At 36.0% G+C, this 53218-nt stretch carries 54 protein-coding genes, 2 tRNA genes, 1 other RNA gene and 1 other annotated feature (1 of these 58 running past the window's edge); of the genes, 19 read left to right on the plus strand and 38 right to left on the minus strand.

The features are described 5' to 3' along the window. From ACXYMZ_RS13485 to tadA, 12 genes are all read right to left on the minus strand, one after another. Nucleotides 1-608 carry the 5' portion of a DUF2334 domain-containing protein gene (locus ACXYMZ_RS13485; protein WP_458948935.1) on the minus strand. It extends 1126 nt beyond the left edge of the window, so only the first 608 of its 1734 coding nucleotides appear in the window; its start codon is at nt 606-608; the stop codon falls past the left edge of the window. Nucleotides 609-1117: 509 nt separating this feature from the next. Beyond that, nucleotides 1118-2263, minus strand: coding sequence for a glycoside hydrolase family 113 (locus ACXYMZ_RS13490; RefSeq protein ID WP_458948936.1), 1146 nt, complete (start codon nt 2261-2263; stop codon nt 1118-1120). 260 nt (nt 2264-2523) lie between these two features. After that, entirely contained in the window at nt 2524-2934 is a 411-nt protein-coding gene (locus ACXYMZ_RS13495) for a hypothetical protein (protein ID WP_458948937.1), read from the minus strand. Between the two features lie 88 nt (nt 2935-3022). After that, entirely contained in the window at nt 3023-3547 is a 525-nt protein-coding gene (locus tag ACXYMZ_RS13500; RefSeq protein WP_458948938.1) for an AAA family ATPase, read from the minus strand. 28 nt (nt 3548-3575) lie between these two features. Further along, nucleotides 3576-3860 (minus strand): hypothetical protein, encoded by a 285-nt coding sequence (locus ACXYMZ_RS13505; RefSeq protein ID WP_458948991.1) that lies wholly within the window; start codon nt 3858-3860, stop codon nt 3576-3578. 29 nt (nt 3861-3889) lie between these two features. After that, nucleotides 3890-4270, minus strand: coding sequence for a hypothetical protein (locus ACXYMZ_RS13510; protein ID WP_458948939.1), 381 nt, complete (start codon nt 4268-4270; stop codon nt 3890-3892). Between the two features lie 263 nt (nt 4271-4533). After that, the gene (locus ACXYMZ_RS13515) at nt 4534-4743 is read right to left on the minus strand and encodes a YaaL family protein (RefSeq protein WP_458948940.1); all 210 of its coding nucleotides are present in this window, start codon (nt 4741-4743) and stop codon (nt 4534-4536) included. A gap of 15 nt (nt 4744-4758) precedes the next feature. Continuing rightward, complete coding sequence (gene recR / locus ACXYMZ_RS13520) at nt 4759-5355, minus strand: recombination mediator RecR (protein WP_458948941.1); 597 nt, start codon at nt 5353-5355, stop codon at nt 4759-4761. A gap of 101 nt (nt 5356-5456) precedes the next feature. Beyond that, on the minus strand, nt 5457-5771 hold the full coding sequence (locus tag ACXYMZ_RS13525) for a YbaB/EbfC family nucleoid-associated protein (RefSeq protein ID WP_458948942.1): 315 nt from the start codon (nt 5769-5771) through the stop codon (nt 5457-5459). 33 nt (nt 5772-5804) lie between these two features. Beyond that, on the minus strand, nt 5805-7499 hold the full coding sequence (gene dnaX / locus ACXYMZ_RS13530) for a DNA polymerase III subunit gamma/tau (RefSeq protein ID WP_458948943.1): 1695 nt from the start codon (nt 7497-7499) through the stop codon (nt 5805-5807). Nucleotides 7500-7813: 314 nt separating this feature from the next. Beyond that, nucleotides 7814-8079, minus strand: an RNA gene (gene ffs, locus ACXYMZ_RS13535) — signal recognition particle sRNA large type. Between the two features lie 56 nt (nt 8080-8135). After that, nucleotides 8136-8618 (minus strand): tRNA adenosine(34) deaminase TadA, encoded by a 483-nt coding sequence (gene tadA, locus ACXYMZ_RS13540; protein ID WP_458948944.1) that lies wholly within the window; start codon nt 8616-8618, stop codon nt 8136-8138. 115 nt (nt 8619-8733) lie between these two features. Between tadA and ACXYMZ_RS13545 the strand changes: the two genes are divergently transcribed. After that, nucleotides 8734-9270 carry a cysteine hydrolase family protein gene (locus ACXYMZ_RS13545; RefSeq protein ID WP_458948945.1) on the plus strand — a complete coding sequence of 179 codons (537 nt, stop codon included), beginning with the start codon at nt 8734-8736 and terminating at the stop codon, nt 9268-9270. A gap of 60 nt (nt 9271-9330) precedes the next feature. Here ACXYMZ_RS13545 and ACXYMZ_RS13550 read toward each other — a convergent pair whose 3' ends face one another. The 24 genes from ACXYMZ_RS13550 to dnaA form a co-directional block, all read right to left on the minus strand. Continuing rightward, the gene (locus ACXYMZ_RS13550; RefSeq protein WP_458948946.1) at nt 9331-9738 is read right to left on the minus strand and encodes a YugN family protein; all 408 of its coding nucleotides are present in this window, start codon (nt 9736-9738) and stop codon (nt 9331-9333) included. Between the two features lie 59 nt (nt 9739-9797). Then, nucleotides 9798-10748, minus strand: coding sequence for an AEC family transporter (locus ACXYMZ_RS13555; RefSeq protein ID WP_458948947.1), 951 nt, complete (start codon nt 10746-10748; stop codon nt 9798-9800). A gap of 70 nt (nt 10749-10818) precedes the next feature. After that, nucleotides 10819-11070 carry a histidine kinase gene (locus tag ACXYMZ_RS13560; protein ID WP_458948948.1) on the minus strand — a complete coding sequence of 84 codons (252 nt, stop codon included), beginning with the start codon at nt 11068-11070 and terminating at the stop codon, nt 10819-10821. Between the two features lie 116 nt (nt 11071-11186). Then, nucleotides 11187-11912 (minus strand): hypothetical protein, encoded by a 726-nt coding sequence (locus ACXYMZ_RS13565; RefSeq protein WP_458948949.1) that lies wholly within the window; start codon nt 11910-11912, stop codon nt 11187-11189. Continuing rightward, nucleotides 11899-12429, minus strand: coding sequence for an RNA polymerase sigma factor (locus ACXYMZ_RS13570; RefSeq protein WP_458948950.1), 531 nt, complete (start codon nt 12427-12429; stop codon nt 11899-11901). Before ACXYMZ_RS13570 ends, ACXYMZ_RS13565 begins: the two co-directional genes overlap by 14 nt. 125 nt (nt 12430-12554) lie before the next feature. Then, nucleotides 12555-13070, minus strand: coding sequence for a type 1 glutamine amidotransferase domain-containing protein (locus ACXYMZ_RS13575; RefSeq protein WP_458948951.1), 516 nt, complete (start codon nt 13068-13070; stop codon nt 12555-12557). A 124-nt stretch (nt 13071-13194) separates the two neighbouring features. After that, nucleotides 13195-13707 carry a hypothetical protein gene (locus ACXYMZ_RS13580; RefSeq protein ID WP_458948952.1) on the minus strand — a complete coding sequence of 171 codons (513 nt, stop codon included), beginning with the start codon at nt 13705-13707 and terminating at the stop codon, nt 13195-13197. Nucleotides 13708-13729: 22 nt separating this feature from the next. Continuing rightward, the gene (acsA, locus tag ACXYMZ_RS13585; protein ID WP_458948953.1) at nt 13730-15442 is read right to left on the minus strand and encodes an acetate--CoA ligase; all 1713 of its coding nucleotides are present in this window, start codon (nt 15440-15442) and stop codon (nt 13730-13732) included. 117 nt (nt 15443-15559) lie between these two features. Continuing rightward, complete coding sequence (locus ACXYMZ_RS13590) at nt 15560-16369, minus strand: MBL fold metallo-hydrolase (protein WP_458948954.1); 810 nt, start codon at nt 16367-16369, stop codon at nt 15560-15562. A 112-nt stretch (nt 16370-16481) separates the two neighbouring features. Then, nucleotides 16482-16553: transfer RNA gene (locus ACXYMZ_RS13595), tRNA-Arg, on the minus strand. Nucleotides 16554-16623: 70 nt separating this feature from the next. Then, the gene (gene proC / locus ACXYMZ_RS13600; RefSeq protein WP_458948955.1) at nt 16624-17442 is read right to left on the minus strand and encodes a pyrroline-5-carboxylate reductase; all 819 of its coding nucleotides are present in this window, start codon (nt 17440-17442) and stop codon (nt 16624-16626) included. A gap of 754 nt (nt 17443-18196) precedes the next feature. Beyond that, nucleotides 18197-18289, minus strand: a tRNA-Ser gene (locus tag ACXYMZ_RS13605). Between the two features lie 154 nt (nt 18290-18443). Further along, on the minus strand, nt 18444-19889 hold the full coding sequence (locus ACXYMZ_RS13610; protein WP_458948956.1) for a serine hydrolase domain-containing protein: 1446 nt from the start codon (nt 19887-19889) through the stop codon (nt 18444-18446). Between the two features lie 196 nt (nt 19890-20085). Next, the gene (serS, locus tag ACXYMZ_RS13615; RefSeq protein WP_458948957.1) at nt 20086-21354 is read right to left on the minus strand and encodes a serine--tRNA ligase; all 1269 of its coding nucleotides are present in this window, start codon (nt 21352-21354) and stop codon (nt 20086-20088) included. 52 nt (nt 21355-21406) lie between these two features. Further along, nucleotides 21407-21630, minus strand: a binding site (T-box leader). A gap of 66 nt (nt 21631-21696) precedes the next feature. Then, a complete protein-coding gene (locus tag ACXYMZ_RS13620; RefSeq protein WP_458948958.1) occupies nt 21697-23037 on the minus strand; it encodes a D-alanyl-D-alanine carboxypeptidase family protein in 1341 nt (446 codons plus the stop codon). 372 nt (nt 23038-23409) lie between these two features. Further along, nucleotides 23410-24882, minus strand: coding sequence for an IMP dehydrogenase (gene guaB, locus ACXYMZ_RS13625; protein ID WP_458948959.1), 1473 nt, complete (start codon nt 24880-24882; stop codon nt 23410-23412). Nucleotides 24883-25002: 120 nt separating this feature from the next. Next, nucleotides 25003-26121, minus strand: a complete 1119-nt coding sequence (locus ACXYMZ_RS13630; protein WP_458948960.1) for an HD-GYP domain-containing protein — start codon at nt 26119-26121, stop codon at nt 25003-25005. A gap of 93 nt (nt 26122-26214) precedes the next feature. Continuing rightward, nucleotides 26215-28764: a DNA gyrase subunit A gene (gyrA, locus tag ACXYMZ_RS13635; RefSeq protein WP_458948962.1), complete on the minus strand. Its 2550-nt coding sequence runs from the start codon at nt 28762-28764 to the stop codon at nt 26215-26217. A gap of 123 nt (nt 28765-28887) precedes the next feature. After that, nucleotides 28888-30813, minus strand: a complete 1926-nt coding sequence (gene gyrB / locus ACXYMZ_RS13640; RefSeq protein WP_458948963.1) for a DNA topoisomerase (ATP-hydrolyzing) subunit B — start codon at nt 30811-30813, stop codon at nt 28888-28890. A 53-nt stretch (nt 30814-30866) separates the two neighbouring features. Next, nucleotides 30867-31136, minus strand: coding sequence for an extracellular matrix regulator RemB (gene remB / locus ACXYMZ_RS13645; RefSeq protein WP_458948964.1), 270 nt, complete (start codon nt 31134-31136; stop codon nt 30867-30869). A gap of 11 nt (nt 31137-31147) precedes the next feature. Then, the gene (gene recF / locus ACXYMZ_RS13650; protein ID WP_458948965.1) at nt 31148-32275 is read right to left on the minus strand and encodes a DNA replication/repair protein RecF; all 1128 of its coding nucleotides are present in this window, start codon (nt 32273-32275) and stop codon (nt 31148-31150) included. Between the two features lie 5 nt (nt 32276-32280). Beyond that, entirely contained in the window at nt 32281-32499 is a 219-nt protein-coding gene (gene yaaA / locus ACXYMZ_RS13655; RefSeq protein ID WP_458948966.1) for a S4 domain-containing protein YaaA, read from the minus strand. Nucleotides 32500-32915: 416 nt separating this feature from the next. Further along, entirely contained in the window at nt 32916-34052 is a 1137-nt protein-coding gene (gene dnaN / locus ACXYMZ_RS13660) for a DNA polymerase III subunit beta (RefSeq protein ID WP_458948967.1), read from the minus strand. A 184-nt stretch (nt 34053-34236) separates the two neighbouring features. Further along, on the minus strand, nt 34237-35589 hold the full coding sequence (gene dnaA / locus ACXYMZ_RS13665; protein WP_458948993.1) for a chromosomal replication initiator protein DnaA: 1353 nt from the start codon (nt 35587-35589) through the stop codon (nt 34237-34239). 727 nt (nt 35590-36316) lie between these two features. Here dnaA and rpmH point away from each other — a divergent pair. From rpmH to ACXYMZ_RS13725, 12 genes are all read left to right on the plus strand, one after another. After that, a complete protein-coding gene (rpmH, locus tag ACXYMZ_RS13670) occupies nt 36317-36451 on the plus strand; it encodes a 50S ribosomal protein L34 (protein WP_458948968.1) in 135 nt (44 codons plus the stop codon). Between the two features lie 104 nt (nt 36452-36555). Then, nucleotides 36556-36909 carry a ribonuclease P protein component gene (rnpA, locus tag ACXYMZ_RS13675; protein WP_458948969.1) on the plus strand — a complete coding sequence of 118 codons (354 nt, stop codon included), beginning with the start codon at nt 36556-36558 and terminating at the stop codon, nt 36907-36909. 75 nt (nt 36910-36984) lie between these two features. Then, nucleotides 36985-37746 carry a membrane protein insertase YidC gene (gene yidC / locus ACXYMZ_RS13680; RefSeq protein ID WP_458948970.1) on the plus strand — a complete coding sequence of 254 codons (762 nt, stop codon included), beginning with the start codon at nt 36985-36987 and terminating at the stop codon, nt 37744-37746. A gap of 24 nt (nt 37747-37770) precedes the next feature. Continuing rightward, nucleotides 37771-38385 (plus strand): RNA-binding cell elongation regulator Jag/EloR, encoded by a 615-nt coding sequence (jag, locus tag ACXYMZ_RS13685; protein WP_458948971.1) that lies wholly within the window; start codon nt 37771-37773, stop codon nt 38383-38385. A gap of 271 nt (nt 38386-38656) precedes the next feature. Continuing rightward, nucleotides 38657-39409 (plus strand): TspO/MBR family protein, encoded by a 753-nt coding sequence (locus ACXYMZ_RS13690; protein ID WP_458948972.1) that lies wholly within the window; start codon nt 38657-38659, stop codon nt 39407-39409. Nucleotides 39410-39746: 337 nt separating this feature from the next. Further along, complete coding sequence (gene mnmE, locus ACXYMZ_RS13695; RefSeq protein ID WP_458948973.1) at nt 39747-41123, plus strand: tRNA uridine-5-carboxymethylaminomethyl(34) synthesis GTPase MnmE; 1377 nt, start codon at nt 39747-39749, stop codon at nt 41121-41123. 36 nt (nt 41124-41159) lie between these two features. Continuing rightward, nucleotides 41160-43043, plus strand: coding sequence for a tRNA uridine-5-carboxymethylaminomethyl(34) synthesis enzyme MnmG (gene mnmG, locus ACXYMZ_RS13700; protein WP_458948974.1), 1884 nt, complete (start codon nt 41160-41162; stop codon nt 43041-43043). A 33-nt stretch (nt 43044-43076) separates the two neighbouring features. After that, a complete protein-coding gene (gene rsmG, locus ACXYMZ_RS13705; RefSeq protein ID WP_458948975.1) occupies nt 43077-43793 on the plus strand; it encodes a 16S rRNA (guanine(527)-N(7))-methyltransferase RsmG in 717 nt (238 codons plus the stop codon). 197 nt (nt 43794-43990) lie between these two features. Beyond that, on the plus strand, nt 43991-44851 hold the full coding sequence (noc, locus tag ACXYMZ_RS13710) for a nucleoid occlusion protein (protein ID WP_458948976.1): 861 nt from the start codon (nt 43991-43993) through the stop codon (nt 44849-44851). Between the two features lie 205 nt (nt 44852-45056). Beyond that, nucleotides 45057-45830 carry a ParA family protein gene (locus ACXYMZ_RS13715; RefSeq protein ID WP_458948977.1) on the plus strand — a complete coding sequence of 258 codons (774 nt, stop codon included), beginning with the start codon at nt 45057-45059 and terminating at the stop codon, nt 45828-45830. Beyond that, complete coding sequence (locus ACXYMZ_RS13720; protein WP_458948978.1) at nt 45811-46650, plus strand: ParB/RepB/Spo0J family partition protein; 840 nt, start codon at nt 45811-45813, stop codon at nt 46648-46650. Before ACXYMZ_RS13715 ends, ACXYMZ_RS13720 begins: the two co-directional genes overlap by 20 nt. 181 nt (nt 46651-46831) lie before the next feature. After that, entirely contained in the window at nt 46832-47536 is a 705-nt protein-coding gene (locus tag ACXYMZ_RS13725; protein ID WP_458948979.1) for a DUF554 domain-containing protein, read from the plus strand. Between the two features lie 16 nt (nt 47537-47552). On the opposite strand, the gene yyaC is transcribed toward ACXYMZ_RS13725, so the two are convergent. Next, a complete protein-coding gene (gene yyaC, locus ACXYMZ_RS13730) occupies nt 47553-48161 on the minus strand; it encodes a spore protease YyaC (protein WP_458948980.1) in 609 nt (202 codons plus the stop codon). 78 nt (nt 48162-48239) lie between these two features. Between yyaC and ACXYMZ_RS13735 the strand changes: the two genes are divergently transcribed. From ACXYMZ_RS13735 to rpsR, 6 genes are all read left to right on the plus strand, one after another. Next, nucleotides 48240-49241: a YkvI family membrane protein gene (locus tag ACXYMZ_RS13735; RefSeq protein WP_458948981.1), complete on the plus strand. Its 1002-nt coding sequence runs from the start codon at nt 48240-48242 to the stop codon at nt 49239-49241. Between the two features lie 108 nt (nt 49242-49349). Next, nucleotides 49350-49553, plus strand: a complete 204-nt coding sequence (locus ACXYMZ_RS13740) for a DUF951 domain-containing protein (protein ID WP_458948982.1) — start codon at nt 49350-49352, stop codon at nt 49551-49553. A 337-nt stretch (nt 49554-49890) separates the two neighbouring features. After that, entirely contained in the window at nt 49891-50991 is a 1101-nt protein-coding gene (ychF, locus tag ACXYMZ_RS13745) for a redox-regulated ATPase YchF (RefSeq protein WP_458948983.1), read from the plus strand. A gap of 176 nt (nt 50992-51167) precedes the next feature. Further along, a complete protein-coding gene (gene rpsF, locus ACXYMZ_RS13750; RefSeq protein WP_458948984.1) occupies nt 51168-51455 on the plus strand; it encodes a 30S ribosomal protein S6 in 288 nt (95 codons plus the stop codon). 15 nt (nt 51456-51470) lie between these two features. Next, nucleotides 51471-51998: a single-stranded DNA-binding protein gene (gene ssb, locus ACXYMZ_RS13755; RefSeq protein ID WP_458948985.1), complete on the plus strand. Its 528-nt coding sequence runs from the start codon at nt 51471-51473 to the stop codon at nt 51996-51998. A 71-nt stretch (nt 51999-52069) separates the two neighbouring features. After that, nucleotides 52070-52309, plus strand: coding sequence for a 30S ribosomal protein S18 (gene rpsR / locus ACXYMZ_RS13760; RefSeq protein ID WP_458948986.1), 240 nt, complete (start codon nt 52070-52072; stop codon nt 52307-52309). Between the two features lie 217 nt (nt 52310-52526). Here the strand turns inward: rpsR and ACXYMZ_RS13765 are convergent, their stop codons facing one another. Further along, complete coding sequence (locus ACXYMZ_RS13765) at nt 52527-52862, minus strand: hypothetical protein (protein WP_458948987.1); 336 nt, start codon at nt 52860-52862, stop codon at nt 52527-52529. Nucleotides 52863-53218: the final 356 nt, after the last annotated feature.

Here is a 53218-nt window from a genome sequence, read left to right on the forward strand (position 1 = left end):
AATAGGGTTGCCTGTGTTGAATCGAATGAATCAAATGCATAATAATAATTTCTATTCTTTTTTACCATTACAGGATAATTCACTTGAATATCCTTCATACGCCCATTAATCAGAATCTCTGAGCCCACTCCTATATCAAAATGAATAATATTTGATTTGGTTATATCCAAAATATTATCTGTACTTGTTATAGAGAGCTGGTCGATGGTCACCTCATGTTTTGGCATCAAAAACTCAAACTGATCTCCGAGCAATTCTGAGTTGTAACCTATCGCAACAAAAGCGCCATCGTAATCATCAAACAATGTTAGAAAAGTTGATGGTAACTCCGTAGAAAATTGACCATAATAAAAGAGATGAGTCACCGCTGTTAAGTCTTCCTTTTCTACTTCGTCACTACTTATGAAGCGTATATCTGATACAAAGTGACCGACCAACAAATCTAAATAATGCTGTTCCTCATTCAATTCCCCATCCTTAGTTGTATAAATAACTAATACGCTGGGTTCATCTGCTTCTGCTGTTATAATTATTGGTTGAAAGATAAAGAGAGCTATACAAATAAGAAAGAAAAATTTTCTCCAATCGTTCAAAATTCGCATTTCCATAATCACCCTTCTTTCAATGACCTCCTAATAAGTGGAAACATCGTTAGTGGCAAATGTTAAATCCCTAATCATTTCACTCTCGAATGAAGGAAATATACGGAAACTATCTTGAGAGATGAAATTATACTAATTCGTTGTAAACATGTATTGGCATATGGGAAAATCAGTTTTTAACAGGAAATATTGTGTATTTAATAAAGCTAATGAGTGAGGAAGGTTTGGATTTCATCTTAATAATCAAGTTATGTATCAAAATCAAAAACATTCAATAAATCTACCTTTTTCATAATTTACATGTAATTTGGATTCCTTTTTTAACGATAATAGCTCCAGAATAATTTTCCTCGTTTCTGATTAAGGTGAAAAAAACATAATAGTAAGCATAGAAAAAAACAGGCTAGGCCATTTTATAGTAATGGTCCGAGCCTGTTTTAATATGTTTTTTTGAGGTTCAAATAGTTAGAGTACTTATCTGGTTAAATATCGAGTCAATTAAATAGGGAAGTAGTTTATTCATGTTGCACATCTTTTATAAAATACTTCTTAATCACTTCTTCCGTTGGTAAATCTAGGGGGGAAAAGCTAGTTATATTTGAGTCTTGGCCTAACGTTACAACCCACCAATAGATTCCCTTTGACTGTGGTTTCCAAGTTTGATAGGTTGCTTCATAATAATTTACTTGTACCTCGGGATCATATTTTCCATTAGGTATGCTCCATGCATAGGGAATTCGATAAGCACCAGTAATAGGGAGAACTCCCACTTCCGTCACAATGATGGATTCCTGCGACATTACTTCTTCCAGATGATTAATCTGATTCTTCCACTCCTCCAGCAACATGTCTACTGATGCATCATCTGGTAAATTCAACGGGAAATATGCATCAATTCCAATATGATCCAATAATGAAATAAACTCAATCGAAGGAATTTCTGAAACCGTGTCATAGTTAAAGGAGTACAATAACTCTCCTTTATAAATATCACGCACATTTTCAATGAGTTCGATCCATCTATCTTGATAATTCTGTTGCATGGAAGTCAATTCTGTCCCGATATTCAATGCTTTTGCATTTGTCGATTCAGCTAATGTAGCGTAGTTGAGTATTAATGCTTGGTAGCTATCAAACCAACTAGCTGGATCCTTTGGTTTGATTTGTCCTCTCCATCTACCTTTTGATAAAAATACTTGTTCATCCATAATTGGCCTGATCATTACACTCAATCCACTATCATGCGCTATATTTATGATCTCGAGAAGTTCTGCATTGGTTGGTGTAAGTTCCGGATTAGCGAATACTTCGTTTGCTTGCCAATCTGACTGATAGAAAGGAAAATTAAGTGCAACACTATTAATGCCTAAGCTTCGCAAGTGTTCAAATACGTTTTTTGTTTCCAACATATCTGGGTGTCCGTAAATGAGTATATTCATACCTGCTTGAAATTCATCACTCGTATATTTTAAACGCAGCATTTTTTCATTCCTCTCCATGTCTCTTATAAGGAAAGCTTCCATCATTGAAGTTTCTGTTGCAAGGGGTGGAGAAATGAGCCCTCCGTTTAAAAGGACATCATATTTTTTATCCAAGAAGATGAACAGTAAAAGCAGTATAGTAAATATCGTTGTACTAATAAACAGCTTTTTATTTAACATGTATCTCACACCCTTCCACACCATGCACCTATTCGTCAGATAAAATAGTTTTTCCAAACCCCCTACATTTTATTCTATGTTTTAAGTACATGAAATAATTGGTGTGTGATAAATATGTAAATAAATAGCTTCGTTTAAATAATTAATTTTATGGAAGAAGTTACTTTTAAGAACTTGCTTAATGAAAGATAACTAAATATGAAAATACTAAATAACACCTAATATATAAATTAGTTCTAAGTGAAAAAATACTAGGAAAACTACTCCCCTAGTAAAGCTTCATAGTCTTCCACATCATCAAATGTAGTTGAGAAACCTGTTGGTATATCACCAATATTCAACATTTTAATTGGCTGTCCATCATTTAATTTATTTACAATTACCTCAAAGGTATTTTCGCTACTTAGGTTAATTTCAAAGTTCTGTTTCTTACTTTCCATAATATATTTGCTCTCTTCAGCTTTTTTATAGGTTCCTCTGTCAACCTCTCTGTTATCAATATATTCAATAAAACTATTATCATCTTGCTGGATAGAAATTTGAATAAAATAGCCATTCACATCATTTTCGCTTTGATAGAAACCCTTTAATTCAGGTTTAGAATGAGAAGAACACCCAATTAATAGCGAAATTATAACCAAACATAAGAAAGTAAATATAAATTTTCTCATAATAAAAGAAAGCCCCCAATATCTTTATTTGTATTCTATTATTTCCCTTGTATGTACTATCTTCTAAAAAATGATGATTCTTCTTAGGCTATCGCATTTGTTGGTGGAGATACTTGTTAATTTCGGAATGACTATTCAAGACAATCAACTTGCTGTCAAAGGGTTTTACCATGCTAAAAATTTCTTGCTTCATTTCATCTTCAAAAACAGTATTATAGTTATACAAATCTTTTAAGATCTTTATAGTTGGTTTGTAGTTTGCTTTTTCTAGACCTATCTTTTGCATGAAAAATCGCTTGATGATTCTAAACCGTCTTTTTGATAATTTAGTATCTAAAAATATAATAACATCTGCAGTTTGAAAAGAAGGAGTAACCCATTTGTGATGAACTCCTTCAATGATCCAGCAATCAGATTTTATGATTTCACTCAAATATTCGTCTCTTTCTTCTTCTTTCCGTCTCCTATCTCCCGTGTCACTTCTTTTCCACACAACATTAAATAATTCAAAATAAGGGATGTGCAATTGAGAGGAAAGCTTTCTAGCCAAGGTTGTTTTTCCACTTCCTATCGAACCTATAATATGTACTTTTATGGGATTTCTTTTTTCCATACACTCACCCTTTAACGGATTAAAGTTACTATTTTTCTTCCGATTCTTCTTTTCTAAAGATACCGACTAAAAGCATAACAAGGCCTGTGATAAATCCAATCGGAAATAAGTAAAATACAATTCCTACCGCCCAACCGTTTTGAGCGAGGAAAACAAGAGTATAGCCCATTGAAATAGATAAAGGTGCAGAGAACACAATGAGTGCAAGTCCCCACAGTTTATACTTTCTTTTTTTCGATTTGTCTTTGCTATAATAATGAGCAAGAGCCGCTCCTATAGCTGCGACTACATACCCTCCGAAAAGAAGTAGCACTCCCAATTTTAAAACTCCCTTTTTATTCTTTAAAATTTTTCAGTAGGCCAGCTTCTATAACCAACAACTCTTTTGTATTTAAAAAATTCTTCAAATAACTTTATCGCTTCTTCATATGAAATACCATCATTTACGAACCTTTTCCCCACTCTCTCTGGCGACACTGCTTCGAAACGATACCATCCATCCTCACCTATTACCTGAACAACTTCTATCTCAATGTCTGAATGGAAATACGCTAGAGAAGCAAAAACTGTTCTATCAGGGGTTGCATTTTGTACAGCTGCTTTAATCTGTACCCATGTCGGGTCAATCACTTCATCTTCATTCGTTGTGAGCGACCAATAACTCTCTTTTGAAACCTCTTCCTGTGGCTGCGGACTTCTTTTGAAAAAACTAAACAATCCCATAGAAAGTCTCCTTTCATTTATACATATAGGACAATGGACGCTTCATACTGACTATTAGTTGCTCAACTTTAATACTTGTTAATTCAATAAAAATTGAATTTTTTCTTATCACTACACTATAAATTTAGCTTAACACAAATCAATACTCATTATTATAAATAATCAAATATTTTAACGAAAAAAAACAAGCGAACTATATTTCTAATCCGCTTGCTAAAATATTTTCTATAAAACAAATGACTCAGGATTTTAAGTTCGATTTTCTATTGCAATGCACTTAAGTTTCGCTTTCTTGCTTCTCTTAATAAATATAAATATTTCGCACGGGCGATTCTCTCCATTGCTTTACTTTCCTCTGTCCGGTCAAAGCTTTGGGCTCCTAGAGATTGAATCTGCTTCCATTCTCTTTCTAAAGTAAATATGCTTTTTAAGAGTTGTGCATCTATATGGTTTTTCTTTATTCTTCTAGCCATGACTTCACCTATATTCTATAAATCTCGTCTGCCCTCTAATGCACGGGATAAAGTAACCTCATCCGCATACTCGAGGTCGCCACCAACTGGGAGACCGTGGGCAATTCTTGTTGTTCTGATTCCTGATGGTTTAACTAATCGAGAAATATACATCGCTGTTGCTTCACCTTCAATATTAGCATTGGTTGCAAGAATGATTTCTTTTACTTCTTCATCCTGCAGGCGATTGATTAAATCAGGGACATTAATATCCTCTGGTCCAATCCCGTCCATAGGGGAAATTGCACCATGAAGCACATGGTATTTACCATTGAATTCTTTCATTTTTTCCATTGCAATAACGTCTTTGGGATCTTCAACCACACAAATAATAGATTGATCACGATGAGTGTCGGAGCAGATCGTACAAATTTCTTTATCTGTGATATGACCACATATCTCGCAGTGGTTCAGCTCTCTTTTCGCATTTACAAGCGCATTTGCAAAGTTTAAGACATCATCATCTTTCATATTTAAAACAAAAAAAGCCAGACGAACAGCAGTCTTTGGACCAATCCCTGGTAACTTCGTAAAACTGTCCATTAGCTTGGAAATCGGTTCTGGATAATACATGAGAAATGCCTCCTATTTTAAAAAACGGGAGCGCCTGTATACATACAGGCGCTCTACCAGACACAAAATCATATAGCTAGCTATATGAATTTAACTATAAATTAAAACATTCCTGGCATATTCAAGCCTTTTGTAAACTGTCCCATTGTAGCGTTTGATTTTTCATCAATTTGGTTTAGCACATCATTTGTTGCAGCTACGATCAGGTCTTGTAGCATTTCGATATCATCTGGATCAACAACATCTTCTTTTATTTCTATATCAACGATTTCTTTCTTCCCATTAGCAGTAACTGTTACCATACCGCCACCACTAGATGCTTCGAATGTCATTTCATGTAGCTCATCCTGTGCTTGCATCATTTTCTTTTGCATTTTCTGCATTTGTTTCATCATGTTATTCATATTTCCCTTCATGGAAATACCTCCTCAAATTAGTTTAATTTTATTTTATTCTTGAATTTCTAACAGGTCATCACCAACAAGTTTTCTTGCTTCTTCAATAAACGGATCCTCTGCTTTGGTTTCTGGCTTTTCAGTTGAGAGATCCTGTGTGCGAATGAAGTCTGCTCTAAGGTCGACCCAGTTATTCTCTGGAATTGGAATAATCTGCAGATGTTTACCCATTACACTTGTCATGACAGACTCTACAAGTTCACGATTATCCATAAACAGTGAACAATGAATTTCATATTTAAAAGCTACCACTAGTTTATCACTAGATGCTGCAGCTGGTTTACTATCTTGAATGGTTGCATGTGCTGGTGCATTTGTTGCTTTTAACTTTTCTAAGAAGTTTGCCCAATGGCCTTGGATTTGCTTCAATTCTTGCTTCTCCGCCTGTTTTAGCACTTCACGTATTTGTTCAGTTGGAACTTTAAAGCCATTTTTAGAGCTACGTGGCTGTGTTCTTCTTTGTTCACGTTGTGGTGCTTGCTGACTTGCTGCAGGTGGCTGTTCTTGAATTTTAGTAATTGCTTTTTCAAGTTGCGCAAGTTTCTGGGTAAGATGTAGCACTTCCGTTTCGCTTGCTCCTTGCACCGTTTGCTCGCTCGTCGCATCATGGCGATTGGTGATTGTTAGTAATGCTATTTCGATAAAGACTTTCGGGCTATTCGTCCATTTGATTTCTTGCTGACATGTATTTAATTTTATAATAGCATCCTGAATCCAGTCCACTGAGACCTCTTCAGCAAGCGCACGAAATGCTTCGTCTGCTCGCGCTCTTTCCAACAAACTCTCTAAGTTAGCATTACTCTTGAACAAGAGCAAATCTCGCATAAAGTAAATTAAATCATATACAAAGCGCCCTGGATCTTTTCCTTCTTGAATAATTTTATCCAATAGCTCCATGGCATGCTTTACATCTTTTCCATGCATTGCTTTTGCAATTTCTGTTAAAATCGTCTGTGCAACACCGCCGGTAACCGCTAAAACATCCTCAAGCTCAACAGATTCACCACTATAAGAGATAGCCTGATCTAAAATACTTAACGCATCACGCATTCCACCCTCAGCAGTCATTGCGATCGTGCTCAATGCTTCTTCTGAAATTTGTACCTCATCTGCTTCAACGATTGTTTTCATCCGATCAACAATTGCTTGATTCGAAATTGGTTTGAAATCAAAACGCTGACAACGTGAAATAATTGTGAGAGGAATTTTATGTGGTTCGGTTGTTGCTAAGATGAAAATTACATGCCCTGGGGGTTCTTCTAATGTTTTTAGTAATGCGTTAAAAGCATTTACTGAAATCATATGAACCTCATCAATAATATAAACTTTATAGGGAACAACGCTAGGCGCATATTTTACTTTATCACGAATTTCTCTAATATCATCAACACTTGTGTGTGAAGCAGCATCAATTTCAATAATATCGGAAATTGATCCGTCTTGAATCCCTACGCAAGCATCACACTCGTTACATGGCTCTTCTACGGGATTTTTTTCACAGTTAACTGCTTTTGCAAAAATCTTCGCTGCACTCGTCTTTCCTGTTCCCCGAGGTCCAGTAAATAAATACGCATGGGAAAATTTCTGCTCACGGGTAGCATTCTTCAATGTTCGTGTTATATGTGTTTGTCCAACGACATCCTCAAAAACTCTCGGACGCCAAACGCGATACAATGCCTGATAGCTCATAATCTTAATTCTCCTCTAAAAGTGCATGTTCAAAAGGAGGATAAAAAGGCCCGAGAAGTTCGAGGCGGCGAAAGCTCCCCGCACCGGAATGTACGTTATTGGGTACATGAGGAGCGGAAAAGCAAGCCAACGAAGAAATTCGAAGCGTCATTTTTACCGGACTTTTTGAACAACCTCTACAATCTATTTCTAATTATACCCGATTTAGGGGGTGAATGTGAACTGAAGCGGGAAAAGATTTTTAGTAAAGTAATTTCATAGAAAAAAGACTGCAATCATCATTGACTACAGTCTTTTTGTTTATATTATGTATACCGTGCACCCAACTTCGATACGGCGTTCATACGCGTTACTTAGCTTCATGGCTCAGCTTAGGCTTCCCTGCGGCACACAAGAGTGTCCACTTACTGCTGCTTCCTTCCGGACCTGACAGGGTTCGTGGGTTCCTGTTGCGCAGGACCCGAACGTCAACACCAATCCACTAAGGCAGACCATACAATCGTCATACCTCGGATGGGAATTCGGCCTCGCTATAGCGGATTGCGAGTACAGGGCACCGCTACCTCCCCGCTTAGCACGGTAAGTAATAGTATAACGTTTTTTTAAATACTTTGCAATGGAAATAACTGTGTGGATTTATTCCTTTTCTTGCTTCTTTTTCTTTTTTTCTCGTAATGCTTTGAAAAAATCAGTTAGTAAACTTGAACATTCTGCTTCTAATACATGCTTGGTAACTTCTGCTTGATGGTTAAACCTTTCATCATCTAGCAGATTCATTAACGTCCCGGCACATCCGGCCTTTGGATCGGCTGCTCCATAAACGACTCGCTTTACTCGTGACTGAACAATTGCACCGGCACACATTTGGCAAGGTTCTAGCGTGACATATAATGTGCAGTCTTCTAAACGCCAGCTACCGATTTTTTTATTGGCAGCTTTTATCGCAATGAGTTCTGCATGGGTGAGGGTTTCTTGAGATGTTTCTCGTAGATTATAGCCTCTTGCAATAACTTCATCTTGGTAAACAATCACGGCTCCAATTGGTACTTCGTCTAGCTGTTCTGCTTTTTTTGCTTCTATAATAGCTTCTCGCATATATTTCTCATCTTGGTTTTGCATCGCTATCCAACTTTCTTTGTGTACATGTCACTTTATATTTCTTTATCTCTTGGAGTTTGAAATTTTAAATATAGGAAATTAATACATATAGATATTTATAAAAAGGAGTATGTCCATGCAGTATGATTTAGATAATACAGCTATCGTATTCGTTGATCTAATTAATGATTTTAATTTTCCTGGTGGTGATAAATTATTAAAGCATACGAAAGAAATCCTACCGAATATAATTAAGCTTAAACAATATGCGATAGAAAATAACTTACCTGTTATTTATGTTAATGATCATTACGGTTTATGGCAAGCGGATTTTGATAAGATTATTGATCATTGCACGAATAAAAATAGTGAATCGATTATTAATCAGATCAAACCATCCGACAATGATTACTTTTTGATAAAACCACAGCACTCCGCTTTTTTCCAAACACCGCTACATGCTTTGCTTACAGATTTAGATCGCAGTCACTTAATCATAGCCGGGATCGCTGGAGATATATGTATTTTATTCACAGCAAAAGATGCCTACATGTATCAAATGTATCTAACCATCCCCAAAAATTGCATGGCATCCGAAGAAATAGAAAACAACGACTACGCACTCTACCTCATGCAATCCGTCATGAAAGCAAATATAGCAGCCTTTGAATGAAACATGGGGACGGTTCTCGTGTTGCAACGAATGCAACGCGAGAACCGTCCCCATGTTTCATTATAATCGATTTAGTAAGTCTCCTATTGCTTCTTCGCCGAATTCTTCCCATTTGCTTTTGTCTCGGATGTAGCCGTCTGTGTCGAGAGGCTTTTGAAATTGGTTGAGTCCTGCCGCTGTGAGTAGGGAGTTTTCGTCTTTGTCGAGTCCAAGATTGACCACATGTTTGATGATAAACGGTGTTTGAAACTCTATCCATGCATCTCTTCTATCCAATTCCCCCTCTAGAACTTGGAAAGGTAAGCGTAAATAAATAGTTTCACCACCATCTCTATTTAAGATCCCGTCAAAAATTCCTCTGTCATAATCCCAATTACCACCAATATCAAACCCGTGTTTCTTTAATGTCTTTCTGGCAAAACCAAAGCTCATCTGCTTCCCCTCTAAATCTGTTTCCAAACGAATCATGTCTTCACTCCTAGGCTTATTTTTCCATAGTATTAACATTTTTACTAAATAGATACGGTTCAATTATAAAAATATGGAAATAACCATTGTAATAGACTGTAAAGAAGTGGAATTGTGAAGATACATAGGATGGTGGTCAGAATAACACCAAAGGATGCAAATCCAGCGTCTCCTCCATATCTTTGTGCGTAAAGTGAGGTAGTAGAGGCGCTTGGCATCGCGGAGGTTAGTACGGCGATTATAATTAATGGAAAGGATACAGGAAATAATAGAAAGATAAATAAAAATAATGGGAGGACGAGTAACCTGAAGCTTGCCGCTAGCCAGATAGAGAGATTTTTACTATATTTCTTTAGATCTTGCGTACGAATTTCAGCTAGTAAACTCCCTATTAATAGCATCGATAGGGGGATCGTCATTTTCCCGACTGTTTCGAATGTCTCAAGCAGTGGCGCGGGCCAATTGTAGGGAAGGAATAGCATTAGCGAGCCAATTATCGTTGATAAAATGCCTGGATTTAAAAATAATGCCCTCCAGTTTACGCTTTTTTCATTTTTCGTAAATAGGTAGATTCCGTAAGTCCAGATTAGAACTAAATAACAAATGTTAAAAAAGGTTAAATAGATGATTCCTTGGTTTCCTAGGATGATATAGCTGACAGCAAAACCGATGAAACCTTGGTTGCCAAATATAATTAAGCTTTCATAGACTGTTTTTTGTTCTAAAGGGAGGGAGGCTTTTTTCCTGAGCCATGCAGCAGCATATACAGAGATTACGAGAATGAAGATTGACATGAGGACAAGCCAAAGGAAATCTGTTAGAAGCTCCATTGAAAAAGTAGTTTGCAGGGAAAATAATATTAATGCAGGTAAAGTTATGTTAAGCATCAGATGTGTAATCACTTGATTGGTATTCGCATGAAGAAGTCCAATTTTTCGCCCAAGAAACCCAATCAGCGACATCAAATAAAGCGGCACCATCGCCAAAACAAACGCACTCGAAGAAAGCAACACCCATCCCACCCTTTTCACTCATGCATTAGCTTATGAATGAAACATGGGGACGGTTCTCGTGTTGCATTCAAATAACTCTTATTAATAGAACAATAAATAATCCGATAATCATTCCGATGTCTGTTGCGTATATTTTGTTTACTTTTTTCTTTTGGATCACAGTAATCAACTTACCAAGGATAATAAGCGAAAGAGCTGAAAATAGGGCTGTATTACTGAAAGTAGAGCTAAATGGTTGGTCGGTAATGATTACAATAAGTATTGGGATAGTAATCAATAATGCAGCGCTTGAGAATAATATCCATTTTACTTTTTCCAATGTATGGGTGATGCCTCTTCTTAGTGTAATTTAAATGTAGCATTTTAATATTAACTCTATCATAAAAAAGACGGCTCTTGCGTTGCTCAATGCAACGCGAGAACCGTCCCCATGTTTCATCTTAAAGATTCTATTGTTTCAAACAAGCTCGAATATGTTTTCAATATGTTTATAGAGCTTTTAACATTATTATATAATTCAAATTCCCAGACCTGGAAATCATCTTTTGTGCGAAATAATATCCCTGTGAAATACACATGAATATTCATATCTGGAACTTTATCATAAGTTAAACCTTCTGTAATAAAAGGCACATATGATTTTTGTGATTCCACAAAGAAAATAGGGATCTTTAAATCCTGATACACCTCAATATATTTATCATCTGCTGCTTCTTTTAGAAGGTCTTTCATAATAATAATAGCGTCAAAACCAGGACCATCTTCTTTCAAATCATTGAATGTAATTGTATGAAAGTGGACATTTTTTTCTCTCACATCTGGCTCTTCTCCTATCACACCAACATTTAGACTAGGACCTTTATAAACAGAACTAGAAAATACTTCAAAGAGCTTTCCTGAAAACTCACTACTCCCCATCTGATTTTCAAAAGTATTATTCATAAAAGGTAGTGCTAAAATTAGTATAATAAATATGGCAGCAGTTGAAGTGAAATAGTATTTCCAGCGTGTAGATTTTTTATGTCGAGTAGAGGGCTGGCTATCCATTTGACCATTTATATTTGCTAAGATAGATTGCTGTTCTTTTCCTGTCATTCGAAATTTATTATTAATAGACTTTAATTTTCTATCTAGTTCATCTTCTCTTTCAAAAGGCTTCATGGATATCCTCCTCCTTTTCTAATTCCTTCTTCAAAGCTATCATTGCACGATGCAATTGAACTTTCACTTTGCTTTCTGACCAATGCAGAATGCTGGCTGTTTCTTTTATCGAAAATTCTTTTATTTTTCTAAGGATAATAACATCTCTCTGTTGTCGTTTTAATTTATTTAATGCTCTATATAATTGTTGCTCCGATTCATTTAAGAGTGTAACTTGCTCGGGAGTTTGTTCAGTCGCTTGAAGGATTGGAATTGATTCTAATAGATATGTTATTGGTTTTTTCTTTCTAAAGTAATCCATTGTTATGTTTCGTGCTATTGTAAAAAGCCAAGCTTTGGGGTTCTCCCCTTGAAAAGAGTCAAATTTTTTATAAGCACGTATGTATGTGTCCTGCAAGATATCTTTTGCTTGTTCATGATCCTTCATCAAAAAGACAATATAATTGTAAATATCATTACTATGCATATGGTACCAATCATTTATCTGCTGCTTAATCAGATGTTGAGAATCATTCATGGCCTTCCTCCTCTCCCCCTCACTATATTAACGGAAAATAAATAGAAAGGTTACATTTTCTCATAAAAAAGAGGACGGTTCTCTCGTTGCGCAATGCAACGCGAGAACCGTCCCCATGTTTCATTCTATTTTAAAAGGTTCAGCGATTCGCGGTTGAATGCTGGGATGTCGTCTGGTTGTCTGCTTGTTACTAATTGGTTTTGGCAAACAACGACTTCTTCGTCTCTAACTTTTGCTCCTGCATATTCCATGTCGACTTGGATTGATTTATAACCTGTTGCGTCTCGGCCTTCTAGTGTTTTAGCTGTAATCAGGAGCTGTGGGCCATGACAAATTGCAAAGGTTGGCTTTTTCTCGTCCATAAAGTGTTTCGCAAACGCTACGAATCGGTCATCTCCACGGAGGATATCTGGTGAAAATCCACCTGGGATAAATAAAGCATCAAAATCATTCGGATCTGCATCTGCTATACCAAAATCAATCGAAACTTTTGTATTATCTTTTTTACCAGTTGCAGTAGCACCTGCTTCCGTTCCTATTGTCACAACCTCGTGACCTGCATCCTTAAATGCTTCCACAGGGTCCGTATACTCAACGTCTTCAAACATATCCGTAATTACAACAGCAATCTTTTTTCCCATTTAATTCATCTCCCTTTCCATAAAACTTATACATTAGACAGTCTTCCCAAATCATCAAGAATGAAACATGGGGACGGTTCTTATGTTGCATTGACTGCAACACGAGAACCGTCCCCATGTTTCACTAGGTGTTTCGGAAGGTGAGGATTTTATTGAATTTCTTGTAGAGTAGGCCGGGCATGATGAGTTGTTTTAGGTTTCGGCGTTTACTTTCTTTTAGCAGATCGACTTGCTTGTCATTTCCGAAGTAGAAGGCTTGCCAGATAAATTTAGAACAGTAATTGTTCTCCACATCGAGGAGGTCGCGCTCAAAAACATATCTTTTACTCTCATCATAATGAAGCATTGCCCAAATCGCAGCTTGTTTTGCTGCTTCTTGATTTTTATAACGCATCACTGTGAGTTTCTCTCCCTTTTTATGTCGGGAAAGATAAACCGGCATACTATCGGCATGGCCAAATGGTTTCCAACGATTGATATGATAAATCCGATAATTTTCACCTACGATTGCTATATGTCCCACAAATAAAGAGGAGAGAGCATACTTATGAGAATAAAGAATATCACCAGGTATCATTTCCATGTCTGTTCCTGGATATCGATGAATCAGCTCATCTGTTTTTGTCTTTTTTTCCATAAGTCTGCGCCTCCTTTAACTACTATCTATCCATCCCTGATATATCTCCCTCAGGTAAATCTAGTTCCCATGATTTCAACAAACGACGCATGATTTTTCCGCTTCTTGTTTTAGGGATCGTATCCACAATTTCAATTTCATCTGGTGTTGCATGCGTACTTAATTCAGCAGTAATAAAATCACGAATCTCATCTTGTAATGCTACTGATTTTTCATGGTTCTCATTTAAAATGATAAATGCTTTAATAATTTCACCATGCACTGGGTCTGGTTTTCCAATTACTCCTGCTTCAGCAACAGCTGGATGCTCAACAAGCTTCGACTCTATTTCAAATGGTCCGATTCGCTCTCCAGAAGCATTTATCACATCATCTAAACGACCTTGGAACCAGAAGTAGCCGTCCTCATCATAATAAGCACTGTCACCTGAGAGATACCAGTCGTCAAGAAAATAACTTTCATATTCCCAAGGATTATTCAAAATCTGTCGCATCATCGCTGGCCAGCCTTTTTTAATTGCAAGGGTCCCCATCTGATTTGGCGGAAGTTTATTCCCTTCATTATCAATAATTGCTGCTTCCACACCTGGAATTGGTTTCCCCATCGAACCTGGTCGAATCTCATTACAAGGTAGATTCACAATTATTTGTGCCCCTGTTTCAGTCATCCACCAAGTATCATGAATACGTAAATTAAAGTTATTTAGCACCCAACTCACTGTCTCAGGACTAAGCGCTTCACCAATACTTAGCATATGTCTTAGAGAAGAAAGATTATAGTTTTTAATGGATTCTTCGCCTTGACTCATTAAAATTCTTAAAATATTCGGGGATGTATACCAAACGGTTAATTGGTATTTTTCAATAACTTGATAAAATTGCTTCGGCGTAAATGTCCCGTCATTAATAAATGTTGTAACACCGTGCATGAACGGACCTAGTATTCCGTAACTCGTGCCAGTAATCCAGCCCGGATCAGCCGTACACCAATAAATATCATCTTCTTTTAAATCCAATACCCATTCAGATGTCGCGTATTGCTGAATCATTGCCTGATGAACATGATAAACTCCCTTAGGTTTTCCTGTGGAACCGGACGTATAATGGAGCATCATTCCAGCTTCTAAATCCACCCATTCCATTTCAAATTCCTCAGATGCAATCGCCAATTCTTCTTCATAATTAATAAATAATGCTTCTTTAGGCGCTTCACCAATCACAATAATCTTTTTTAAAGCTGGTAGTTTTTCATAAGGCACTCTATTTAAAAGCTCTTTCGTTGTTACTAGAATACTAGCTTCACTATCCTCTAAGCGGTCTCTTATTGCCTGCTCCATAAACGCGGCTGATAAAGGAGCAGCAACAGCTCCCGTTTTTAATACACCAAAGAAAACATTATAATAATCAGGAGTTTTAGGTGATAGGATAAAAACATTTTCCCCTTTTTCCACCCCATATTTCCTTAAAACATTTGCAAATCGATTACTACTTTTACTTAACTCCGAATAAGTATAAGACTCCTCACGTTCTGGAGTTGCATAAATAAGTGCCAATTTATCTCTTGTATCAGGATTCATTGCATGACGATCGAGCGCCTCATAAGCAACGTTTACCTTGCCCGTAACGTGCCAAGAGAAAGCCTGATTTACTTGATCCCATGAGAAGTGACGACGAAATTGATCGTAATCTTGTAGATTATAACTTCCCTCTCTTACAGAAATGGTTTTCATATCCATTTCTTTTCTCCCCCTTTAATGTAATCGCTATCATTATTCAAAAAGTGAATATTACATATAGTAGATACTTTTATTCTAGAGCAAAGCCTTATAGATGAAAAGCTTTTCAAACAGATATCAACCTTCATCGATAATCGACTGGATAATATGAAGGGAATCCCACTCTCCTAAAGAAAAGAATGTAATTGGATATTTTTTCCCAAAAACTTTCTTTTGAATTTCTTTTGCATGATATCCCTGATTGTTCAAGAAAAGCACTTCGCCTTGTAATTCCTTCAGGTATTCAAGCTTGGCCATCAATGCTTTCTTGCCATCCCTTACATAGCCTGCATGGCAACAGAACATTTCTTCAAAATCATATGTTAGCGTATGTTCAATCGAGTGAATGATCGTTGGAATGCTTTCGTTTCGAAGAATTAACTTCGTTTTTGGCGTCACAAATAAATCTCCAGAAAACAACTGTCCAGTTTGTTGATTTAGAAAAGCCAAATGGTCTTTTGCATGGCCTGGAGTTTCAATGACATCCCATGTAGCATTTCTTGATTTAAAGGTTTTTCCTATTGTTTTTCCCTCAAAAGGCTCGCGATTCCCCCAAAATATTTTTCTGTAAAATGGATAGCTCGCTTTTTCTATATTATATTTTTGCATCATTGGATGCGTGTATACTGGTAGATTGTATTCCTTTTGTAAAAAAGCTGCAGCACCTGTGTGATCCTCATGATGATGCGTGATCACAACCTGATCCACATCCATCTCTTTAAAAAACGGTGTAAACTCTTTGATTAAGGACTTGGCACCTGTATCAATTAAGACTCCGTCAACTTCATAGCTTATCGTGTTTAATTTAACTTTATTAAAAGCTACAGTCCCTTCAATATAACGGACATTATTATGTTCATGAATAGAAACTTCTTTTTGAAATAACATATGTTACTCCTTCCCGTAAACCCTGTCTAAATAGAATACCATAAAATGAATGGTTGTTCATTTTTGTTGATAAAAAAATCACGTTGATGTACATGATTTTTTTCATTAGTTACGACCCCGGCAGGAATCGAACCTGCGCACAAGGCTTAGGAGGCCAATGCTCTATCCCCTGAGCTACGGAGTCTAGTTAGAAAACAATAGTGTAATTATATAAAAATGTAGGTGTTATTTGCAAGGGGTGGATGTAATTTATTTTAAATACGATATGCTTCACCAAGCTCCATCGAACGTTTCCTCGCACTTTCAATACACTGCGCAATAATATCCTCAAAGTTATTAGCAGCTAAACTATCTAGCCCTGCTTCCGTCGTCCCACCCTGACTCGTAATATTTTTTCTCAAGGTTGCAGGTGTTTCTCCAGATTCCTTCAGCATTCTACCCGCTCCAATAATCGTTTGCGTAATGAGGTCATCTGCAGTCTTTTGATCTAATCCCGCATTTACTGCAGCATCTGTCATTGCCTCTACAAAATAATAAATAAATGCAGGACCACTTCCAGCTACTGCCGTTACGGTATGCATATCTTGTTCTTGAATAATTTTTGTTGTGCCAATGGTTTGAAATAGAGTCTGCGTGACTACTTCATGACTAGCTTCTACATAGCGCCCCATCGCAAGTGCCGTTGCTGAAAGACCAATCTTAGCTGACGTGTTAGGCATCGCGCGAATTACTGGTGACTTTTTACCGATTACTTCTTCAATCATTTCTGTCATCACACCAGCAATCACGGAGAGAATCAATTGTTTTTCAGTTAGGTAATCTCGTACGTCTATAAGTGCTTCTTGAACATCTTTAGGCTTCATCGCTAAGACAACGACCTCAGCATCTTGGAGAAGTTCTTTTTGATTATAGCTTGTTCTTACATGGTACTTGTCTTCCATAAATTCTAACCTTGCTGTATCGTGCTTATTCGTCACAAAAATATTTTCACTCTTTACAATTCCTGCTTTTAAAATTCCAGAAATGATTGCCTCTGCCATTGATCCTGAACCAAGAAATACGATCTTTTCCATCATGCAACAGCTCCTTTTTTTAAGAAATATAAAAAAACCGATTTATCCTTTAATTAAAAGGACGAAATCAGTTTCCGCGTTACCACCTATTTTGGCATATGTATGCCCAGCTCTTTATTGATAACACAGTTGCCTGTGGTTAGCTTTTACTAACGACTCCCAGGTAGGTTCATATAAGCTTATATCAAGGAATCTCTCAGTCGGTGGATTCCATTTCCTGTTATATAGTTCTTATATTACTATTCTGATCACTGTCTAAATTATGCTTTTGTTTACTATATGAGGTTTTTGTTTGCATGTCAAGGTGATTTATCTGAAAAGACTTATATTTTAACTAATTTATGAGAATTGATATGGAGGTTTTGTTAGGGTAATTGTGAACTTCGGGATTTTGTATGTCTGCTTCGGGATAATTTGTGTCCACTTCGGGTTTTTGTGTGAAAACTTCGGGGAAATTTGTGTCCACTTCGGGATTTCCATTAAACGGACTAGTTCTAAAGAAAAAGCCGTCCCACATAGGTATATTTAGATGAAAGAGTGAAGATATTGGAGCGGATTATGTAGTTAGAGTCTATAATTTGTGAACTTCGGCTAGTATATTGTGAACTTTGGGCGACTCAATTGTGAACTTGGGCTACTTGACAGTGAACATCGGCGACTTCACTGTGAACTTCAGCGACCACACAAAATTCCACCCTTAAAACACAAAAAAACGCCTGCAAGCAAGCGTTTGTCATTTACTATTATAAAAAAATGGAGGAGGTAGAGGGATTCGAACCCCCGCGCGGTTTGACCCGCCTGTTGGTTTTCAAGACCAATCCCTTCAGCCGGACTTGGGTATACCTCCGTTAAAGACAAGATTTAATATATCATAGGTTGTCGGATTTTGTCAACATATTTATAAAAATTCTTAGGCAAAGTTTAATATCGAGATTACCTATGACATCCAAGTTGATAAAAAAATGAAAAGCTCAGAGAACCAAATTTTCTAAGCTTCATGTTCATTCCTTCGAATGGATCTTCAAAATAGCAAATAGATAAATAACCCAAACACTCATAAAGAACAAATACACCGCCACCTGAACACTGCTAGGACTCCAAACAAACACAGCTTCCCATGAATAACCAGCAGATAAGAGACTTGGTATGATATAAATAAAATAACTTAATCCCAAAATAAATAATAAAGAAAAAGTTAGTTTAAGAATGCTTTTTCTATCTCTAGATTTAAAATATAATTGTTTTTTAGCTAACTTGATTATAATTCTTAGGATAAAAATTATAATAACTAAAATTAAGATGATGAAAAACCCAATGACACCAAGTGCCACCTTATCTAGAGATTGATTTGGATCTTCAATATTATCACTAATAATTTCTCCCTGAAGTATTTCATTTATTTCAATTCCAATATTTTGAACTAAATTTGAACTCATATTACCCAATACCGCAACTCCAATTTTTTCTTGCTTATTGAATGTTACATAAGTTGCATAGTTTGGATTCATTCCGTCATGTGTGATCTGTTCATTCTCTTCAAGGAACCAACCACCAGCATAGAAAACTTCATTGCCTGCTAAATCAAGAGCACGCTCAGCCTCATGACTCTTATGAATAATTGCTTGATCAAAATCAATGTCAGGCATCGTATCCATTTGGATCTTTAGCCATGTTGCCATATCTTCTCCGTTTGATATGATATATCCTGCCGGTTTGTTCCCTCTGTATATTGGCGCTTCGAATTGTTGGGCGTTTAAAAATCCAATTTTGTAACCATCAGTCATTTGGTTGTTCATTTCGTCGGTGCGGAATAAATATGTATTATTTAATCCCAATGGTTTTATAATCGCTTCTTCCATAAAATTTTCATATGTATCATCTGTTACCTTTTCGATAATTAATCCTAGGATATCGTAGTTTATTGTCGCATATTGATAGACTTTTCCAGGTTCACTGTCTAATTCTATTTCGATTAAAGCTCTCACCGTTTCTTCCAACGCTTGATCCTCATTAGAAATAGGAATTAAATGTATCGTAGAGGCCGGAATTCCAGTTGTGTGATTTAATGCTTGCTCAATCGTTATTGGGACTTCTTCCCCTCCGTACTTCATCTTTAGCCAAGGGATATATGTCGTTACAGGATCGCTAAGCTCTATTTCTCCACTTTCAACTAAACTAAAAATAGCTAATGCAGTGAAAGCTTTACTATTCGATGCTAATTCAAATAAAGACTTAGGTGTGACTGGTTTTTCTTCATCTACATTCGAATACCCAAACCCTTTTTGGTAAACGGTTTTATCATCTTTCACGATTGTTATCGCTAGTCCTGGAATCTTTCCCTTATTCATATTTTCAGTTATAACTTTTTCTATTTGTTTTTCTTCCGACTCCGTTAAATCATTTATTTCACTTGCGTTTACTACACCATTTCCCAGTATAGAAATCATTATTATTATAAAAATAACTATAATCTTTAGAAATCCAGTCTTCAATTGTTCTCCTTCTCTCAAGTCCTTTATTACGGCTACATTAGTAAGTTCTACACAAATAGTCATAATCCCTCTTTATAAAATAAAAATATCGCAGTGAATTCGATGGTGAATTTCACTGCGATAAAGAGCTTTTAAGATAAAGCTATTAATATTATTTTATAACTTCTTTTCCACCCATATATGGCACAAGTGCTTTTGGAACACGTACCGTTCCATCTTCTTGCTGGTAGTTTTCTAAAATTGCTGCTACTGTACGACCAATTGCAAGACCTGAACCATTTAATGTATGCACATATTCTGCTTTACCATTCGCTTCACGACGGAAACGAATACCTGCGCGTCTTGCTTGGAAATCTTCAAAGTTTGAACAAGAAGAAATTTCACGATATGTTTCTTGGCTTGGGATCCAAACTTCAATATCGTATTTCTTTGCTGCTGTAAAGCCTAAATCACCTGTACACATGCTCATTACTCTGTATGGTAGTTCAAGCTCTTGAAGAATTTTCTCTGCATGACCTGTTAGCGTTTCAAGTGTTTCATAAGATTCCTCTGGTTTTACAAAATGAACGAGTTCCACTTTATTAAATTGATGCTGACGAATTAATCCGCGTGTATCTCGGCCTGCAGAACCTGCTTCAGAGCGGAAGTTTGCACTGTATGCGACATATCGTTTTGGTAAATCAAGCATAATTTCATCACGATGGTAGTTCGTTACAGGGACTTCAGAAGTTGGGATTAAGTAATAATCTGTTCCCTCTAGCTTAAATGCATCTTCTTCAAATTTTGGAAGTTGACCAGTACCAGTCATACTCATGCGGTTCACAATATATGGTGGTAAAACTTCGCGATAATCATGGTTATCTGCATGGTAGTCCATCATGAAGTTAATTAACGCACGTTCCAAACGAGCACCTAGACCTGTGTAGAAAACGAAACGGCTTCCGGTTACTTTTGCTGCACGCTCAAAATCAACAATTGCTAAGTCTGTTGCAACATCCCAATGCGGCTTAATTTCAAAATCAAAAGCTGTCTGTTCACCCCATGTACGATGTACTACGTTATCTTCTTCATCCTCGCCAATTGGCACACTCTCATGAGGAATGTTAGGGATTGAATACATCACATGCTCCAACTTCTCTTCAATCTCACGAAGCTCTTTATCAAGCTTTGCAATCTCATCACCAACCTCGCGCATTTCTTTGATTGCTGGTTCTGCATCTTGTTTTTCCTTTTTAAGCTTCGCGATCTCCTGTGTTGCTGCATTCCTTTTTGCTTTTAACTGTTCTGTCTCAACAATCAGCGTACGACGTCTTTCATCAAGCTCGCCGAATGTATCAAGCTCTGATAAATCTTCCCCTCTGTGTTGTAGCTTTGCTTTAACCTCATCATAATTATTACGTAAAAATTTCATATCTAACATGTACAATTCCTCCTTAAATATATTTTAAATACCAAAAAACTCCCGTCCCAAAAATAGGGACGAGAGTTTGAATTCCCGCGTTGCCACCCTTGTTGAAGAGATCACTCTCTTCCGGCTCACAGCTATAACGGCGCTTCTCCCGGGTTTATTTACTCTAAAAAATTTCCATAAACCAGTTCAAGGATGGATTCACAGCATTTCCACATCGATTTGCACCAACCATCGACTCTCTTTTAGAAGAAAAAATCTGCTACTATTTCCTATCAACACTTTTCATTAATTGCATTTATCATACCCAATTCATTTTAGAAATGCAAGTGTCCAAATAGAATAAGTATTTATTTAACTAAATAATCCTTTGATCCAATCGACGGAAGCAGTGAAAATGCCTCCAAAGAAATCGCCAATTGCACCAAGTGTTAACATAAACCAATTTGCTTTTTCAACTGCTTCATCACTTACGATATCTACTGTAAGTGGTGTATTTGCGAACAAGTAACCAGAGTCAGTACCTTCACCTGTATAAACAACATGAGCTGTACCGATTACTTCACCTTTTTCAATTGGTGCTGTTAGCTCGCCATCTTCATTCAATTTATCTTCCTCGAATGTATATTCAAGCGAATATAATTCTTGGGTGTCTTGTTGAATTGGCTGCGTGATCGACTCATTAATGGAAATACTAACCTCATCTTCCTTACCCTTTGCAACTGGCAGCGTTACTTGATCTTCAAGCTGGAAGCCAGTAGCAAAAAGCTCTGTTTCTTGGAAGTGATCAAATCCGAAGTCTAGAAGCTTCGCCGTTTCTTGAAAACGTTCTTCTTTACTATCTGTTTTCATAACGACCGTAATTAGGCGCTTGCCATCTCTTTCTGCTGTCCCTGTAAAAGTATAACCTGCAAGAGCAGTATTACCAGTTTTTAAACCATCCATTCCTTCATAATGAAACGGTTGTAAGAATGATGCTTCATGCGGCAACATCCAGTTTAAATTTTCTACAGTATAGCCATCAAATTCTACTTTTAACTGACTTGAATAATCTAATGCATCAGGATAGTCATTTACCAAACGGTATGCTAACTGTGCAGCAGCTCTTGCTGACAGAAGGTTACTTGCATTTGGGTCTGTTCCTTCTGGTGCATCATCACCTAGCGAATTATTATCTAGACCTGTACTATTTACAAATTTATAATCCGTTAAACCAATTTCTTCGGCTGTTTCATTCATTAAATTAACAAATTCTGATTCTGTACCAGAAACAAGCTCTGCTAATGCAATTGTTGCTCCATTATCTGAGAACACTGCCATCGCATTATATAAGTCACGAACAACATAATCTTTATTTTGGGTTAAACCAATTCCTGAAAATAAATTATTTGCAGATATGGAAAAAGGATAATCACTAATTTGTGTGGTATCATCCCAACCAAATTGTCCTTCGTTAATTGCTTTTAGAACAAGGTATTCTGTCATCATTTTTGTCATACTAGCTGGAGGTAGAGCAACGTCTGCATTTTTTTCGTATAAAATTTTACCTGAACCTGCATCGACTAAAATAGCGGATTCTGCGTTTAAATCAATTGTTTCTTCTGCATTTGCAACGAGTGGCTCTAACATAAATGTTGTCATCAATAATACTGTTATCAGTACAATCGATAGACCTTTTTTCATCATTTGAATCAAATTTCTTACCTCCAACGTCTTTTAAAAATATATGTAACACGATTGTTATTCTATCATATATTCACCCAAAAAAATAGACGGATATCCGTCTATTAAATGGTAAAAAGTAATCATTTTATCTTTTCATATGCACTTAACTATCTACGTAAAACGTTTAAAATAGCATATCCAACTCTCTATTCTGAAGTCCGCAGTTCGCATGCCACTCGCTTTCCGCAGGCGGCTGGTGAGCCTCCTCGCACGCTTCGCGATGCTGTGGGGTCTCACCTATGCCTTCCTCCTGCAGGAGTCTCGCGGCATGCGAACTGCTCCGAGCGTAATTTGGAGTTTGGCTCATTATTTTAAATCAAATTTAAAGAGTTATGTCTTTTATTAAACCGAATAGTTCGGTGCTTCTTTTGTGATTTGGACGTCATGTGGGTGGCTTTCGATTAGGCCTGCGTTTGTGATGCGAACAAATTGTCCATTTTTACGTAAGTCTTCGATTGTCGCTGTGCCACAATAACCCATTCCAGAACGTAGGCCACCAGCTAGCTGGTGCGCGATATCAGATAGCGCTCCTTTGTATGGAACACGACCTTCAATGCCTTCAGGAACTAATTTTTTGCTGTCATCTGTTGCATCTTGGAAGTAACGGTCTTTAGAACCAGCCTTCATTGCACCAAGAGATCCCATGCCGCGATACACTTTATATTTTCTTCCTTGGTAAATTTCTGTTTCACCAGGGCTTTCTGTCGTACCAGCAAACATACTACCTAACATAACAGCGTGCGCTCCTGCTGCAATTGCTTTAACGATATCTCCAGAATATTTAATTCCACCATCTGCAATGACGGGAACATTATATTCTGCAGCTGCTCTGGCACAATCATAGACAGCTGTAATTTGTGGTACCCCAACTCCTGCGACTACACGAGTTGTACAAATTGATCCAGGTCCGATACCAACTTTAACAACAGTTGCTCCTGCTTCGATTAATGCTACAGTACCCTCTGCAGTTGCTACGTTCCCTGCGATAATATCAAGATTTGGATATGTTTCTCGAACTTTTTTCACTTGATTGATTACGCCAGCCGAATGGCCGTGTGCTGTATCAATTACAACCGCATCAACGCCTGCATCAACAAGCTTTTCGATACGATTCATCGCATCACCTGTAACTCCTACTGCAGCGGCAACAATTAGTCTACCCTGTTCATCTTTTGCAGAGTTCGGGAATTCAATTACCTTTTCAATATCCTTGATTGTAATTAAGCCTTTAAGGATACCTTTATCATCAACAAGTGGTAATTTCTCAATTTTATATTTTTGCAAGAGGCTTTCTGCTTCTTCAAGTGTCGTGCCAACTGGTGCGGTAACTAGGTTTTCGCTTGTCATCACTTCTGAGATAGAAATAGAATAATCCTGAATGAATCGTAAGTCACGATTCGTCAAAATTCCTACAAGTTTCTGTTCTTCGATTTCATTTACAATTGGAACACCTGATATTTTAAATTTACCCATTAGATGTTCGGCATCGTATACTTGATGTTCAGGAGTTAGGAAAAATGGATTCGTAATGACTCCACTCTCAGAACGCTTCACACGGTCCACGAGCTCTGCTTGTTCATCAATACTCATATTCTTATGAATGACTCCAAAACCACCTTGTCTCGCCATTGCAATCGCCATTTCTGCTTCCGTAACTGTATCCATACCAGCACTAATGAAAGGGGATTTCAATTTCAATCTTTCCGATAACTTTGTATCTAGTTTTACTTCATTAGGTAAAACATTTGATTCTGCAGGAACTAATAGAACATCATCGAATGTTAACCCTTCTTTGCCAAATTTATCTTCACGCATTTTAGAGCCTCCTCATAGTTTTTTCCCATCGCTATCTATTTTTACTAACTTTACGCCATCAGTTAAGCTTTTTCAACTACCATGGATTAAAAAGATAAAACAAAAATATTCAAAATTTTATCAAATGAACTTTATAATTTCAAGCGCTTGTTTCTCAACAAGGCTAATAATCTCTTGTGTATCATCTAACTTGATCAGTGGTCTTGTCGGATCTGTTTCATTTATAAAAACAATCTCGCCTGTTTTCCCATCAGATAATTCCACGCGTTTACCTAACGAACGAATCGACAAGCTTTTGATAAATACTTGTACGATTTTTGAATCGAATGCAATGTATTGTTCTTTTTCAATTTCTGATAAAACTTTATAAACAGGTTGGCGATTCTTATATAATCTTTCACTTGCCATCGCATCGTATGTATCACTAATTGCTAAAATTCTAGCAAAAATATGTATCTCATCACCTGATTTACCTCCAGGGTAACCACTACCGTCCATTCGTTCATGATGTTGCAGCACAGCAGTTTTTACAGAAGGTGATATTGCAGGTAAATTCTCTACCATACGGAAAGAATAAATGGGATGGTTCCGAATATCTTGCTGTTGCTTTTCTGTTAATGGTCCACCTTTTTTGATAATTTCCTCATCAACTCTTGTCATACCTGCATCACATAGAATACCTGCAAGTCCGACTTGTAGTGCTTCACCTTTACTAAAGCCTAATTCCTTTGCGATGAAAGCGGCGATAACACTAACGGAAACCGCATGATGATAAATATACTCCCCTGGGTCGCTATAATCATACAAAGTATATGGTTCTATATCGAGTTCTTCCACACGGGATAAAAGTGGAATAATCATTTCTCTTACATTGGCAATATTAACTGGAACGCCGCTGTTCCACTGCATATATTCCTTTTTAAAGCTTGAAACAACCTCTAAATAATGATTTTTGAATGAGGATTTTTCTGGCTCTTTTGGTGGTGCAATTTCTTTATCATTTGTTTTTACTTTTTCTTCCACAACATTTACTTGCTGCGAATTTTCTCTTCGCTTCACACCATAATCATAATCAAGCTTTGTTCTTACATCAGCGACTGGAATTAAAAAGTTTTGTAGTATCATAATATGTTCTTCTGTTAAAACAGTATTAGCTTTCATTATGGGACGACCAGATTTACCTAAAATATCTTTTAAAAGCACATAACCTTCTCTTAATTGTGACGTTTGTACTTGCATCGTCATACCTCCAAATAGAATGAAACTTCTAAAATTAACTCTGTATACGGCAAAGGTGACTCCAAAATAGTTTAAAGTCACCTGCCATTTCAATCATTCTTCTAAATCAGAATCTATATCTTCTTGAATTAGTTTTTCGTCTTTATCTTGAATTTCTAAATCATCTTCTTCTTGATTTTCTTTTTCTAGCTTTTCCTCTACATCATCTAGAATCTTATCTTCTTCAATTTTCGCAACTGTTGCTACTTCTTCATCTTCTTGAATACGAATGAGCCTTACACCCATTGTATTACGGCCTGTTTCAGAAATATCAACTACAGGAATACGGATGAGCACACCTGCGATGGTAATTAACATTAAATCTTCCTCACCAGTTACGGCTTTTACAGAAACAATTTCTCCTGTTTTATCTGTAAGATTTGCTGTTTTAACACCTTTACCACCACGGTTGATTCTACGGTATTCCGTTTCAATCGTCTGTTTTCCATAACCTTTTGTTGTTACGTGGAGAATCTTAGAACCAGGCTCAATCACTTCCATGGAAACAACGATATCGCCATCTCTTAAGGAAATACCTTTAACCCCAGCTGCTGTTCTACCCATTTGACGGATTTGATCTTCTTCGAAACGGATAAGGTATCCATTTTTCGTTGCAATCATAATATCTTTCGTACCATCAGTCAGTCGAACAGAAATTAACTCATCTTCGCCTCTTAGGTTAACGGCGATTAGTCCACCTTTACGAATATTGGTAAACAGTGATAATTTCGTACGTTTCGTAATTCCGTGCTTCGTAGTGAAGATAAGTTTCGCTTCTTCATCATATTCATCAACAGAAATAATCGTATTAATCGACTCTTCAGGGTCTAACTGTAGAACGTTAATAATAGGAATTCCTTTTGCTGTTCTACCGAATTCAGGGATTTCATAGCCTTTTAGCTTATAAACTTTCCCTTTATTTGTGAAGAATAGAATCGTATCATGGGTTGAGCAAGATACGAGTTGCTCCACAAAATCATCTTCATTTGTACCCATTCCTTGAATTCCACGTCCGCCACGCTTCTGTGTACGATAAGTTGAAGCTGGTAGGCGTTTAATATATCCATGATGCGTTAACGTGATTACAATGTTTTCTTCAGGGATTAAATCCTCATCTTCAAAGAACCCAATGCCACCAGCAACAATGTCTGTACGACGTTCGTTGCTGAAACGCGCTTTGATTTCTTCAAGTTCTTCACGGATGATTTCTAATACTTTTTCTTCATCTGCTAGGATTGCTTTTAATTCAGAAATGAGTTGCATAAGTTCATTGTATTCATTCTCAATTTTTTCACGTTCTAATCCAGTTAGTCGCTGTAAACGCATGTCAAGAATTGCTTGTGCTTGCTTCTCAGATAAATTAAAGTTCTCCATCAAACCAGTTCTAGCAATATCTGTCGTTTCAGAAGCACGAATCAAAGCGATCACTTTATCTAAATTATCTAAAGCAATACGTAAACCTTCTAAAATATGAGCACGGGCTTCCGCTTTCTTTAATTCAAAAGCTGTACGTCTTTTAATAACAACGATTTGATGATCTAAGTAATGCTCTAAACATTGTTTGATATTTAATACTTTTGGTTGGCCGTTAACAAGTGCTAACATATTCACGCCAAAAGTTGTCTGCAGTGCTGTATATTTATATAAATTATTTAAAATAACATTCGCATTTGCATCTCTGCGGACTTCCATAACAACACGCATACCATCTCTTGAAGACTCGTCGCGTAAATCAGTGATTCCTTCAATACGCTTATCCCTTACAAGTTCTGCGATTTTTTCTACCAATCTTGCCTTATTTACTTGGTATGGAAGTTCTGTCACAAGAATGGTTGATTTTCCATTAGCATGCTCTTCAATCTCAACTTCCGCACGCATGGTAATCGAGCCTTTACCTGTTTCATAAGCCTTACGAATCCCACTTCTACCAATAATTTGAGCTGCGGTAGGGAAGTCTGGGCCAGGAATATGTTCTTCCATCAATTCATCAATTGTAATGTCTGGATCTCTTGAAATCGCAAGTACAGCATCAATTGTTTCTCCTAGGTTATGTGGCGGAATATTTGTTGCCATTCCAACAGCAATTCCTGATGTACCGTTCACTAAAAGGTTAGGGAAACGTGCAGGGAAAACAACTGGCTCGCGTTCGGAACCATCATAGTTATCACGGAAATCAACCGTATCTTTATTTAGGTCTCTCACAAGTTCCATTGATATTTTAGACATTCTTGCTTCTGTATAACGCATGGCAGCAGCTTGGTCTCCATCGACAGAACCAAAGTTCCCGTGACCATCAACAAGCATATGGCGATAACTAAAATCTTGTGCCATACGTACCATTGTTTCATAAACAGCAGAGTCACCATGTGGGTGATACTTACCGATTACTTCTCCAACAATACGTGCTGATTTTTTATAGGCTTTATCGGAATGCATGCCTAGGTCATTCATCGCATATAATATCCTACGATGCACAGGCTTCATTCCATCACGCACATCTGGAAGTGCTCTTGAGACAATAACACTCATGGAGTAATCCAAGAATGATGTGCGCATTTCATTACTAATATTAATTTCTTGAACATTTTGACGTTCTTCCGCCATACAGTTACCTCCTAATAGAGAAAATAATCTAGGTTATTTCCTCTCAAACAGGAAATGAAGACAATGGAAAACTTTCATTTTCCAGCTGTCCCATCATTTCGCTCTTTCCAATTTAATTAAGTCTTATATATCTAAATTCTGAACGTACTGCGCGTTTTCTTCGATATAATTTCTGCGGGGTTCTACTTTATCGCCCATTAGCATATCGAAAACTTGATCTGCTTCAATTGCATCAATTAATCGAACTTGTAAAAGTGTGCGTTGATCTGGATCCATTGTTGTATCCCAAAGCTGATCTGCATCCATTTCACCAAGTCCTTTATAACGCTGAATCGTTGGCTTCGGTGACTCTGGAAGTTTCGCAAGCTCTTCTTGTAATTCGATATCGCTGTACACGTATTTCAGTGTTTTACCTTGTTTAATTTGGAATAAAGGTGGTTGCGCGATATAAATATAGCCATAGTCGATTAATGGACGCATATAACGGAAAAAGAATGTTAATAATAACGTACGAATATGTGCACCATCGACGTCAGCATCTGTCATGATAACGACTTTATGGTATCTAGCTTTTTCAATATCAAAATCTTCACCAATTCCTGTACCTAAAGCAGTAATCATCGAACGAATCTCAGCATTCGATAAAATGCGGTCTAGTCTTGCTTTTTCTACGTTAAGAATTTTACCTCGAAGTGGAAGAATTGCTTGGAAATGCCTATCTCTTCCAGCCTTGGCAGATCCACCAGCTGAGTTACCCTCAACAATGTACAATTCACTGATTGCAGCATCTCTTGATGAACAATCTGCAAGCTTACCTGGTAGATTTGAAATCTCCAAAGCACCTTTACGTCTTGTTAATTCTCTAGCTTTTTTGGCAGCTAATCTTGCACGAGACGCCATCAAGCCTTTATCAACGATAATTCTTCCTACCGAAGGATTTTCTAATAAGAATTTCTGGAAGGTCTCACCAAAAACTTGCTCTGTAACAGTACGAACCTCACTATTACCAAGCTTTGTTTTCGTTTGTCCTTCAAATTGTGGGTCTGGGTGTTTGATGGAAACAATTGCTGTCATACCTTCACGAACATCGTCACCGGTTAAGTTAATATCACTATCTTTTAATAAATTACTTTTTCTAGCATAGTCATTAATTATTCTAGTTAAAGCAGTACGGAATCCAACTTCATGTGTACCACCTTCATACGTATGAATATTATTTGCATAGGAATATAGATTACTTGCAAATCCATCATTGTATTGAATCGATACTTCTACTTCAATGCCTTGTGCATCTCCATCTGCATAAAATGGGTCGTGAAGTACTTCTTTATTTTGGTTAATATATTGCACATAAGAACTAATTCCACCTTCGTAATAATAGCTCACTGGCTCACTATCACTACGTTTATCTTCAAGTGTAATTGTTAATCCTTTGTTTAAAAATGCTAATTCACGAAGACGCTGCTCCAATACGTCGAATTCAAACTCTAATGTTTCCGTGAAAATTTCTGGATCTGGAGTGAAGTGAATTTCTGTACCGTTAATATCTGTTTCACCGATCACTTGGAGCTCGTCGACTACTTTTCCACGTTTAAATCCAATGAAATGAATTTTATTATCACGGTGTACAGAAACTTCTAAGCCTACAGAAAGCGCATTTACAACTGATGCACCAACACCATGTAGACCACCTGAAACTTTATAACCGCCACCACCGAATTTACCACCCGCGTGGAGAACAGTCATGATTACTTCTACCGCTGGACGACCTGTTTTCTTTTGCGTATCAACAGGGATTCCGCGGCCATTATCTTTTACAGTAATACTATTGTCTTTTTCAATAATGACTTGAATGTGATCACAATATCCCGCTAAAGCCTCGTCAATACTATTATCAACGATTTCCCATACTAAGTGATGGAGACCTTTAGAGGCTGTTGAACCTATATACATTCCTGGACGTTTACGAACCGCTTCTAGTCCCTCAAGGACCTGAATTTGTTCTGCATCATATGCTTCATTATTTGGTAATTTTTCTTCCATTGACATATTTCACACTCATTTCTTTAATAAAAACTTAATTGCTCTTTAATGCTTGATTTCTATTCGTTATAATCATCTAAACTACTAAAGGTTGTGCTAAAAATGGTACGTTTTTTCAAGGTTGCTACAGATAGCACACTATAAAATGTATCTCCTGTAGTAATCAAAACTGACTTTGTCTGAATCGAAGGCCCCTTTAATCGATTATCCGCTTTTTCTTTATCGATCATTTCTTCTAAAATGATGGAAGAAGAAATAAGTTCATAATCAATAATTGCAATAATATCGTTAGAGCTAATGACGTTTCCATTTCCGATATCAATAAACATAGCGACCCCCTTTATGTTTTTCGACTGGTAACCACTCCATTTGCCACATGAAACAATTCCGCTTTCTTTAAAGTTTCATGATTGATCCCATCTACACTTGTTGTTGATACAAATGTTTGAACCTTGCCTTGGATTGTATTTAATAAATGTGATTGCCTAAAGTCATCGAGTTCACTTAATACATCATCAAGTAATAAAATTGGATATTCACCAACTTCATTATGAATTAATTCAATCTCAGCTAATTTTAACGATAGGGCAGTTGTTCTTTGTTGCCCTTGAGATCCATAGGTTTGAACGTTTTTACCATTCACATAAAAAATTAAATCATCACGATGTGGACCAGCTAAGGTTGTTCCACGTTCCATTTCTTTGTCCTGAATGCTTGAAAATTTATCTTGATAAGCGGTAACTATTTGTTCTTCTGTGTCTTCTTCAGAAACTTGAATAGACGTATCATATTTAATTTCTAAATTTTCAAGTTCATGGCTGATTTGATAATGGATAGATGCTGCCCATTTTCGTAATAACTCTAAAAAGTTGAACCGTTTTTTAAGAATGATTGCGGCATGTCCAATTAATTGTTCCGTTAAAACTTCCAACATTGTCGTCTGATTTACATCTACTTTACGTCGTTGTAATTGTTTTAGGAGTGAATTTCTTTGTTTTAAAATCTTTTGATATTGTGCAAGATGATAAAGATACATTGCTTGAATTTGTCCCAATTCCATATCAATAAATCTTCTTCTTGCTTGTGGAGAGCCTTTAACAAGCATTAAATCTTCAGGCGCGAACATGACAACGTTAACCGCACCAATGTAATCACTTAATCTTCTTTGCTCTAAATGATTAATTTTTGCTTTTTTCCCTTTGGAAGAGATAATAATTTCTAAGGGAATTGATTGATTTCGTTTCGTTACGCTACCTTCTATTTTAGCATATTCTTTGTCCCATTGAATCAATTCTTTTTCCTTTGATGTACGATGCGACTTGGTAAAAGCTAGACAATGAATTGCTTCCATGAGGTTTGTTTTTCCTTGAGCATTCTCCCCGATAATGACGTTAACTTTGTCATCAAAAACGATATCTAGTTCATCGTAATTTCGGAAGTTTTTTAAAGATAATTCTTTAATGTGCATGAGGCTTAATCCTCTTTACTTACGATATAGGTGTTTCCTTCGATTTCAACAGTATCTTTGTTGTAAAGCTTGCGACCACGGCGATGCTCAAGTTCGCCATTAACAACTGCTCCTTGATCTTGAAGATAGGCTTTAACCATTCCTCCAGAATCAAGAATATTTAGGACTTTAATAAATTGCCCTAATGTAATGTACTCCGTATTTATTTTTACTTCTTCCTGCATATTATCACCATATTTTCTATTTTATAGAATAAGCTAAAAACATATATATTTTTCCTGCAAATCGTCTAATTGATAGTCTTTACTTATAAAAACTCTATAAACCTATTTTACTAAAGTTTTCACCATTTTGAAAGGTAAGTCCCTAGATTACCCGAAAAAACCTCTCATTTTGCTTATTTTTGCGTTTTAGGTGGAGAAAAGAGCTAGACCTTTGTATTTTGTGTGGAGGAAAATGATTGTTTTCGAATTTTATTTTTAAAGTTTAGGAAGGATCTTTGAGATAGGTCTTTAATTTATTAGGGGGCCAGATCTGAATTCGTAAGTGAAATAGCTAACAAAGTTATTTTAAAATTAAAATAAAAAACTCTTACCCACATGTGGATAAGAGTTTTTTATAATTAAAAGTTATGAAGATGTTAATAAGTTCTGACTGGTAAAATAAGTTGTAAGATAGATTGATCTTCTTTAGGGACAATTACGAATGGTCGCATTGCTCCAGTGAAGTCGATCGATACTTCATCGTATTCCATTGATTTTAGAGCATCGATCATATATTTAGAGCTGAAAGAAATTTTTAATTCTTCTCCTTCAATCGCTTCAACGACAAGATCCTCTTGTACATTTCCGACTTCAGGTGAGTTACTTGTAATTTCAACAATAGATCCATCTTGTGTTGTTAGTTTAACTACATTATTTCTTTCTTCACGAGCAAGTAATGAAGCACGGTCGATTGTTTGTAAAAAATCTTTCGTTTTTACAATAATTTTTGTCTTGCTTTCTTCAGGGATTAAACGTGAAGTTTCTGGATAATTCCCATCTAATAAACGAGATAAAAAGCTCAGATGCTTCGTACGGAATAGAATTTGGTTATTTGTTACACTAATTTCCACATTTTCTTCTTGGTCATCAAGAATTTTATGAAGTTCATTTAAACTCTTTCCAGGAACAACGACATTTTCAAATGTTAGATTTGCAGCGTCAATAGTCGTTGAGCGCATCGCTAATCTATGACTGTCCGTAGCTGTGAAAGTCAATTCATTATTGTCTAGTTTCATATTGACACCTGTTAAAATTGGACGTGTTTCCATTGTAGATACAGCAAAAACAGTTTGTTTAATCATATTTTTAATTAACGGAATTGGCATTTCAAAGCTTTCATCCGTTTGTAAAGTTGGTAAATGCGGGTACTCTTCAGCATTTTGACCAACTAGATTGAATTCTGCTTTCCCTGAACTGATTTGAATTTTGTGATTCTCATCTACAGAGAAGTTAATCGTTTCATCAGGTAATTTTCTTACGATATCTGGAAAATACTTTGCTTGTAAAACAATACTTCCAGCTTCAATATTTTCTACTTGAATATTACCATGATCTTCTGTTGGAATAAAAGATTCAATAGAGATATCAGAATCACTACCTGTTAACTTTACTCCGTGAATACTTGCTTCGATTTTCATACCTGAAAGAATTGGAATTACTGCTCTTGCAGAAATAGCTTTCATTACATCTTGAACAGCATGAATTAATAAATCTCGTTTGATCGTAAATTTCATGAAATAATCCTCCTAATAGCAGTGCATATATATTAATAATATGTTTTAAAAGATAGTAATAATAGTACTAATACCTGTGAGTATGTGGATAAGTATCTTGATATCTTTTGTACCTAAGTTTAAGTCGTGTTCATAAAATGTTTATAAGTAAGAAATAATATCAACACTTTACACAATAACTTTTTTATTTCAACGACTTAATTTTTTCAATGACATCATCAATTTCACGACTAAAATCACTTTCTTCTTCAATCATTCTTGAAATTTTATCATGTGCGTGAATAACAGTCGTGTGGTCACGTCCACCAAATTCTTCTCCAATTTTAGGAAGCGATAGGTCTGTAAGTTCTCTCGATAGATACATCGCTATTTGTCTTGGGAATGCAATGGATTTCGTGCGTTTTTTTGCTGAAAAATCATCCATGCGGATATTATAAACTTTTGAAATTACTTCCTGGATTACTTCGACGGTAATAACTTTTGGCTTATTACTAGGAATGATATCTTTTAGTGCTTCAGCTGCTAAAGATGCGTCAATATCTTGATTTGTAAGAGATGAATAAGCAACAATTCTTATTAGTGCACCTTCCAGCTCTCTTATATTTGTATTGATTTGATTCGCAATATAGAGCATTACTTCATTCGGGATCTCTAAACCTTCAGCCTTCGCTTTTTTATTTAAGATTGCAATTCTCGTTTCTAAATCTGGTGGAGTAATATCGGTAATTAAACCCCATTCAAAACGGGAGCGCAGCCTGTCTTCTAATGTAGGAATTTCTTTTGGCGGGCGATCACTAGAGATGATAATCTGCTTGCTTTCCTCATGAAGTGCGTTAAAAGTATGGAAAAATTCTTCTTGTGTCGATTCTTTTCCTGCAATGAATTGAATATCATCTATTAGAAGGACATCGATATTACGATATTTATTTCGAAAACTATTTGGTTTATTATCCATAATTGCATTAATAAATTCATTCGTAAATTTCTCAGAAGTAATATAGGCAACCTTTGCATTTGGATTATGTTCTCTAACATAATGGCCGATTGCGTGCATTAGGTGCGTTTTTCCAAGTCCAACTCCTCCATAAATAAAAAGGGGATTATAAGCTTTTGCAGGTGCTTCAGCAACAGCGAGTGATGCAGCGTGTGCAAAGCGGTTTCCAGCTCCAATTACAAATGTATCGAATGTATATTTATCATTTAACATTGATTTTGGAATGTCATGATTGTTAGAAATCTGATCTTTTTTTACACGATCTTTCATTTTTAAATCTTCTTCATTAGTTTCCGTATCTGGAATGATAAATTTCGTTTCTAGCTTAGAACCTGTAACTTCTTCTAATATCTCTGAAATGATAACGGTATATTGGTTTTCTAGCCAATCTCTAGCAAATTCATTAGGTGCAGAGACGATAAGTTTTGACTTATCTAATTCTACTGCTTTGGTATTTTTCAACCATGTGTCATAACTAGGTTTGCTGACTTTTTCTTCTATTTTTTCTAAAACAGCAAGCCATAGTTCGTCAATATTTTCCAAACGACGTGTCACTCCTTCCTCTTTTTTTATCCAGCTTTAATAATCAGGTGAAACGATCTACCTGGATAAACAATCTATTTTTCGTTTTTTTGATGATAGAAAAAGCCTCTCTCAATCATGTTGAATGGATGAAAAAGGCAATATTATATGAATAAACAAAAATGAAGCTGTGGACAATCTAATATGTAGTCTACTAAGTTTATCATGATTTATAAAGGTAATCCACATATCTGTGGAAAAAATTAATAAGAACATGTTAATGACTATCCACAATCAATCCACAGATTGTTAATAACTTTTGTAAGTAAATATTTCTCCACAAGTGAAAACAAGATAATGATAGCAAAATAAATGAATAGTTTCAAGGCATTGTGAATAGTTACCCACATAATTCTACTATTGTTTACAAAAATTCATCCACAAGGCTGAGTCATGTGAGTAATTTGTCGATAAAGGTCGAATAACAAAATAAATTTAAAAAAGGGGTGTGCATAACTATTTAATAAGTTATTAACAATGGATTTCAGGGAAAATTTAAGTTGAATTTTTTATATAAAAAAACTGATATATAACAGATGAAATGGAAAGAATAAGAGAGAAAGAAAAAAATAAGAGATTTTATATTGACATGAGGAGGTAGTTTTAAGTATAATAACTTAGACTGTCTACTGGATAAGTTAATTATGTAATTCTAGATATTGAAGTCCCATAGGGAGGTGCCTTAATAATGAAAAGAACATTTCAACCAAATAATCGTAAACGTAAAAAGGTTCACGGATTCCGTGCACGTATGGCTACGAAAAATGGTCGCCAAGTATTAGCTCGTCGTCGTCGCAAAGGAAGAAAAGTATTATCTGCTTAAGCCACTGAAGCATCAGTGGTTTTTTTTAACTTTTTTTAAAATTTAGGATGAGACATTGGTTTCATCCATACATATAGTAATTCGTCGTAGCAAAGGTGACAAAAATGAAAAAAGAATTTCGTATCAAGAAGAATAAAGAGTTTCAACATACTTTCAGGCACGGGAAATCTTTTGCAAATCGTCAGCTTGTTATTTACTATGTTGAAAAAGAAGATCAAGCGCATTTTCGAATTGGCTTATCAGTAGGAAAGAAAATTGGAAATGCGGTAACGAGGAATAGAATTAAGCGTTATTTACGCCAGGCATTTCAAGAGCTTGAAGATGATATTAAAAATAACTATGATATTATCATTATTGCAAGAAATCCTACAAAAGAAATGGACTTCTTTGAAATGAAAAAAAGTCTAAGTCATCTTCTATATAAACAGCAGCTTTTAAAACCGAAGAAGAAAACTTAGATTAAGATAGAATCTTATGCTTAATTAGGATAAAATACAGATAGAGTTTTAGGTCGACGCTAAGGAGGAAATATTTTGCGTAAAAAGTATATATTGCTTTTGATGATAGTTGGTCTCGCAGCGTTACTAGCTGGGTGTATGGATATTGAGCAACCAATTACACCAGAGAGTGAAGGAATTTGGAATACAATCTTCGTTTATCCATTATCATGGGTAATTACAAAAATTGCAGAAATCTTTAATAATAGTTATGGGTTATCAATCGTTCTTGTAACAGTTATTATTCGTTTATTAATTCTACCATTGAGTATGAAACAAATTAAAAGTTCAAAAGCGATGCAAGAAGTTCAACCAATGCTTAAAGAACTTCAACAGAAATATAGCTCAAAGGATGCAACAACACAGCAAAAATTACAACAAGAGACAATGGAATTATTCCAAAAGAATAATGTCAATCCTTTAGCTGGTTGTTTACCAATCTTTGTTCAGATGCCGGTACTAATTGCAATGTATCATGCAATTATGCGTACATCTGAAATTAGTAACCATGGTTTCCTTTGGTTCGAACTTGGGTCTCGAGATCCACTATTTATCTTACCAGTCTTAACAGCAGGATTTACATTCTTACAACAGAAGCTGATGATGTCGACAAATACATCATTGAAATCTAACCCACAAATGGCAATGCAGATGAACATTATGCTGTATATGATGCCAATCATGATTGGGGTTATGGCAGCTATTTTCCCTTCAGCACTTGCACTTTACTGGGTAACAGGTAATATCTTTATGGTTTTACAAACATTATTAATCAACAAACCAATGATGTCTAAATAAAACCGATATTGGAGGAGTATAATTGTGAAAGAAATAACTGCTAGTGGTTCAACAGTAGAAGAAGCTGTCCAATCGGCTTTAGGGCAGTTAAATACGACTGAAGACCAAGTTGAAATCAATATTATTGATGAAGGTAAAAAAGGTATTCTCGGTATCTTCGGAGCAAAAAGAGCAATTGTTAAAGTAAAAATGAAGAATGATCCGGTGCAAGAAACGGAAAAATTTCTTCTTGAAGTTACAAAGCAAATGAATATGGAAGTAACGATTAAAACAGATGTAAAAGATAATCATATAACCTATGAAATGGACGGCGAAAATATCGCAATTCTCATTGGTAAACGTGGACAAACATTAAACGCGCTACAATACCTTGCACATCTCGCAATAAATAAACAAAAAGAAAAGTATTATACAGTAACACTTGATGCAGAAGGCTACCGTGGACGTAGAAGAGAGACACTTGAATCTCTCGCTCAGAAAATGGCTGAAAAGGCGAAGCATCTCAACAAGAAAGTAGCACTTGAGCCAATGCCTGCTTATGAAAGAAAAATCATTCATAGCGCATTACAAGATGCAAAAGACGTATCAACGTATTCACACGGACAAGAGCCACACAGACATATTGTTATTAAACCTTAATAGAAAATCACTCCTTATTTGTAGGAGTGATTTTTTTTTGGTTAAATATTGTTTGATTAAAATTAGGATACGACTTAGTCACGATTATGTGTATTTTTCCAGTTACTTTGTTTACATACACTTATTTATAGATAAGCCGTATACGAAATGGTTGTTTCACTTTAATGCGTTTTATCTTGTTATATTGTTTTTTAATGGTTTTTCTAGGGTAGGAGTATAGTGTACGTAAGGACTATTTATATTTTAACCTATTCTTAAAAGGAGTGAGGATATGACAACACATAGAAAATGGGTCATTGGATATTTTATAGCTTTTATCGTCATGATAGTAATGAATTATACCGTTGGAATGAGCGGATCGAGTGTAGGGGATGCTGCGAATAACAACGAGACAATCATTCAGCCTGCTGGATTTGCATTTTCGATATGGGGATTGATCTATATCCTGTTGTTCGTCTGGATGATTTACCTTTTCTTTTCTAAAAAAGATAAAAGTCCGATTACCGCACGCTTGAAATTCTGGCCGATTCTTAACTTTCTACTAAACGGCGCATGGATCATTGTTTTCACTCAGGAGTGGGTGCTTGCTTCGGTCATTATTATTGCAGCATTGCTTTATACACTCGCTGAGATATTCACTTCCATTAGTGAGACGGGCAACCACTGGTTTGATCGGATTCCATTTTCTATCTACTTCGCTTGGGTGACTGTAGCGACTATCGTAAATATATTTACATTAGCAACAGCAAACAACGTAGATACGATACTAGGAATGGATGAATTGACATGGACAATCATTATTTTAATTGTTGCGGCATTGATTGGTCTAGCAATTGGTTTGTTTTTCAAAGACTGGTTATACCCTCTAGTGCTCATATGGCCGTTTGCTGGAATATATGCGGAAAGCGGAGATATGTACACGACTCTTGATGTTACGTTGGCAGTAATCAGTTTAGCTCTAGTCGTTGTTGCTGTCAGCGTTATCGTTAATAGATTGAAGTCACCAAATCCGAGAACGTATTAAAGCAAAAATTGCATGAGAATTTATTTTTATCCCAAAGCTGAGAGATGCGTAAATTAAATAAGTTATTTAAAAAAATTAGAATCCACAACATGAGGTGGTTCTAATTTTTTTATTTCATATTAAATTTCACCTATTCACATGTGTATAATTTTATTCCGCGATAAATTAGTGTCAATTTTGTGGATAACTTTATTTTTCGCTCGAAATATGTTAATCTTACTTGTTAGTGACGGATGAAATATCTTTATGCAGTGGGAGTAATTTTTTATTTTCCACTGCTTATTATTTGCTTAAAAGTAAAAGGTCACGAATTTAAAAATTAACGGAGGTGTAGCAAATGGGGACGGATACAATAACTGCAATTTCAACGCCGATCGGTGAAGGTGCAATAGCCATTGTCCGGTTAAGCGGTCGAGAAGCAATTAACATAACCAATGAACTGTTTAACGGAAAAAACCTACTAGAAGCTGACACACATACAATTAACTATGGTAAAATCATCGATCCAGAAACTGGGGACATTGCAGATGAAGTAATGGTTTCTGTTATGCGAGCACCAAGAACATTTACTCGTGAAGATATTATCGAGATTAACTGCCATGGTGGTATGGTAGCTGTAAATAGAGTGTTAGAAATACTGTTATCCAAAGGAGCACGACTTGCTGAGCCAGGTGAATTTACAAAACGTGCTTTTTTAAATGGACGAATTGATTTATCACAAGCTGAAGCGGTGATGGATCTCATTCGTGCAAAAACAGATAAAGCGATGTCCGTTGCTTTAAAACAAATGGATGGGCGCTTATCAAAGCTTATTAGCAAACTACGTCAAGAGCTATTAGAAACGGTTGCTCACGTAGAAGTAAATATAGATTACCCAGAGTACGATGATGTCGAGGAAATGAGCCATGACATGATGCGTACAAAGACAAAAGAGGTTCACACCGAAATTATTAATTTACTTGAAGTAGCAAAACAAGGTAAAATTCTAAGAGAAGGTATTGCTACAGCGATTATTGGCCGACCAAACGTTGGTAAATCTTCCTTGATGAATACACTTGTTCAGGAAAATAAAGCAATTGTTACAGATATTCCTGGAACGACAAGAGATATTATTGAAGAATATGTGAATGTACGTGGTGTACCGCTTCGTTTAGTGGATACAGCTGGGATACGTGAAACAGAAGATATCGTGGAAAAAATCGGTGTTGAACGGTCACGACAAGTACTAAAAGAATCAGATTTAATTCTTTATGTTTTAAATCATAATGAAGCATTAACGATCGAGGATGAAAAACTGTTTGAAGCTGTAGACGGCTTGGATTATATCGTTATTATAAATAAAACAGATCTCGAACAAAAAATAGATATGGATCAGGTAAAAGAATTAGCCAAGGATCATCCTATCATCACAACTTCACTCATCGAAGAAGAAGGTGTCGATGACTTAGAAAAAGCGATAGCAGCAACATTTTTCGATGGGGATATTGATGTAGGGGACATGACGTACGTTTCAAATATTCGTCATATCCAGCTCTTAAGGCAAGCAAAACAAGCACTAGAAGACGCGATGGAAGGTATTGAAATAGGGGTACCGATTGATATCGTGCAAATTGATGTTACTCGAACATGGGAATTTTTAGGTGAGATTATTGGCGATACGGCAAGTGATAGTTTGATTGATCAATTATTTTCACAGTTTTGTTTAGGAAAGTAGATACTACTTTCCTATAAATTAGGAAGGATGAAATAAATGAATTTTAAAGCAGGAGAATATGACGTTATTGTTGTCGGAGCTGGTCATGCTGGAATTGAAGCAGCTGTAGCAGCAGCCAAAATGGGTGTTAAAACGTTAATGTTAACGTTGAATATAGATATGCTAGCCTTTATGCCATGTAATCCATCGATTGGTGGACCTGCCAAAGGGATCGTCGTACGTGAAGTCGATGCACTTGGTGGTGTGATGGGTAAAGTTATTGATAAATCATACCTACAAATGCGTATGCTAAATACGAGAAAAGGACCAGCAGTTCAAGCATTACGTGCACAGGCTGATAAACCAGTTTACATGCGCGAAATGAAGCGAATTGTTGAGAACCAAGAGAATCTAACCCTACGTCAAGGAATGGTAGATTCACTTATCGTTGAAGATGGTATTTGTAAAGGTGTCGTTACAGAGACAAAAGCAGAGTATCATGCAAAAACAGTTATTATTACAACTGGTACATTTATGCGTGGAAAAGTATTAATGGGGCATTTAGAATATGAAAGTGGTCCAAATAACCAACGTGTGTCTGTTAATTTATCAAAAAACCTAGAAGAACTAGGCTTTGAACTAAAAAGATTTAAAACAGGAACGCCACCACGTGTAAATAGTCATTCGATTGACTATAGTAAAACAGAGATTCAGCCAGGGGATGAGAACCCACGTTCGTTCTCTTATGAAAAACCATTGGATATTGTGGAGCAGTTACCATGTTGGTTAACATATACAAATGGAGAAACACATGGCGTTATCAATAATAATTTAACACTGTCATCCATGTATTCTGGAGTGAAGCGTGGAACAGGTGCAAGATACTGTCCATCGATTGAAGATAAGATTGTACGTTTTGACGATAAACCACGCCACCAAATCTTCTTAGAGCCAGAAGGCAGAGATACAGAGGAAGTATATGTTCAAGGTTTATCAACATCACTTCCAGAAAATGTTCAATATGACATGATTAAAACAATTCCAGGCCTAGAAAACGCTGAAATTATGCGTCCAGGTTATGCGATTGAATATGATGTTGTTACACCAACACAGCTATGGCCAACACTCGAAACGAAAAAGATGCCAGGTTTATTCTCTGCAGGTCAAATCAATGGTACTTCTGGTTATGAAGAAGCTGCAGGCCAAGGTTTAATGGCAGGAATTAACGCTGCATTAAAAGTTTTAGGCAAAGAACCACTTATTCTAGACCGTGCCCAAGGTTATATTGGCGTACTGATAGATGATTTAGTAACAAAAGGAACAAATGAACCTTACCGTCTCTTAACTTCTCGTGCAGAATATCGTTTATTATTGCGTCATGACAATGCAGATATGCGCTTAACGGAAATTGGTTATGAAATAGGGTTAATTTCTGAGGAAAGATACAACCGAGTATTAGATAAGAAACGATTAGTAGAAGAAGAGAAGAAGCGTCTGTCGAAAATCATGATTAAACCAAATGAAGTGAATCACTTATTGGAAGAAATCAACTCGACATTACTAAGAGAAGCAGCAAAAGCTTATGACTTATTAAAACGTCCAGAGATCAATTATGATTTAATTGCAAAAGTTATTGAAGAAAATCCAGAATTGGATGATGAAATACGCGAGCAGATTGATATTCAAGTGAAATACGAAGGTTATATCAAGAAAGCCAATGAACAAGTAGAAAGAATGACGAAAATGGAAGACAAAAAAGTTCCCGAAGACATTGATTATGACCAAATTAGTGGTTTAGCTTCGGAAGCAAAGGAAAAGCTAAAGAAAATACGTCCATTGTCAGTAGGGCAAGCTTCACGTATTTCTGGTGTAAACCCAGCGGATGTTTCTATCTTACTTGTCTATGTAGAACAAGGAAAGATAGCAAGAGTTGCTAACTGATACTGATCAAAGAATAAAGGAGATATTTACGATATGAATCCTGAGCAATTTTACAATGCTTTAAAAGAGCAGGGGATAGAGCTTACTGATCGTCAAATGGAACAGTTCGCCATTTATTTTAAAATGTTAGTTGAATGGAATGAAAAAGTTAACCTAACAGCTATTACTGAGGAAACTGAAGTATATTTAAAACATTTCTATGATTGTATTACACCTGCTTTCTATCATGACTTTACTGGTGATTTATCTCTTTGTGATGTTGGAGCAGGAGCAGGATTTCCAAGTATCCCTTTAAAAATTTGTTTCCCTGAGTTAAAGGTTACGATCGTAGATTCTTTACAAAAAAGAATTGTATTCTTGAATCATTTAGCAACTTCCCTAGAGTTAGAAGGGGTTTCATTCTATCACGACCGTGCAGAAAACTTCGGGAAAGATGCGAAGTTCCGTGAAAGCTTCGATATTGTAACTGCTAGAGCTGTAGCTAGAATGTCTGTATTGAGCGAACTTTGTCTGCCACTCGTGAAGAAGCAAGGTGTCTTTTTAGCTTTAAAAGGTGCCCAAGCAGAAGAAGAGTATGATATCGCAAAAGATGCAATAGAATTATTTGGTGGAGAATATGAAAGAGAAGAGAAATTCATGCTACCAAAAGAAGAAAGTGAAAGAGTTATCTATTGGATAAGAAAGAAACGTAAAACACCAAAGAAATATCCTAGAAAAGCTGGAACACCAAACAAAAACCCAATAGAATAACAAGATTACCCACTAGCCGACGTTGTTAGTGGGTAATTACATAGATTGAAACATATTAATATTTAATAGAGTACTTTTATTTAAGTTATATGGTAAAATATGATTAGAGAGATAGAGAGAATTTATTATGAAATGTTTCACGTGAAACAATTTCATTCTGATAAGATATTTATAGCTTGCTAAGGTGGTGTCAATTAGTGGTAAGTCCTTTTAACCGATTGTTTGGCATTGGAGATAAGTCTACCCCTGAAAGTGAAGAGGTTGTTTATCATCCAGATGAAGTGCTACAGCTATCGATACATCAAATAGAGCCGAATCGATTTCAGCCACGTACAATATTCAATGAAGAAAAGATACATGAACTAGCACAAACGATTCACACACATGGTATGATTCAACCGATCGTTGTTCGGAAAATTGATGATGAAAAATATGAATTAATTGCTGGTGAACGTAGATGGCGTGCTGTAACATCACTTGAATGGGAACATATCCCTGCCATTGTTAGAGAAATGTCAGATACAGAGACGGCATCTGTCGCATTGATTGAAAACCTGCAGCGTGAAGAGCTTACAGTTATTGAAGAGGCAAAGGCATATGCTAGTTTACTAGAGCTTCATTCATTAACACAGGAAGCATTAGCCCAGCGACTAGGCAAGAATCAATCAACAATTGCAAATAAATTAAGGTTGCTAAAGTTACCAGAATCAATCCAGCATGCTCTTTTAGAGAAAAGCATAACAGAGAGACATGCAAGAGCACTCATTAAGTTAAAAGACAGTGACAAACAAGAGGTTATTCTTCAGGAAATTTTAGAAAAAGGCCTCAATGTAAAGCAAACCGAAGAAAGAATTGATGAAATCAATCATCCAAAAGAAAAAACAAAGCCAAAAAGAGCTCAATTAAAAGGGATTAGTAAGGACATTCGTATCGCAATGAATACCATTCGACAGTCTCTATCAATGGTTGCGAAATCCGGGTTAGAAGTTGAGACAGACGAAGAAGATAAAGAAGATTACTATCAAATTACGATTAAAATCCCAAAAAAGAATAAATAGATATGTAGTTTAACAACAAGGATGCCCATCTTTTCAATAGAGATGGGTATTTTTAGCAGAATAAATCTTACCCTTGATAGCTTTAGGATACATACATTGTTTGTCCTGGTAAGAATGAATTATATTTAAATTAAAAGCTAAATGCATATCTAAGTTTGCGGTTTAATGATAAAATAAAAAGTATATTTATTAGGTAGGTGTCAACATGGGGAAAATAATGTCCATCGCAAATCAAAAAGGTGGCGTAGGAAAAACAACAAGCTCAGTTAACTTAAGTGCAGGACTAGCATCACTTGGCAATAAGGTTTTACTTATTGATACAGATCCTCAAGGAAACGCTACGAGTGGCGCGGGAATAAACAAAGCTGATGTATCTAATTGCATATATAACGTATTAGTTGAAGAAGTTCCAACTGAGGATGTCATTGTTTCTACGAACGAAAACAACTTAGATATAATACCTGCAACAATACAACTTGCCGGAGCTGAAATAGAACTGGTACAAATTATGTCACGTGAACTTCGCTTGAAAAAAGCATTAGAAAGTGTTCGTGATCAATATGACTATATTATTATTGATTGCCCACCTTCACTAGGTTTACTGACATTAAATGCTTTAACGGCATCGGATTCTGTTATCATTCCAGTACAGTGTGAGTACTATGCTTTAGAAGGTTTAAGTCAATTATTAAACACAATTCGCCTGGTACAAAAGCATTTAAACAAAGAATTAATGATTGAAGGCGTACTACTTACAATGTTAGACGCAAGAACGAACCTTGGACTTGAAGTAGTAGAAGAAGTTAAGAAGTACTTCCAGGATAAAGTCTATAAATCTATTATTCCTCGGAATGTTAGATTAAGTGAAGCGCCAAGTCATGGCCAACCAATTATTAGCTATGACCCACGATCTAAGGGTGCTGAAGTTTACCTTGAATTAGCAAAGGAAGTGATGAGTAGTGGCCAAAGGGTTGGGTAAAGGTATTAATGCTTTCTTTCCTGAATTAGAGAAAATCGACGATACTGCAATTAAAGAAATACCTATTACTGAATGTCGTCCAAATCCATATCAACCAAGAAAAACTTTTCATGCAGACGCTATAGAAGAGTTAAAGGATAGTATTCTTGAATATGGTATTATCCAGCCATTAATCGTCCGAAAGGGTATTAAAGGCTATGAAATCGTTGTTGGTGAGAGAAGATTTAGAGCAGCAAAAGAAGCTGGCTTAACTACTATTCCAGCAGTTGTAAAAGAATTAACAGATGAAAGAATGATGGAGCTCGCTTTACTAGAAAACTTACAACGTGAAGACCTCTCTCCTATTGAAGAAGCTCACGCATATACTAATCTAATGAGAGAACTCAATATTACACAAGAAGAATTATCAAATCGTCTTGGTAAAAGTCGCTCACATATAGCAAACATCGTTCGTTTATTATATTTACCAGATCAAGTTGTTGCTTATATTAATAACGGTGAACTATCAATGGGTCACGGACGAGCACTATTAGGTCTAAAACAAAAAGCGATGATTATTCCAGTAGTAAATAAAATACGTAAACAAAAGCTCAACGTGAGACAAGTTGAAAACTTAGTTCTAGAATTAAACGAGAACAAACAAGCGAAACAACGACCAAAGGAAAAGAAAGATATTTTCCTAGAAGAAAGAGAAGCTGTACTCCGTGATCGTCTAGGAACAGCTGTTAATATCAAACGCGGCAAACAAAAAGGTAAAATTGAAATTGAATTTTACACAGATGATGATCTACAACGTATTATCGAAGTTTTAGAGAATTAATACAAGTAACACAAACATCCCAGCATGCTAACAAAGCATACTGGGATGTGCTTTATCTATAAGGAGCGTCAAAAAAACGTAAATTGTTTCACGTGGAACAATTAGTAATTACTTTCTTAGTAAACTTAAGCAATACATATAAAAAACACATATCTAGCAAAGACAGAGAGTAGGGGAGCGAGTGGTTTTATTAGGAACAATCATTAACAGTGCTTTAATTATTGTCGGAACTTTGATAGGTTTATTTTTTAACCGAATACCAGATAAGTATAAAGAAACCGTGATGCATGGAATTGGACTCGCAGTAACCCTAATCGGCATCCAGATGGCCTTAGTTACAGAAAACATCGTAATGGTCTTGATATCCCTACTTGTAGGGGCCATTATTGGTGAATTTCTAAAAATAGAAGATGCATTAAATAATCTCGGACTATGGTTAGGAAGCAAATTTAGAACCAAGGATGAAACCGTGAGTATTTCTCAAGGTTTTATAACGGCAACGATGTTATTTTGTATTGGGGCAATGGCTATCATTGGTGCACTAGATAGTGGAATCAGAGGGGATCATAGTGTACTAGTTACAAAAGGCATCATTGACGGCTTCTCTGCGCTCGTATTAACAACGACACTTGGCATCGGAGTAATATTCTCTGTCGTACCACTATTCCTTTACCAAGGTGGCATCACATTATTCGCAACACAAATTGAAAAATGGGTACCTGAAGCAATGCTTAATGGACTAATTCAAGAAGTTACCGCAGTTGGTGGTTTACTGATTGTAGCAATCGGGTTAAATCTATTAAATTTCACAAAGATTCGTATTGCTAATCTTATGCCTGCCATCTTTGCAGTAGCAGGTATTTACTTTATCTATCAATTATTCTAAAAAAATCTCAATCCAGTTACATGGGTTGAGATTTTTTAATGATTGCTGTTCGGATAAATGCATCACTTAATTGTTGATCAAGGGAGTCTATCACAGTAGCGATCATTTCAGCCATATCCATGACGATCGATAGTCGTGTATTTTGTAAAATCGAATGTTCCATAAATCCTCCCATATTTACAACCCCTGTAATATGAATATCACCAATCGGAGGAAGGTCTTTCTTTAATGCAGCACCAGGCTGAATAGGCCCAACACCTGTAATTAATTGACCAATGGAAGAATTTCTTCCTAGACAAGCGTCGATAGCAATAATAAAAGGCTTCCGGTGTTTGTTAGCAATCATCTCAATATTATCTGTTAAATTTACTGCGTGGATTGGTTCATGTAAAGAACCATAAACTTTTATATGCTGCAGCTTCTTAGTTTTTAGCATTGAACCAACTAATGGACCAAGAGAATCTCCAGTCGAGCGATCCGTTCCGATACAAGCAACAATATATTCACGTGGCAATCTAGGAAACCACGAAATAATTTGTGTATGTAGTTTTTCAATAGCTTCTTTATCTTGATAGGGGACTCGAAACTCTGTTAATTCTCTTTGAAAAGTATGGTTATGATTCATAGCTTATCCTCCAAAAACATATTGATATAGTATATGGCTAATTAAAAAAATCTATACATATAAATTGGAGGATATGAGATGATCAAAGCAGGACTACAGTGGGTGTTTTTAATTTTTGGGACAATTATCGGCGCTGGTTATACATCAGGGAGAGAAATATGGCAGTTCTTTGGTGCCGGTAGTGGACTTGCAATCCTTCTATTCACAATCATATTTATCTTTTGCGTTAAAAACATCCTCCTGATCAGCTACCAAGCGGAAACAACAAACTACGTACCTATATTAAAAAACTTAACAGGACCAAAACTTACTCAAATCTATGATTATATGATTCTTGTTTATCTATTTTGTGTAACGCTAGTAATGATTGCAGGAAGTGGAGCGACTTTTGCATCTTACAACCTTCCAGCCTGGTGGGGGACAAGCTTTATCTGTATTGCCTTATACCTTATTTTTAGAAAAGGAATTCATCAGCTCCTTATTTTAAATGATGTTTTGATGCCACTCCTTATCATTAGCCTTCTGGTTGTGCTATTCTTTTTTATACGAGATGAAAGTATTACACTATTAAATTGGGAGCGCCAATCAAAGTGGGCAGCTGCTTTTCCATTTACTGCATTAAATATTTTACCGTTAATCGCTGTATTAGGGGCAATTGGTAAGAAGATTAAATCCAAAGGGGAAATATACTTTGCAGCGATCACAAGTGGCGTTCTTTTAGGCGGGATAACATTTCTTTACAATCAAAGCCTTATCCACCTATCAGGACAAATGATGATGCCTGATATTCCTCTCTTTGCCATCGTGAATAATTATCCTTTCAAAGTGATGATTATCATGTCTATAATGTTATGGTTTGCCATTTATACGACAGCTGCTGCTACGTTACTAGGGCTGGTTACCAGACTGATTGGTTGGGTAAAGCTCTCAATGCGCAATCTTGTCATCATTCTTCTTATTCTTCTGTTTCCATTAAGCAGCATTGGATTTTCTCAATTGATTGCTGTCTTGTATCCGTTATATGGCATTTTAAATCTCTATTTATTAGTAAAATTGATGACGTATAGACAATTGGAATAAAATGGTAAAAACTTGTTTGTTTAGTGATTCTAAAGGTTTTAGTATAAAAATATTGAAAAAGTAAGTATAATAGAAGTAGATTATTTTCTAGACAAGGGGGCGTCCTTCATGGCGGATAAAGAATACGGGATAAATGATATTGTAGAAATGAAAAAACCGCATCCTTGTGGTGAAAACAGTTGGAAGATTATTCGTATGGGAATGGACATTCGAATTAAATGCCAAGGCTGCGAACATAGTGTGATGATTCCACGAAGAGAATTTACGAAAAAACTTAAACGAGTGACCGAAAGAGCGGAAGAAAAAATTTAAATACATGAGTCAATTTCATAATTACCAAAAACCTCTATCTCACTCTACATATAGTTTAAAACGGATCAATTTAACTATATGTAGAGTGAGATAGATTAAAATAAGAATTATGAAATTGATTAAAATATGTCAAATTTGAAAAATGACGGGCTAGAATAGTATGATATGATGAGTTAGTAGAAGAAAACTTAAAAAGCCAAGCGAAATTTTAGAAAATAGGTATTGGAATTATACCTATTTTTCTTTTTTAACTTCTTGTCTTTTAGATTACTTATAATATAATTGGAATAATGAACGCGTTCACATGAATGTAAACCCTTAAGGAGTGGAAGTTTTAATGAGTTTAACAGCAGGAATCGTCGGTCTTCCTAACGTAGGAAAATCAACCCTATTTAATGCAATTACCCAAGCAGGTGTCGAAGCTGCTAACTATCCGTTTGCAACAATCGATCCTAACGTAGGTGTAGTAGAAGTACCAGACGAACGCTTAAATAAATTGACAGAGCTAGTAAAGCCAAAGAAAACTGTACCGACTGCATTTGAATTTACGGATATTGCAGGGATTGTTAAAGGTGCAAGTAAAGGGGAGGGACTAGGAAACCAGTTTCTTTCACATATTCGTCAAGTGGATGCAATTTGTCAGGTTGTGCGTTGTTTTGTAGATGAGAACATTACGCATGTTTCCGGTAAAGTTGATCCAATCGATGATATTGAAATTATCAACCTAGAACTTATTCTTGCAGATTTAGAAACAATAGAGAAACGCTACCAACGCGTTGAAAAGCTAGCAAGACAGAAGGATAAAGAATCACTTGCTGAATTTGATGTGCTTTCAAAATTAAAAGATGCACTAGAAAGTGATCAACCAGCTCGTGCCGTATCATTTACAGAAGAACAACAAAAAATTGTTAGAGGCCTGCATTTACTTACGAATAAACCAATTCTCTATGTAGCGAATGTAAGTGAAGAAGAAATTGCAGATGCTGATTCAAATGAAAATGTACAAAAAGTTAGAGATTATGCTGCAAACGAAAATGCTGAAGTTATCGTTGTTTGTGCAAAAATCGAAGAAGAAATTGCTGAATTAGAACCAGATGAGAAAGAAATGTTCTTAGATGACCTAGGAATTACAGAATCTGGTCTAGATAAGCTTATTAGAGCTTCTTACAACCTACTTGGCTTTGGTACTTATTTTACAGCTGGAGAACAGGAAGTACGTGCATGGACATTCCGTAAGGGTATTAAAGCACCACAAGCTGCAGGAATCATTCATACAGACTTCGAACGTGGATTTATCCGTGCGGAAACCGTTTCATATGATGACTTACTTGAAGCAGGCTCCATGTCCGGGGCTCGCGATAAAGGAAAAGTACGCTTAGAAGGTAAAGATTATATTGTGAAAGACGGCGATGTCATTCATTTCCGTTTTAATGTTTAAAGAGTACACGCAAAAAAAACTTCATTAATTTTGGATAACGTAAAAAAGGTCTCTCGAAGCCTTGTTAAATGTAAATATATTTGATATAATATCTTATTGTGAGTAATTGACATTAATTGCTCCTTGCTTCTAGTAACTAAACTAGAAGCCGTTAAGACCAAAAGGAGGTGTTACGGATGAGAAAATACGAAACAATGTATATCATCCGCCCAGACGTAGAAGAAGAAGCGAAAACGAACTTAGTTGAGCGTTTTACGAAAATTCTAACGGATAACGGTGCGGAGATTGCAAAAGTTGATGAAAAAGGTAAGAAACGTCTTGCTTATGATATCAACGATTATCGTGATGGATACTATGTCCTCATAAACTTCTCAAGCGGCGAAGAAGCAGTAAACGAATTTGACCGCCAAGCGAAGTTCTCTGATGATATTATTCGTCATATGACAATTCGAGATGAACAATAATAAGGGGTGGTTCTGATGTTAAATCGTGTCGTATTAGTTGGCAGGTTAACGAGGGATCCTGAATTACGTTATACACCTAATGGAGTAGCAGTTGCTAACTTTAATATCGCAGTTAATCGACCTTTTTCAAATCAACAAGGGGAACGCGAAGCTGATTTTATCAATGGTGTCGTATGGCGCCGTCAAGCGGAAAACCTTGCGAATTATATGAAAAAAGGTAACCTAATTGGCGTTGATGGTCGTATCCAAACACGTAACTATGAAGGATCAGATGGAAAGACTGTTTATGTAACAGAGGTTGTTGCTGAGAGCATTCAATTCCTGGAGTCAAAAGGTGGATCCAGTTCTCAAGGATCAGGTTCATCAAATCCAAGCTACCAGCAAAATCAAAACCAAAACCAAAATCAGAACCAATATCAAAACCAAAATCAATTCCAACAGAATCAAAACCAGAACCAAGGGCAATCCCAGCCAAACGACAACAAGCCGTTTAGCAACAATGGAGAGCCGATTGATATTTCTGATGATGATTTACCATTCTAAAAATTTAACTTACATGTTCAAGTGATGAACATCGATAATAATAAAACTTTTAAATGAAGGAGGTAATAACTATGGCAGCAGCTCGTCGTGGAGGTCGTGGTGGAAGACGCCGTAAAGTTTGTTATTTTACAGCTAACGGTATTACACACATCGACTATAAAGACGTTGATTTACTAAGACGTTTCGTTTCTGAGCGTGGAAAAATTCTTCCTCGCCGTGTAACTGGAACATCTGCTAAATACCAACGTAAACTTACAATCGCAATCAAACGCGCTCGTACAATGGCATTATTACCATTTGTAGGAGAGTAAGTAGAATAAATATAATAAGATAACGATATTTTGGGAAGCTATGAATAGATAGCTTCTCTTTTTTTGTGGATGCACTTGTGAGCTGTAAGATTATAAAATTCTTTAGCATGCACAAGATAATTCCGAAGATTCTACAACTAACTTTATTTTATGAAACAAATGTAAAAGCTTAGAGAAATAAATTCTCCAAGCTCTGATTTTGTACTTTCTAATTCAATTAGTGTAGCAATATAGTGTGAAGATCAATCTGCACTTCTCCTATAAGAACGCCTATAAAAATAATCGCAAAAAATATTGCTAATAAAGAAATTAAAGTTTTATTAAATAAACGAATAGGATGTATGTTTTTTTTGAATCTAAAATAAAGAATTAAAGCAGAAATCATTACAGAAATACTAATAATTATTGCTATTAAGTCGGTCAAAGTAAATGGCTTGCTTATATATCTGCTTAAATAATAATTCGTAAAGATAACTACACCAAATAGGACAAATTGTATTACGAAATATTTTATATTGTTCATTTCTTCATCTTCCTTATATCTTTTCTTCAAATAAATTTAAGAAGAAGGTAATCACCCTTATGGAATTATCTGAAAACATTAGTTGAATGCTTTTATAGATGCATTTATTCTTCTGAAGATGAAATAATTTATAACAACAGCAACAAAATAAACTATCATACTGTAGTTAAACTGAACGGTTAAAAATAATAAAAATAAGGTTGCAAAAATTAATAACTCTAATATATTTATTAAATTAAATTTTAACTGATGTTTAATGAGCGATCACTAGCGTTGCATTAATTAATACGAAATATTTAAAATACCCATAATCTTCACTAATTTACTATGATGCAAAGAAAAAGTCCTTTATAATGGATATAGTCAGGTGGTAACCCGTCCAAATC

The sequence above is a fragment of the Oceanobacillus sp. CAU 1775 genome, from assembly GCF_054482815.1.

Bases quoted from the DNA above. Each gene is read 5' to 3' on its own strand.
- ACXYMZ_RS13490 (WP_458948936.1), bottom strand. From the start codon at position 2,263: ATGTTAAATAAAAAGCTGTTTATTAGTACAACGATATTTACTATACTG.
- ACXYMZ_RS13495 (WP_458948937.1), bottom strand. From the start codon at position 2,934: ATGAGAAAATTTATATTTACTTTCTTATGTTTGGTTATAATTTCGCTA.
- ACXYMZ_RS13500 (WP_458948938.1), bottom strand. From the start codon at position 3,547: ATGGAAAAAAGAAATCCCATAAAAGTACATATTATAGGTTCGATAGGA.
- ACXYMZ_RS13510 (WP_458948939.1), bottom strand. From the start codon at position 4,270: ATGGGATTGTTTAGTTTTTTCAAAAGAAGTCCGCAGCCACAGGAAGAG.
- ACXYMZ_RS13515 (WP_458948940.1), bottom strand. From the start codon at position 4,743: ATGGCTAGAAGAATAAAGAAAAACCATATAGATGCACAACTCTTAAAA.
- recR (WP_458948941.1), bottom strand. From the start codon at position 5,355: ATGTATTATCCAGAACCGATTTCCAAGCTAATGGACAGTTTTACGAAG.
- ACXYMZ_RS13525 (WP_458948942.1), bottom strand. From the start codon at position 5,771: ATGAAGGGAAATATGAATAACATGATGAAACAAATGCAGAAAATGCAA.
- dnaX (WP_458948943.1), bottom strand. From the start codon at position 7,499: ATGAGCTATCAGGCATTGTATCGCGTTTGGCGTCCGAGAGTTTTTGAG.
- tadA (WP_458948944.1), bottom strand. From the start codon at position 8,618: ATGCAAAACCAAGATGAGAAATATATGCGAGAAGCTATTATAGAAGCA.
- ACXYMZ_RS13545 (WP_458948945.1), top strand. From the start codon at position 8,734: ATGCAGTATGATTTAGATAATACAGCTATCGTATTCGTTGATCTAATT.
- ACXYMZ_RS13550 (WP_458948946.1), bottom strand. From the start codon at position 9,738: ATGATTCGTTTGGAAACAGATTTAGAGGGGAAGCAGATGAGCTTTGGT.
- ACXYMZ_RS13565 (WP_458948949.1), bottom strand. From the start codon at position 11,912: ATGAAGCCTTTTGAAAGAGAAGATGAACTAGATAGAAAATTAAAGTCT.
- ACXYMZ_RS13570 (WP_458948950.1), bottom strand. From the start codon at position 12,429: ATGAATGATTCTCAACATCTGATTAAGCAGCAGATAAATGATTGGTAC.
- ACXYMZ_RS13575 (WP_458948951.1), bottom strand. From the start codon at position 13,070: ATGGGAAAAAAGATTGCTGTTGTAATTACGGATATGTTTGAAGACGTT.
- ACXYMZ_RS13580 (WP_458948952.1), bottom strand. From the start codon at position 13,707: ATGGAAAAAAAGACAAAAACAGATGAGCTGATTCATCGATATCCAGGA.
- acsA (WP_458948953.1), bottom strand. From the start codon at position 15,442: ATGGATATGAAAACCATTTCTGTAAGAGAGGGAAGTTATAATCTACAA.
- ACXYMZ_RS13590 (WP_458948954.1), bottom strand. From the start codon at position 16,369: ATGTTATTTCAAAAAGAAGTTTCTATTCATGAACATAATAATGTCCGT.
- proC (WP_458948955.1), bottom strand. From the start codon at position 17,442: ATGGAAAAGATCGTATTTCTTGGTTCAGGATCAATGGCAGAGGCAATC.
- ACXYMZ_RS13610 (WP_458948956.1), bottom strand. From the start codon at position 19,889: ATGATTTCTATACTGGGAAATGGTGTAGTAAACGCAAGTGAAATAAAT.
- serS (WP_458948957.1), bottom strand. From the start codon at position 21,354: ATGTTAGATATGAAATTTTTACGTAATAATTATGATGAGGTTAAAGCA.
- guaB (WP_458948959.1), bottom strand. From the start codon at position 24,882: ATGCGTGAAGATAAATTTGGCAAAGAAGGGTTAACATTCGATGATGTT.
- ACXYMZ_RS13630 (WP_458948960.1), bottom strand. From the start codon at position 26,121: ATGCAAGTACAAACGTCACAATTAAGAGAAGGTTATGTGCTTTTAAAA.
- gyrA (WP_458948962.1), bottom strand. From the start codon at position 28,764: ATGGCGGAAGAACGTCAAAATGTTCAAGAAATTAATATTAGTAATGAA.
- gyrB (WP_458948963.1), bottom strand. From the start codon at position 30,813: ATGTCAATGGAAGAAAAATTACCAAATAATGAAGCATATGATGCAGAA.
- remB (WP_458948964.1), bottom strand. From the start codon at position 31,136: ATGTTTATTGATATCGGAAATGGAAACGTCATTAGCTCTAACGATATT.
- recF (WP_458948965.1), bottom strand. From the start codon at position 32,275: ATGCACATTAAAGAATTATCTTTAAAAAACTTCCGAAATTACGATGAA.
- yaaA (WP_458948966.1), bottom strand. From the start codon at position 32,499: ATGCAGGAAGAAGTAAAAATAAATACGGAGTACATTACATTAGGGCAA.
- dnaN (WP_458948967.1), bottom strand. From the start codon at position 34,052: ATGAAATTTACGATCAAACGAGATTTATTAATTCATGCTGTTCAAGAT.
- rpmH (WP_458948968.1), top strand. From the start codon at position 36,317: ATGAAAAGAACATTTCAACCAAATAATCGTAAACGTAAAAAGGTTCAC.
- rnpA (WP_458948969.1), top strand. From the start codon at position 36,556: ATGAAAAAAGAATTTCGTATCAAGAAGAATAAAGAGTTTCAACATACT.
- ACXYMZ_RS13690 (WP_458948972.1), top strand. From the start codon at position 38,657: ATGACAACACATAGAAAATGGGTCATTGGATATTTTATAGCTTTTATC.
- mnmE (WP_458948973.1), top strand. From the start codon at position 39,747: ATGGGGACGGATACAATAACTGCAATTTCAACGCCGATCGGTGAAGGT.
- mnmG (WP_458948974.1), top strand. From the start codon at position 41,160: ATGAATTTTAAAGCAGGAGAATATGACGTTATTGTTGTCGGAGCTGGT.
- rsmG (WP_458948975.1), top strand. From the start codon at position 43,077: ATGAATCCTGAGCAATTTTACAATGCTTTAAAAGAGCAGGGGATAGAG.
- ACXYMZ_RS13715 (WP_458948977.1), top strand. From the start codon at position 45,057: ATGGGGAAAATAATGTCCATCGCAAATCAAAAAGGTGGCGTAGGAAAA.
- yyaC (WP_458948980.1), bottom strand. From the start codon at position 48,161: ATGAATCATAACCATACTTTTCAAAGAGAATTAACAGAGTTTCGAGTC.
- ACXYMZ_RS13735 (WP_458948981.1), top strand. From the start codon at position 48,240: ATGATCAAAGCAGGACTACAGTGGGTGTTTTTAATTTTTGGGACAATT.
- ACXYMZ_RS13740 (WP_458948982.1), top strand. From the start codon at position 49,350: ATGGCGGATAAAGAATACGGGATAAATGATATTGTAGAAATGAAAAAA.
- ychF (WP_458948983.1), top strand. From the start codon at position 49,891: ATGAGTTTAACAGCAGGAATCGTCGGTCTTCCTAACGTAGGAAAATCA.
- rpsF (WP_458948984.1), top strand. From the start codon at position 51,168: ATGAGAAAATACGAAACAATGTATATCATCCGCCCAGACGTAGAAGAA.
- ssb (WP_458948985.1), top strand. From the start codon at position 51,471: ATGTTAAATCGTGTCGTATTAGTTGGCAGGTTAACGAGGGATCCTGAA.
- rpsR (WP_458948986.1), top strand. From the start codon at position 52,070: ATGGCAGCAGCTCGTCGTGGAGGTCGTGGTGGAAGACGCCGTAAAGTT.